We start from the raw sequence: 56,996 nt of genomic DNA, 5'->3' as shown, positions 1-56,996 counted from the left end.
CGGGGGCGTGGCCGGTCCAGTCGCTGTAATGCCGTTGATTAATGGCCGCGCCGGTGAGCACCGCCGCTTCACCCAGCGCCGCGCGCAATTGGTCGAGGGTTTGCTGCAAGTGGTTCATCGGTTCAGCTCACGAAAAAGAGGGAGATTAGGTGTCAAGCGCAGGTCGTGACGGTCGAGCTGACTCAGGTCCGGCTTGCCCAGCAATGACAGGGCCAGACGCAATTCCTGCGCCAGCAGATCAAGCGCGTGTCCGGCACCGGCTTGACCGCCCACGGCCACGCCGTACAGGGTCGCCCGGCCCAACAGCACAGCATCGGCGCCCAGCGCGCAGGCTTTTAAAACGTCCGTGCCCCGGCGCACACCACTGTCGAGCAGCAGCGTAAGTTTGCCTTTGGCCACGGCGGCAATCGCCGGCAAGCACTCGATGCTGGCCGGCGCACCGTCCAATTGCCGGCCGCCATGGTTGCTGACCACCAGACCGTCAAGACCCAGCGCGATGGCTTTTTCCGCATCGGCGGGGTGCAGCACGCCTTTAAGCACCAATCGATGTGGCCAGCTGTCGCGCAAACGGGCCAAGGCATTCCAATCGAGACCGGTGTCCATTTGTGCCCCGATAAAGTGCGCGGCGCCTTCGATGGTGCGTTGGTCAGCGGGCAGATAGCGTTCGACATTGGCCATAATCGGCAGTCCGTGGGGCCACAGCGCCTGCTTGATCCAACGTGGATGGCGCAGCACGTCGAGCTTATTACGCAGGCTCAAATGCCGGGGTTTAACGAAGTTGCGCTTGTCCCATTCACGGTTGCCCAGCAGCACCGCGTCGCTGGTCAATAACAGTGTTTTGCAACCAACGGCATCGGCCCGTTTCAGCAAATCGCTCTGCACCGCCGGGTCGCGAAAGCAATAAAGCTGGAACCATAAATTGACCCCAGGTACTGCCGTTACCACTTGCTCTAATGAGCTGGTAGACACCGTACTCAAGGTAAACGGCAAGCCGCGCGCGGTGGCGGCTCGAGCCAGTTGTATATCGGCCTCGCGGTAGAGCATGCCGTTGTAACCGGTGGGGCCTATGACCATGGGCAACGGTAACGACGCGCCGAGCACGCAACAGCGGGTGGGCGCGTCGAGGCAGGGCACCAAGGTCTGTGGCAGTAAACCAATCTCGGAAAAGGCCTGTCGATTGCGCTTGAGCGTTACTTCTTCTTCGGCACCGCCTTCCAGGTATTCCCAGGCAAAATTCGGCAGACGCTGATGCGCCATTGAGGCCAATTCAGCAATGCTGTGGGCGCGACGAAAGTCGCTGCCGGTGTGATAGCGGCGCATGGCGGCTTAACCGTGTAAACGCTGGAAAGGCAACCAGCGGCCGAACGCCCCGCCTTCAACCCACGCCCGCGCGGCAGCGATGTCCGGTGCGAAGTAACGGTCTTCATCGTAGTGCGGGACTTCGCTGCGAATCATCGTCAGCACTTCACTGAGCAATTTCGACGTCTTTAATGGCGCGTGCAAGTCGATGCCTTGGGCGGCAGCCAGTAGTTCAATGGCAACCACCGCGCTGCTGTTACCGGCCATGTCCAACAACCGCCGCGCCGCGAAGGTCGCCATCGACACATGGTCTTCCTGGTTGGCGGAGGTGGGCAAACTGTCCACCGAGGCAGGGTGCGCCAGGGTTTTGTTTTCTGACGCGAGGGCGGCGGCAGTTACTTGAGCGATCATGAAGCCGGAATTCAAACCGCCTTCGCGCACTAGGAACGCTGGCAGCCCGGAGAGTGCCGGGTCCACCAGTTGCGCAATACGCCGCTCCGACAACGCGCCAATTTCTGAAATCGCCAGTGCCAAAACGTCAGAGGCCATGGCCACCGGCTCGGCGTGGAAGTTACCGCCGGAGAGCACATCACCGTCCGCACTGAACACCAGCGGGTTGTCGGACACCGCATTGGCTTCGCGCAGGAAAACACCGGCGGCGAAGCGCATATGATCCAGGCACGCGCCCATCACTTGGGGCTGGCAGCGCAGGGAATAGGGGTCTTGCACGCGGCCGCAATCACGGTGGGATTCTCGGATGTCACTGTGGGCGAGTAATTCACGGTAAAACAGCGCCACGTCGATTTGCCCCGGTTGACCGCGCACGGCTTGAATCCGTGCGTCGAACGGCACGTCCGAACCTTTCAGCGCATCGACGCTGAGGCTGCCGGCCACCACGGCGGCACTGAACAGCTTTTCGGCAGCGAACAAGCCGCGTAAGGCGAGGGCGGTGGACACTTGGGTGCCATTGATCAAGGCCAGGCCTTCCTTCGGTCCCAGCACCATCGGTTCAAGGCCAGCCAGTGCTAAACCTTCAACCGCGTCCATTTCCCGGCCTTCATGACGAACCCGGCCAACGCCGATCAACACTGCCGACATGTGCGCCAAGGGTGCAAGGTCGCCGGACGCGCCTACCGAACCTTGGGACGCAATACACGGATAGACCTTGGCGGCGTACAGCGCACTCAAAGCCTGAATCACTTCCCAGCGAATCCCCGAGAACCCCCTAGCCAGGGAACCGACCTTGAGCGCCATGATCAAGCCGACGCTTGCGTCATCCAACAACGGCCCGGTGCCGGTGCAGTGCGACAACAGCAAGTTGCGTTGCAGCTTGGCCAGCGACTCGGTAGGAATCGACGTACGCGCCAACAGGCCAAAGCCGGTGTTGATGCCGTAGACCGTGCGTTGGTTGGCGATGATGTCGTTGACTGTTTGAGTGCTGGCGTCCACTGCACCGCGCACCGCTGAGTCAAGTTCGAACGGCGCGTGGTGCTGATAGATAGCGCGCAACTGTTCAAGGGTAAATTGGCCGGGCGTAAGCAGCAGTGTCGCGTGCATGGTGAGTGTCCTGAATGCGGTGTAGGAGAGGCGGCCACATGAGCCTGTATATACAGGTAAGGCAAGATGCAGGCCAACGCATCGGCAGATGCTCTTCAGTAGCGTTCATGCGGCTCTCTTGCGGGTGCTCCATAAGTCCGTGTCCCCAGCCTGTTACGCAATTGTCACTGAAAGTTGCACCTATTGAGGTCATTGCGCACAGCACTGGGGCAAAGAGAAACCCCGGTATGACGGGGCGAGGTCTGGCTTCTTCGCCGGATCTTCAAACAAATCGCGTTGGCGTGCGGGTTTACGACATAGCCAGCAACACGCGGCACAGTAAATGCTTATGCCTGTATATACCGGTTAATTTCTGAGACCTATCTGACAGGAGCAAATATGACCTCCAGCGCCAATCTCCCTTTAATCGACATGTCCGGTGTTCGCGAAGGCGATCAAGCCAGTATTCGCCGAGCGGGCGACGCGATTCGCCAGGCCTGCAGTGACATTGGCTTCTTCTACATCGTCAATCACGGCGTCCCCCAACCCGTGATCGACCGCGCCATGGCGGCGGCTGCGCAGTTCTTCGCTTACCCCGCCGACACCAAACGCCAAGTCGCCGTCAACAACCGCCACCGTGGCTGGCACGCATTGGGCGGGGCGCTGATGTACGAAGCGACCAAGCCAGACCTCAAGGAGTTTTTCAGCATCGGTTTGGAATTGCCCGACGATGACCCGAGCGTATTAGCCGGTGAAGCCTTGCGCGGCCCCAATCAATGGCCGGCGTTCATGCCCGAACTGCAAGCGGCGCTGGGCGAGTACTACGTGGAAATCGGCAAAGCCGGCGCGGATTTATTAGTGGCCGTGGCGACTGGGCTAGGCATTGAGAGTGACTTCTTCAGCGGCAAGTACCACAAGCCCCTGCAACGCACGCAAATGGTCTACTACCCACCGCACCCGCCTGTGGCCGAATCCGACCAATTCGGCGTTGCGCCCCACACCGATTACGGCTGCATCACCTTGCTCTATCAAGACAACAGCGGTGGTTTGCAAGTGCGTGAACTGAGCAGCAACCGCTGGATCGACGCCACACCAATTCCCGGCAGCCTGGTGGTCAACGTCGGCGATTTATTAGCGCATTGGTCGAACAATCGTTTTCGTTCGACGCTACACCGGGTGATCAACACATCCGGCCACGAGCGGTACTCCATCGCAACCTTCTTCGACCCAACCTACAGCGCCGTCGTCGACCCGTGTGATTTGGGGATAGAGGCCGCCAGCAGTCTGTACCCGCCCGTCGCGGCAGGGGATTACATCCTAAAGCGCATAGATGACTCGATGGCGTATCGGAAGAAGGTTTGAAAGGCAGAGCCCGCTTCCCGAATAAATTCGGTCCCACAGGGGTGAACTGACCGTGGGACCGAATTCATTCGGGAAGGTCGCGGCGCGGTGTTTCAGACACACCGCGCCACCGGCTTAAATCACCTGAACAATCGCCTTGATCACTGCATCGATGTTGTTGCGGTTCAGCGCAGCCACGCAGATGCGCCCGGTGTCCAGCGCGTAGATACCGAACTCGGTCCGCAGTCGACCCACTTCGGCACTGGTCAGCCCCGAGTAGGAAAACATGCCGCGTTGGCGTCCGACGAAGCTGAAGTCGCGGTCAGTTAGTGCCGCGAGGCCATCGACCATGGCTTGGCGCATGCCGCGAATCCGAAGGCGCATTTCGCCGAGTTCTTGTTCCCACACAGCACGCAGCTCAGGGCTGTTCAACACCGCCGCCACGATCGCTGCGCCGTGGGTAGGCGGGTTGGAGTAGTTGGTGCGGATCACACGCTTGACTTGGGACAGCACGCGGGCGGTCTCGTCTTTCGAGTCGGTCACAATCGACAATGCGCCGACGCGTTCGCCATACAGCGAGAACGATTTCGAGAACGAGCTGGAGGCAAAGAACGTCAGGCCAGATTCAGCGAACAGGCGCACAGCCGCCGCGTCTTCTTCGATACCGTCGCCGAAGCCTTGGTAAGCCATGTCCAGGAACGGTACGTGGCCCTTGGCTTTAAGCACTTCAAGGATTTTTTTCCAATCGTCGGGAGCCAAATCGACGCCGGTCGGGTTGTGGCAGCAGGCGTGCAACACCACAATCGAACCGGACGGCAGGTTCTGCAAATCGTCCAGCATCCCGGAACGGTCGATGTCGTGGCTGGTCGCATCATAGTAGCGATAGTTTTGCACCGGAAAACCGGCGGCCTCGAACAGCGCACGGTGGTTTTCCCAGCTTGGGTCGCTGATGGCCACCACGGCGTTTGGATTGAGCTGTTTGAGGAAGTCCGCGCCGATTTTCAACGCGCCGGTACCGCCGACGGCCTGAACGGTTAGCACCCGGCCGGAGGACAGCAGGGGAGATTCAGCGCCGAACAACAGTTTTTGTACCGCAAGGTCGTAAGCGGCGATGCCGTCGATGGGCAAATAACCGCGCGCTGCATGTTGAGCCACGCGAGACGCCTCAGCGTCGGCAACGGCACGCAGGAGTGGAACTCGTCCCTCTTCGTTGCAGTACACGCCCACGCCAAGGTTCACTTTGTGCGTGCGAGTATCGGCATTGAATGCTTCGTTGAGGCCCAGGATTGGATCACGGGGTGCCATTTCGACAGCGGAGAACAGGCTCATTTTTGCGACGGCTCTGAATGGAGGAGTGAAGGGGTACAACGCTCCGGCCGATTGCACTAGAGCGGTGCACAAACGGGGAGCTAGTATAGAGGCCATCGTTGCGCGCGGCGACAGCTGGCGGGGCGTTTTTTGCGGGTTTTTCAGTTTATTTTCAGTGTGGCGATAAAATGACAAGGCTTATTGTTTAACCTCTTGTGAGCCCGGCCGCTTGAAAGGTTAGGCTGCCGACTCCATTTGTAGTGTCTTCGCGTATTTCCCGGCGGCATCATCGTTCGCAGTTTCTCGTTTTTGCCCGGCTGTTGCGCGCCGAAATGTACCCAGAGGTCACTTATGCCTGAGTTCCAGCTCGTAACCCGTTTCGAACCGGCCGGTGATCAGCCGGAAGCCATTCGCCTGATGGTCGAAGGGATCGAGGCCGGGCTGTCACACCAAACATTACTGGGCGTTACCGGCTCGGGCAAAACCTTCAGCATCGCCAATGTGATCGCGCAGGTGCAGCGTCCGACCTTGGTGCTGGCGCCGAACAAAACCTTGGCGGCCCAGCTGTATGGCGAGTTCAAGGCGTTTTTCCCCAACAATGCTGTGGAATATTTCGTTTCTTATTACGATTATTACCAGCCCGAAGCCTACGTGCCGTCGTCAGATACGTTCATCGAGAAAGACGCCTCGATCAACGACCACATTGAGCAAATGCGCCTTTCCGCGACTAAAGCGCTGTTAGAGCGCAAAGACGCCATCATTGTGACCACGGTGTCCTGCATCTACGGCCTTGGTAGCCCCGAGACGTACCTGAAAATGGTGCTGCACGTTGACCGTGGCGACAAACTCGATCAGCGCGCGCTGCTGCGGCGTCTGGCGGACTTGCAGTACACCCGCAACGACATGGACTTTGCCCGGGCCACCTTCCGCGTGCGCGGCGACGTCATCGACGTCTACCCAGCGGAATCGGACCTCGAAGCGATCCGCATCGAGTTGTTCGACGACGAAGTGGAGAGCCTGTCGGCCTTCGACCCGTTGACCGGTGAAGTGATTCGCAAACTGCCGCGTTTTACGTTCTACCCGAAAAGCCACTACGTCACTCCGCGAGAAACCTTGGTCGATGCCATGGAGCACATCAAGGTCGAGCTTAAGGAGCGCTTGGACTACCTGCGCAGCAACAACAAACTGGTGGAAGCCCAGCGCCTTGAGCAGCGCACCCGGTTTGACCTGGAAATGATTCTTGAACTGGGTTACTGCAACGGCATCGAAAACTACTCGCGCTACTTGTCCGGGCGTCCCTCCGGCGCGCCGCCGCCGACGCTGTACGACTATTTGCCCGCTGATGCGTTGTTGGTGATCGACGAATCACACGTCAGCGTGCCGCAAGTCGGCGCGATGTATAAAGGCGACCGTTCGCGCAAAGAAACCCTGGTCGAATACGGCTTCCGTTTGCCATCGGCGTTGGATAACCGACCGATGCGCTTCGATGAATGGGAAGGGGTTAGCCCGCAGACGATTTTTGTTTCGGCCACGCCGGGCAACTACGAAGCCGAACATGCCGGTCGGGTGATCGAGCAGTTGGTGCGGCCTACCGGTTTGGTTGACCCGCAGATCGAAATCCGCCCGGCGCTGACGCAGGTGGATGACCTGCTTTCGGAAATCGGCAAGCGCGTGGCGTTGGGTGAGCGAGTGTTGGTGACCACCTTGACCAAGCGGATGTCCGAAGACCTTACCGACTACCTCGCCGACCACGGCTGCCGCGTGCGCTATTTGCACTCGGACATCGACACCGTAGAGCGGGTCGAGATTATTCGTGACCTGCGCTTGGGCATATTCGACGTGTTGGTGGGCATCAACCTTTTGCGTGAAGGTTTGGACATGCCGGAAGTGTCGCTGGTGGCGATTCTCGATGCGGATAAAGAAGGCTTCCTGCGCTCAGAGCGCTCGCTGATCCAGACCATTGGCCGGGCTGCGCGTAACCTCAATGGCCGAGCGATTCTCTATGCCGACCGCATCACCGGTTCGATGGAGCGAGCGATTGGCGAAACCGACCGCCGTCGCGACAAACAGATCGCCTACAACCTTGAACACGGGATCACGCCCAGAGGCGTTATCAAGGACGTGGCTGACATCATGGAAGGCGCCACCGTGCCGGGCTCGCGCAGTAAAAAGCGCAAAGGCATGGCCAAAGCCGCCGAGGAAAACGCCAAATACGAAGCCGAGTTGCGCACACCTGGTGAGATCGGCAAGCGCATTCGTCAACTGGAAGAAAAAATGTACCAACTCGCCCGCGACCTCGAATTCGAAGCCGCTGCGCAGATGCGCGATGAGATTGGTAAGTTGCGCGAGCGGTTGTTGGTGGTTTGATAGCCCGTGCAAAGTCTGTAGGAGATTCCGCCCCATCTTCGACGCCGGGCTGTCGCGCAGAAACTGGGTGGCACTTTGTTTGGCTAGGGGTTGCAGAGTGTCAGGACTGAGGCCTTCCCGAATAAATTCGGTCCCACGGATTTTGGCGATGCACAAACCTTTGTAGGGGCTGCCGAAGGTTGCGATTAGATGTTCAGTGCCTACTATTCCGTGTCTGCCAAAGCCTCAGTGGGAGATTCTATGTTTGAGCGCAACCCCCAGACCAAATTTTGGGGGTGTATTTCGTTTCGTTTTTCATCAGGGAAAACATTACCCGCGCCAGCTTGCGAGCAAGGATCACCAGCGCTTGAGTGGCCTTGAATCCTCTAGCCAGGTAACTCTCGTAAAAGGGTTTCCACGTTTTAGACCGACTGGCAGCCATGGAGCTGTTGTGCAGCAGACGCCGCCATTCCGAGTCCCCTCGTTTGGAGAGGCGCCTTTCTTGATCCTTTTGTCCTGACTGCCTGACGCGCAGGTCCAGTCCCAGGAAGGCGATAAACGCGTCGCTGTTGGCAAAATCACCTCGTATAAATGCAGTGGCCATTGCAGTTCCGGTCAGTACGCCCACGCCCTCTACGGCCTGGCAGCGTTTCACTTGCTCCTGTATTCCAGCTTCTTCAGCAAGGGCTTTCAGAGTCGTCTGGATCGCTTTCTCGAAATGATCAATCGCGGCCAAAAACTCGTCAAACTCCTCTTCCATCTGGCTTTCAGCTTCCCAACTTTGTTTCATTTTTACGCGGCATTGAATCAACTTGGCACGGCGCAGAAGCAGGCTTTTGAGCTGTGTATAGGCTCTTGGAGGCGGGCTCCAGATCCTCAGTGTATCGGACTCTTTAGTTAGGTAACGCGCCAGCAAATGAGCATCCGAGGCATCTGTTTTTGCACGAATACCAAGAGACTCGCGATATTTGCTAACACGACTGCCATCAATGACATACACGTCGTGACCCATGTCATGGGCCAGTTCGGTCGTATCAAGGTGGTAGATACCGGTGGCCTCAAGTCCAATCGCAGTGTGCGCCGGAAGTTTTTTGAGCCATTTTCTGAGCGAGGATCGCTCGTTGGCAACGATCTCGATTTGTTGCAGATCGGACCGATAAACAACGATTTCAGCCTTCGCAACATCCACACCGACGACCACCTGTGCAGTTAGGATTGTCATCGCATGTTCTCCGAGCTAGGGTTTAAGGACTTGTCGGGGTTCACCGTTGCGCTGACTTGTCTCTATTGTCGGTCTGAGCCGATGCATTCCTTATCGGCGCATTGGGTGAAGGGGTGGGACGAAAGTCTCCCACGGTCTGTACTGTACGAGTCAGATGTTTGGCTTTTTGTCCCACCCACCCCTTCAAGTTTAAACATACAAGTTGGCTTGCCAACGAAAGCGTCAATGCAGGCAACCCAGGTTTCAAGTCGATATCAGCGGCGTGACTACGGGGCCTCTTCGCAGGCAAGCCTGCTCCCACAGTTCACCTCTACGGCTGCTTGATATCAACTGTATCAATGAAATCTGTAGCGCCAACTTGTTGGCATTTGGTAGACAGCGCGTATGTCTGAAGCACGATCAGATGTTCAGTGCCTATTATTCCGTGTCTGCCAAAGCCTTAGTGGGAGTTGGCTTGCCAACGAAAGCAGCAATACAGGCGACCCAAGTTTCAAGTCGACATCAGCGGCGCCATGACCGGCCTCTTCGCAGGCAAGCCTGCTCCCACAGTTCACCTCTACGGCTGCTTGCTATCAACTGTATCAATGAAATCTGTAGCGCCAACTTGTTGGCATTTGGTAGACAGCGCGTATGTCTGAAGCACGATCAGATGTTCAGTGCCTACAATTCCGTGTCTGCCAAAGCCTCAGTGGGAGTTGGCTTGCCAACGAAAGCAGCAATACAGGCGACCCAGGTTTCAAGTCGACATCAGCGGCGCCATGACCGGCCTCTTCGCAGGCAAGGCTGCTCCCACAGTTCACCTCTACGGCTGCTTGATATCAACTGTATCAATGAAATCTGTAGAGCCAACTTGTTGGCATTTGGTAGACCGCGCGTATGTCTGAAGCACGATCAGATGTTCAGTGCCTACTATTCCGTGTCTGCCAAAGCCTTAGTGGGAGTTGGCTTGCCAACGAAAGCAGCAATACAGGCGACCCAGGTTTCAAGTCGACATCAGCGGCGTGACTACGGGCCTCTTCGCAGGCATGCCTGTTCCCACAGTATCTGCGGCTGCTTGATATCAACCGTGTCAATGAAACCCCGGAGCCGTACTGGCTTCGCTGCCACACCCCGCACTCACCTTGGATTTCCTCTGCTGACACAAGCTGCCGAAGGCTGCGATAGGCCCGAAGGACCTGACCGGCTGGCTGGCTCAATGATTATGCTCGGCCTCATACCGGTCCAATGTATCCCTGGCGATCTCTCGTCCCAGCGCGATCAATTCTGGCGCTTTGTAAAACTCGAAAAACCGGCACACACGTTTGGGCACGTTGATCAAGATATCCGGTGGATATCCGGCGATCTTGTACTGCGCCAATGACGTTTGCATCACCTCGAAGCTCTGGTTGATCAAGTCCAGCAACGACGCAGGACCCACGTTGTCGATGATGAACGAACCGCTGGCGGAACTCGGTGCGCCTTCGCCCGTCGGTGCAGCGGACGGTTGCTGCGCTTGTGGGTTGGCATCTTCGTTCAACCAAGGATTGGCAATCGTCGCACTGCTGGACTTGAGGCTGTCCTGCTCCAGGCGCAAAACCTCAAGGTCATTCGTCGGCTCCAATTTGCGGCGAAACGGCAGGTGCGAACCCAATGAATTGATCAAATTGTCGAAGCGCTTTTTCACCGCAGGCGGGCGTTCAATCACCGGTAGCTGATAGTGCTTCTGGTTGGTCGAGTTGAGGTTGACCGCAATGATCAAATCACAATGGCTGGACACCACTGGCACGATGGGCAATGGGTTGAGCAGACCGCCATCTACCAGCATCCTATTGCCCTGCATCACCGGGGTGAACAAGCTTGGAATCGCTGCCGAGGCGCGCATCGCCTGGTGCAAGCAGCCTTCCTGAAACCAGATTTCCTGCTGGTTGGTCAGGTCGGTGGCGACTGCGGTGTAAGGAATGCGCAGGTCTTCGATATTGATTTCACCGACAATCTCGCGAATCTGACCAAACACCTTTTCCCCTCGAATCGCCCCCAAACGAAAGCTGACATCCACCAGCCGCAGCACGTCGAGGTAGTCCAGGCTTTCAATCCACTCACGGTATTCCTTGAGCTTGCCCGCCGCATAAACGCCGCCAACCACCGCGCCCATGGAGCAGCCTGCGACGCAGGCAATGTCGTAGCCGCGCCGCTCCAACTCTTCAATCACGCCAATGTGCGCGTAACCCCGCGCACCGCCTGAACCGAGCACCAGTGCTATTCGTTTTTTCATGTTCTTTCCCTGATCGCAGTGACCCCACCATACGCGTGAAGCAGCCCCGCAGGAACTGAGTTACCCTTGCCGACGCTCGGCTATGGCACTTTCCCGTGCCGGTATCGTCAAAGCCCCGCATGACTATATTTTATTTTTGAGGGAACACCGATGAAAGCCTGGATCTGTTTGCCATTGATTGCGTTGGTTCTCGCAGGTTGTGCCGGTAAAACCGCGTACCGCGAAACCTGTGGTAGTGAACTCGATGCCGCCTGGCACGAGCTGGACTTGGCAAAAGCCGAAGGCTTCGCGGGTACTGTCAGCTACTCCAAAGCCCTGTCGCTGTTGACCGGTGCTAAAACTCAACAGCAGTTCGAAGCCTATGAAGGCTGTTCAGAAAAGGCTGAGAAGGCGCGCTTCTACATCAAGGAATCCCGCGCGGGTCGTTGATACACGTGTAATTTTCCGCGCTTTCATCTGAAGCCACCGAGCGCAATCTGCACTCGGTGGCTTTTGTGTTGTGGGGTCTGGTTAAAGTCGCTGCACTGACCTTACAGTGGCTGCTTATCTGGCGGGGGAGGCTTTTTCATGGGCAGTAAACTCGACGCATGCCTCAACGCCGTCAATGAAGTGGTGCTGGGCAAGGACGCGCAGGTGCGTTTGGCCCTGACCTGCCTGTTGGCCGGCGGGCATTTACTGATCGAAGACTTGCCCGGCATGGGCAAGACGACCCTCAGCCATACGCTGGCCAAGGTTCTGGGCCTGAGTTTTCAACGGATTCAGTTCACCTCGGACCTGTTGCCGGGTGACATTCTGGGCACGTCAGTGTTTGATCGTGACACCGGGCAATTTACCTTTCACCCAGGGCCGATTTTCGCCGAGCTGGTGCTGGCCGATGAAATCAACCGGGCCACGCCGAAAAGCCAAAGCGCGTTGCTCGAAGCCATGGAAGAGGGCCAAGTCACCATTGAGGGCGCAACCCGTCCGCTGCCTGATCCGTTTTTTGTGATCGCCACGCAGAACCCCTTCAGTCAGGGTGGAACCTTTGCGTTGCCGGAATCACAGCTCGACCGGTTTTTGATGCGTTTGTCGTTGGGCTATCCAGCAAAGGCAGCCGAGAAGGCATTGTTGCAGGGCGAGCCCCGGCGGGATTTGCTGCCCCGTGTGCAGGCCATCCTCAACCACGCTGAATTAGCCGCATTGCAAACCTTGGTCCGACGCGTGCGCGCCAGTGATGCGTTGGTCGATTACATCTTGCGGCTGGTGGACGCTACCCGCAGTCAGGCGCAGTTTGCCTGGGGCTTGTCACCCAGGGCGAGTTTGGCGATTCTCGCCGCGGCTCGGGCCTGGGCGTTATTGGCGGACCGGGATTACGTCATCCCGGAAGATGTGCAAGCGGTGCTGCCCTCGGTGGTCGGCCATCGATTGCGTGAGCGATCCGATCCCACCGGGCATGGTGGTGGGCTGTTAGTGCAATGGCTACTGCGTGAGGTGCCCGTGCTGTGATGGATCCGCTCAAACCGTTTTGGCAACGCTGGCTGGCGCGGCGAATACCGCCCGCGTCCCGCGTTGAGTTGAATCACCGCCGAATCTTCATCATGCCCACCCGCACCGGGGCGACCTTCGCACTGGTGCTGGTTCTGATGTTGTTGGTAGCGATCAACTATCAAAACAGTCTGGCGTACGGTTTGACCTTCCTGCTGATGTCGGTGGCGATCCTGACGATCCTGCACACCTTCCGCAACCTCAGTGGTTTGGTGCTCAGTGCCGGCTCCGCGCGTTCGGTGTTCGTCGGTGAGCCCCTTCTGTTACGCCTACGTCTGGAAAGCACCAAACGCTCCCATCAGGCGATTGCGCTGGGCTGGGACGCGAAGCACTTGCAGGCGTTGGATGTGCCCAGCGCCGGCCTGGCAGAAATCGATATCGATTTGCCCGCGCTGGTCCGAGGCTGGTTGCGGGCGCCCCGGTTGCGGGTCGAGAGCGTTTTTCCCCTGAGTATCTTCCGCGCCTGGAGCTGGCTGGACTTGCAGCAGTCAGTGTTGATCTACCCACGACCCTTGGCGGGCACGATGCCGCTGTTGAAAGGCGCACAGCCCCACGCAGAGGATCAGGGCGCGGCCACCCAAGGGCCGGGGGTCGATGATTACCAAGGGCTAAAACCCTATCAGTCGGGCGATTCCCGGCGACGCTTGCACTGGAAGGCTTATTCCCGTGGCCAAGGGCTGTTGATCAAAGACTTTACCGATGTTAGCGGCCACGACCTGTGCCTGGATTTTATGGCATTGGGCGGTGACATCGAAGAGCGCCTGTCGCGCTTGTGCTATTGGGTGCTGGAGCTGTCCCAGCGCCGGCAACCGTTCGCCCTGCGCCTGCCGGGTTTTCTGTTGGCATCGAGCAGTGGCAACGAGCACCGCGAAGCCTGTTTGCAAGCGCTGGCGTTGTTTGGCACGTCCTCCGGTGGTCAGCAATGAACCTGAGCCTGCCGATTCCCCGTGCCAGCCTGATCTGGCTGTTACTGGCGCAGGCTTTGGTCACCGTGCCGTTTTTGGCGCGTTTACCGTTCTGGATGATTGGCCTTTGGTTGGGCTGTACCGCGTGGCGGGTCCAAGTGATGCGCATGCGTGCGGAATTTCCAGGCACCTTGCTCAAGTTGGTGTTGTTCCTGGCGACCATCGCGGGGGTGTTTTTGTCTAGGGGCAGTTTGGTCGGGCTGGATGCCGGGGCTTCATTGCTGCTGGGGGCCTTCATCTTGAAAACCCTGGAAATGGGCAGCCGCCGCGATGCGTTGGTGTTGATTTTTCTCGGCTTTTTTTGTGTGGCGGTGGGTTACCTCTTTGAAGACGGCTTGCCGTGGGGTCTGTATTCGTTATTGCCGGTGAGCATGCTGTTGGCGGGGTTGATTGGCCTGCAGCAGACAACCTCAATGAGCAAACCGTCTGACGCGCTGAAACTAGCGGCAAAGCTGATGCTGCAGGCCGTGCCATTGATGCTGTTGTTGTTTCTGTTCTTTCCTCGACTGGAACCGTTGTGGTCGTTGCCACAACCCAGTAACAAGGGCGTCACCGGGCTGTCCGACAATATGGCTCCGGGGGATATGGCCGAACTGAGCCGTTCGCCGGCGTTGGTGTTTCGGGCCAGCTTTGAAGGGCCGATGCCTGCGCAAAATCAGCTGTATTGGCGCGCACTGACCCTTGAACAGTTCGACGGTCGGCGGTGGTCTCAGTCCGGCAGAGCGATGCGCATTGAACGCCCGGATTGGCAAAAGCGCGGTGATGAACGGCGTTACAGCATTGTCATGGAGCCCAGCGGTCGGCCATGGCTTGCGGCGCTGGATATCGCCGAAACCAACTTGGCTGAAGTGCGCCAGATGAATGATTTTCGCCTGCAGCGTCAACACCCGGTTGAGCAAACCCTGTTGTACAGCGTTCACTCCTGGCCCGACGCCGTGCGCGAACCGCAGCTAAGCGAGGCGACCCAACGGCAAAACCTGCAACTCCCTGCCCATGGCAACCCGCAGGCGCGAGCCTGGGCCGCAGACCTGAATCGGCGCTACCCGCAGGTCGATGCGCTGGTGGAGGCGATGTTGGCGCATTTCAGCGACGAGCCTTATCACTACACCCTCAAGCCGCCGATCCTGGGCGCTGACACCATCGATGACTTCCTTTTCAACAGTCGCAGCGGTTTCTGCGCCCACTACGCGGGCGCCATGACCTTCGTTTTGCGCGCGGCCGGGATTCCGGCACGGGTCGTGGCGGGGTACCAGGGCGGTGAATTAAACCCGGACGGTCACTACCTCAGCGTGCGTCAATTCGATGCTCATGCCTGGGTTGAATACTGGCGGCCGGGAATCGGCTGGCGCAGCGTCGACCCCACGGCCGCTGTGGCCCCGCAGCGCATCGAACAGGGCCTGGAGCAAGCGTTGGCAGCGGACGAAGCGTTCCTGGCTGACTCGCCGTTATCTGCGCTGCGATACCGAAACTTGCCTTGGCTCAATTCGTTCCGCATGAGCTGGGATAACCTCAACTATGGGTGGCAGCGCTGGGTGCTGGGTTATCAAGGGCAGCAACAGGTTCAGTTATTCAGCCGCTGGTTTGCCGGGTTTGAGGGCGCCGTGTTTTTTGCCGGCGGGGCAGTGATCATTGGCTTATTCTCGCTGTGGTTGTTCAAGCCTTGGCGGCGAGAAAGCGACCCGCAACTGCGTGTATTCAAAACCTTTGAACGGCTACTGGGGCGCCACGGTCTGCAGCGAAGGGACGCGGAGGGCGCCCAGGCATTTTCACAGCGAGCAGCGCTACGGCTTCCGGCCCATGCCGTTTTGATTCTGGCGTTCGCGACTGAGTTTGAAGCGCTACGCTATGCCGGTCAGCGCCGCTCGCTGACGGTGTTAAAACGCCATTTAAGACGGCTTCGGCGAGTTCTACCGTGGCGGTTTTCTACTATCAAGTTAATCGAGGAGGAATAAATGTCTGCATTGGTTGATCGTCTGGTCGCGCGACTGCTGGGCCTTGATGTGAAATTGATGGCCTGCCAAGCGCGGCTTTCCGCTGAAACTGACAGTGAAGCGCTGCATGATTTGCGCATCAACGTGAGGCGCCTGCGCAGCCTGCTACGACCGTTGAACGGTTTGCCCGGCGTCGAGCAGCTTGAAGCGGCAGCCAAAGCGGTCGGCCAACTGACCACGCCGTTGCGCGACCGCGAGGTGTTGGTCGGCTATTTGGAGCAACGGGGCATGGCCGAAGCGGCTCGTCAGCGCAGTCGCTCGTTAAGCGACGCGTATTTGGCGGTCGCATCGTCGGCGCAACTGAATCAATTGTTCAGCGTGCTGGATGCCTTTCCGCGCTTCCTTCGGGCTTCGCAGCATCAAGGACTGCTGCACGACCTGAAAAAGCGCATCGAAACTCGCTTGAACAAGCAGTGGAAGAAACTGCATCAGACGATTGATGACCCGGCTCATGATCGCCATCGTCTGCGTTTGCTGATCAAGCGCGTGCGTTACGCCGCCGAGGCCTATCCCGAGCTGGATAAAACCAGCCAAACCACGCAAAAGCGGCTTAAAGAAGCGCAAACCGCCTTGGGCGACTGGCACGATCATTTGCAGTGGCTAGCGCAAGCTGAGGAGCACACTGACCTGCTGCGTTGCGTGCCGGGTTGGGAACGGGACATCGAGACCGCTGAGACCAATGCAGACCGGGCGTTGGAGCGTCTGGGTAAGGCATGTTTCAAAAAATAAATCCTTTTCAGGCGTCAGTTTGGCGTAAATGAACTCTGCGCAGGGGCACCGTGCTGGTTAAGATTCGGGCAATGTTCTTTCGCCGGTTTACCAGACATGAGGTTTGCATGAGTTTTTCCGACCTGGTTGACGCTGTACGTGACAACCCTCTTTCAGTCGTTATTCCTGCTGAGTGGGCCCAAGGTCGGGCCTGTTTCGGCGGGCTCATGGCGGCGTTGCAGTTTGAAGCGATGCGCGCCAAGGTGCCGGCAGATCGGCCGGTTCGTTCGCTGGCGCTGACCTTTGTCGGGCCCGCTGCGCCCGGCGTCCCCATCAGTTTTGAGGTCGAGGTATTGCGCGAGGGCAAAGCCGTCAGCCAAGTGCTGGGCCGCGCGATGCAGGGTGGCCAGGTCATGACCCTTATTCAGGGCAGTTTTGGTGCGCCCCGGGTATCGGCAATTTCGGTTCAGGCCGATCCGGCGCCGACGCTGAAGTCAGTGGATGAGTGTCTGGAGTTACCGTTTATCCCCGGCATCACCCCGGAGTACCTACGCTTCATGAGTATGCGTTGGGGATTGGGGGGACTTCCGTTCAGCAATACGCCCTCCCGGGAAATCGGTGGTTACGTACGGTTGCGCGGGGATGTCAAAAACGAGCCCCTGACCGAAACCCACTTATTGGCATTGGTCGATACCTGGCCGCCTGCGCTGTTGCCACATTTGAGCAAGCCGGCGCCCGGAAGCTCACTGACCTGGACCATCGAGTTCGTGCAGCCGTTGCCGAAGTTGAATACCCATGACTGGTGCATGTACCGCGCAGTGATTGAGCATGCCCGCGACGGTTACGGTCACACCGCCGCCGCGCTGTGGACCCCAAGCGGTGAGTTGGTGGCGATCAGTCGTCAGACGGTAACGGTGTTTGGCTAAACGCCTTTGCCGCGACCAGTGCAATAACACCAATGGCCACCGATGGCAGGCTCGACTCAAGAAAACCATCCACCAACAGCAATCCGGCGACGATGGACAGCGGCAAGGCAAGAACCCGTAACGCGCTGTCGGTGTAAGCACCGGAGTGTCCGATAGTTGCTAATAATTTGCTCATGGTAAGGGCCTCTTCAAGCATTAATTCAATGTTTGAAGAATAGGCTTGGGGTACCGGAGCGGCGAATCGAGGTTGGCTATGGCGTTGATAGTGTTGCTGGATAGAGATCCGCCACGCCTTCGACGCCGTGCTGTCGCGCAGCAAAACACCGGACAACTGTAGGGGCTGCCGAAGTCTGCGAAGTCGGTAAGGCGCAGGGGATTTCATCGGCACCGAAAGACTCACGCCTGCGCACTGTGGGAGCAGGGTTGCCTGCGAAGAGGCCCAGGCCGGGCGGTGTATCAGGTACACCGCCCGTCATCACAACTTAAGCTGACCAATCGCCCGACTCAGTTCACCGGCCAGTGTGGCCAGTTCACCGCTGGTGGTGGCTGATTCTACGGTTTGCTGCACGGTCTGTTCGGTGACGTCGCGGATACTGACCACGGCGCGGTTCATTTCTTCCGCGACCTGGCTTTGTTCTTGGGCGGCTTCGGCGATCAGGGTATTGCTTTCGCGCATTTGGGCCACTGCATTCGTAATCGCTGCCAGCGCTTCGCCGGCTTCTTTGGCGTGTTGCACGCAATCATCGGCCTTGAACGAGCTTTCCTGCATGAAGTCCACGGCGTCCCGGGTCCCAGCCTGCAGTGCTGCGACCATCTTGGTGATTTCATCGGTGGAGCTTTGCACGCGTTTCGCCAAGTTGCGTACTTCATCCGCGACCACGGCAAATCCGCGGCCCATCTCACCCGCGCGCGCCGCTTCGATGGCCGCGTTGAGCGCCAGCAGATTGGTTTGTTCGGCGATGCTGTGAATGACGTTGACCACGCCGTTGATTTTCTGACTGTCATCGGCCAATTGCCGGATCATTTCAGCGGTTTGTTGCACGCCGCTGGAGAGTCCGGCGATGGACACCTGCACCCGCTGAACCACGTCCTTGCCGGTTCCTGCCAAGGTATCAGCCGTTTGCGACTGATCTCGGGTAGACCCGGCGTGCTGGGCGATGTGGTAGACGGTGGAGGTCATTTCATTGATGGCGGTTGCGACTTGGTCGGTTTCGCTCTGTTGACCGAGCATGCCGTGGCGCACTTCGCTCATGCCCGCCGCCAGCTTGACCGCACCTTCATCAAGGCGGGCGGCGGTTTTGGCAACGATATTGACCACTCGCTGATAACCGGCCTGCATGGCATTGAACGCCTTGGCCATTTGCCCGACCTCATCGTCGCCTACCAACGGCACGCGAGCAGACAAATCACCGGTTTTCTCGACGTGGAGCATGACGTCCTTGAGGGTGTCGAGTTGGCTCAGCAGAAAGCGGATGAGCAACTGTGACGCAGCCAGCATCACGATGGTCAGGATGCACACCGCGACGGCGTACTGCGCCAAACGTTCGAACAGAACCTGTATCAGGCTTGGCGCGAAGGCCAGTACGGCAACACGTTGCCCATCAGGTCGGGCGATGACCTCGGCTCCGATAAGGGTTTCGTCGCCTTTGTTCTGAGCGCTCAAATCCACCCAGCCGCTGGCGTTAGCCAATTCAGTGAGTGGCTGGCTATTGAGGCTGGGTGCTTGACCCTGGGCAAAACTCAACAGGTTACTGATGGCCGGCAGCGGCTGCGTGCCGGGCCAACTGCCAAGCAAGCGCGCTTGCGCCTGTGCTGAGTCTTGCGCCGCATTGACCCGGGCGTGCTGCTCAAGCTGCAAGGCGTACAACACCAGCGTCAGGGTGGTGAAAAAGGCCACCGCGTTGACGGCCCAGAATTTGTATTTCAGGGAAACATTGCTAAGCCAGGCGCCCATGAGAGGTCTTCTTTTGATTAGCTGAATAGATAAAGGCAAGGTGCCATTATTGTGCCGCCAATCTTCAGTGGACCTCTTGATATGGATCAAGGCAAGCTGATTTTATCCTGCCCTCTGTGTCAATGCGCCGCGCCGCCCTTGACGCCGACCGGCAAGGCCTTGGTCAGCAGCACCGCAATCATGCTCACCGCCAGCGCGATGCCGACGAAATGGAACGCATCGTTGTACGCCATGATCGTCGCCTGCTGGTGGGCGATTTCACTGAGTTTGCCCAAGGCGGCGGTTTCGTTGCCCAGCTTGTCGGTGAACAGGGCGATCCGCTCGGCGACTTGCGGGTTGCTCGGCACTATGGCCTCACGCAAGTAATCGAAATACACCTTGGTTCGCGCATCGAGCAGGGTCGACAGCAAGGCGATACCGATGGCGCCGCCGAGGTTGCGCAGGATGTTGAACAAGCTGGAAGCCGAACCCGCGTCTTTGGGTTGGATGTACACCGTGGCGATCAACGAGATGGTGACCATGATCATCGGTTGCCCTAGGGCGCGGATCAGTTGCACGTGATTGAATTGCGGGCCGGAGAAGTCCAGGTTAAGCACACCTGAGGCGAAACTGGCAAAACCAAACAGCCCGAAGCCCGCCGCGCAGAGCAGTTTCGGCGGCATGACTTTCATCAGTTGCGGCACCAGCGGGATCAAGAAAAGCTGCGGAATCCCCATCCACATGATCACTTCGCCGATCTGCTGCGAGTTGTAGCCTTGGATTTGCGCGAGGTACAGCGGCAGTAAATAAATCGAGCCGTACAGACCAACGCCCATGCCGACGCTGGAAATACTCGACAGGCCGAAATTGCGTTCGCCCAAAATCCTCAAATTGATCAGCGGTGCCGGTTTGGACAGTTGCACGATGACGAACGTGAGCAGGCTGATCAGCGCAATACTACCCAAGCCCACGATCAGGTTGGATTCGAGCCAATCTTCGCGATGGCCTTCTTCGAGAAATACCTGCAAACACCCCAACCCCACGGCCAGTGTGGCGATACCTAAATAGTCAGTGCTTTTAAGCAGCTCCCAATGCGACGCTTTCTTTTCCAGGCCGTAGAGCAAGCCGGCAATCATCAGCAAGCCGGGCGGGATGTTGATGTAGAAAATGTATTCCCAGCCATAGTTTTCCGTCAGCCAGCCACCCAGCGTCGGCCCGATGGAAGGGGCAAAAGTCGCCGTCATCGCAAACAGCGCCATGCCCTTGGCGCGGTGGTGGACCGGCAGTTTGATCAGGGTCATGGTGAACGCCAGCGGGATCAACGCACCGCCGGTGAAGCCTTGCAACGCACGAAACACGATCATGCTGTTCAGGCTCCAAGCCATCGAACAGAGCATCGACGCCACCAAGAAACCACAGGACACCCACACCGCCAAGCGCCGCGCCGAGAGCAGTTGCACCAGCCAGGCGGTCAGCGGAATCATGATGATTTCCGCCACCAGATAAGAAGTCGAAATCCACGAGCCTTCTTCCAGCGTCGCCGACAATGCGCCTTGAATGTCCTTGAGCGATGAATTGGTGATCTGAATGTCCAGCACCGCCATGAACGCGCCGAGCATCACGCTCATGACCGCGATCCAGTCCCGTCGGCTCGGTTCGCCAACGGGACTGATCAGTTGATCACCGGCCACTGTCAGCGCCGTCGGTTTTGACTTTGACTTTAACCGTCACTGACATTCCAGGGCGGATTTTGCCGTGCAGAGGGTTGTCGGCGGCGAAGGTCAGCTTCACCGGAATGCGCTGTACGACTTTGGTGAAGTTGCCGGTAGCGTTGTCTGGCGGCAGCAGGCTGAATTGCGCGCCGGAAGCAGCGAACAGGCTTTCGACCTTGCCTTTGATGGGCGTGTCGGGATAGGCGTCAAACGTCAGCTCGGCGGGTTGGCCGGGCTGCATGTGTCCGATCTGGGTTTCCTTGAAGTTGGCCTGCACCCAGATGTCAGTGTCCGGCACGATGGACAGCAAATATGCACCGACCTGCACGTATTGCCCATTGCGCGCGCCACGTTGACCGATCATGCCGCTAAGGGGCGCATGTATTTCACTGCGTTGCAGATTGAGTTCGGCTTGAGCCAAGTCGGTTTTGGCGTTGGAGATTTGTGCGTCCAGGCGCTTGGTTTCAGCACCCAAAGCGACCACTTGCTGACGTTGGCCTTGTACGTCGGCCTGAGCTTTGGTGACTTGGGAGCGAGCGATATGGCTATCAGCAGACAGCGTGGTCACCCGCTCTTCTGAGATGTAACCGGATTTGCGCAGGGTTTGCGCCCGATTCAAATCGAGCTGCGTACGGCCTAAGGTCGCTTGGCTCGCGGCGACCTGGGCTTCAACTGACGCGATCAGGCTGCCTTGTTGGGTCAGTTTGCTTTGCGCTTGAATACGTTCGGCTTCATGCGTGGCGAGCATGGCTTGCGCGCGGTCCACGGCCATATGGAAGTCGGCTGCGTCAAGGCGGATCAACAATTGGCCTTTCTCGACGTGCTGGTTGTCCTGAACCAGGACCTCTTCGACCCGGGCGCCCAGTTGGCTGGAAATGCGGGTTATCTCACCCTGAACATAGGCGTTGTCGGTGGTTTCATAGAAGCGCCCCCTGAAGTACCACTGGGCAAAAAAGGCGAGGGCTATCAGCAGAACAATCGTGAAAAACACGAACAGGCGGCGTTTAAGTTGGGCAGGCATGGGCGTCTGAATAAGTTGAAATGTAAGCGAATTTATCAGTGTTTATATCTGGCATATAGCCATTCACCTTAATAATGGCTCGCGTTGATGTTCCGGTATTCATTTAGTCCGTTATGCCCTGTCGAGTGTTTCACGGCGGAGTGATTGCCGCCCCGTGCTGGAGCCGTGGGGATGCGCCTGTTAACATTCGCCGCTTGTTCGACCTATTCGAGATTTTCAATGACCACCGTCCGCACCCGAATCGCGCCATCGCCCACCGGCGACCCCCACGTTGGCACTGCTTACATCGCATTGTTCAACTATTGCTTTGCCAAGCAGCATGGCGGCGAATTCATCCTGCGCATTGAAGACACCGATCAACTGCGCTCGACCCGAGAGTCAGAGCAGCAGATTTTCGATGCGCTGCGCTGGTTGGGTATCGAGTGGAGCGAAGGCCCGGACGTGGGCGGTCCGCATGGCCCGTATCGGCAGAGTGAGCGCGGCGAGATCTATCAGCAGTACGCCAAACAGCTGGTAGAGCTGGGTTACGCGTTCCCGTGTTTCTGCACCGCTGAAGAGCTGGATCAGATGCGCGCCGAGCAAATGGCCAAAGGCGAAACCCCGCGTTACGACGGTCGCGCACTGTTGCTTTCAAAAGAAGAAGTGCAGCGTCGTCTGGATGCTGGCGAACCCCACGTCATTCGCATGAAAGTGCCGAGCGAAGGCATCTGCGTGGTGCCAGATATGTTGCGCGGCGACGTTGAGATTCCGTGGGACCGCATGGACATGCAAGTGCTGATGAAGACCGACGGCTTGCCGACGTACTTCCTGGCCAACGTGGTCGACGATCACCTGATGGGTATCACCCACGTTTTACGTGGCGAAGAGTGGCTGCCATCAGCACCTAAATTGATCCTGCTTTACGAATATTTCGGCTGGGAACAACCGCAGTTGTGCTATATGCCGCTGCTGCGTAACCCGGACAAGAGCAAGTTGTCCAAGCGCAAGAACCCGACCTCGGTAACGTTCTACGAGCGCATGGGTTTCATGCCTGAAGCGATGCTTAACTACCTGGGCCGTATGGGTTGGTCGATGCCGGACGAGCGCGAGAAGTTCTCGCTGCAGGAGATGGTCGATAACTTTGACCTTTCCCGTGTGTCCCTGGGCGGACCGATTTTTGACATCGAAAAGTTGTCGTGGCTTAACGGCCAATGGCTGCGTGAGTTACCGGTTGAAGAGTTTGCCAGCCGTCTGCAGACCTGGGCGCTGAATCCCGAGTACATGATGAAAATCGCACCCCATGTACAGGGGCGCGTTGAAACCTTTAGCCAAGTTGCGCCGTTGGCCAGTTTCTTCTTCGCCGGTGGTGTTCAGCCGGACGCCAAGTTGTTCGAGCACAAAAAGTTGTCGCCTGATCAAGTCCGTCAGCTGATGCAACTGATTTTGTGGAAATTGGAAATCTTGCGCCAGTGGAACAAAGACGCCATCACCGCCAGCATTCAATCGGTGGTTGAACACCTGGAGTTGAAGCTGCGCGATGCCATGCCGCTGATGTTTGCGTCGATTACCGGGCAGGCCAACTCGGTGTCAGTGACTGATGCCATGGAAATCCTCGGCCCAGACTTGACGCGCTTCCGTCTGCGACAGGCCATAGACTTGCTGGGTGGCGTTTCGAAGAAAGAAAACAAAGAGTGGGAAAAGCTGCTGGCGGCCATTGTCTAAGACTGTCCGTCAAATTGCTGGCCATTGTGTCCGCCTGGAGGAGGGCGCACAGTGGCCAGCGGGTCCCCGGATTCAGGGGGTAAAGTGGTAAGTGATTGTTATGCCGACGAAAACCATTGATTTTTGTTGAAAATAAATTTGACAGGTTAGTTACTCGCGCTTAACATGCGCCCCGTCCACAACGTGGGGCTATAGCTCAGCTGGGAGAGCGCTTGCATGGCATGCAAGAGGTCAACGGTTCGATCCCGTTTAGCTCCACCAATTTGTACACTTCAAGGTTTGGCCACACCGACCTTGAATCGATCAAGGGCTCAGTCCTGATCACGTTGTATAGAAGGTTAAGTCCCCTTCGTCTAGTGGCCTAGGACACCGCCCTTTCACGGCGGTAACAGGGGTTCGAGTCCCCTAGGGGACGCCAGTTTCAAGAAGCAGCTGTGAAGAGCTGCTCCGCCGCAAGGCGATAAATTTGGGGCTATAGCTCAGCTGGGAGAGCGCTTGCATGGCATGCAAGAGGTCAACGGTTCGATCCCGTTTAGCTCCACCAATTTGTACGGTTCGAGGTTTGGCCACACAAACCTTGGATCGACCAGCCTCAGGCTGGTCATGTGTATAGAAGGTTTTGCGTCCCCTTCGTCTAGTGGCCTAGGACACCGCCCTTTCACGGCGGTAACAGGGGTTCGAGTCCCCTAGGGGACGCCACGATTTTCCCGTTCTACGGGACCAAGGGTCATTCAATTATTGAATGACCCTTTTGTTTTTGTGCCGCTTTTATTCCTCTTTTGGCCTTCGCTTCTCCGTGCCCGACCAGCGGCGAAAAATTCGGCTTGCCAACATTATTATGCAAATAATATTCTTTGCGTAATATCAGGAGGCGACATGAACGATAAGAAAGCTCAAACCCGCGACCGAATCCTTCAAGCAGCCAGCTCAGCCATGATTATGCGAGGCCCCATCGAACCTAGCGTTAGCGAAGTGATGGGCGCAGCAGGCTTGACCGTCGGCGGTTTCTACGCGCACTTCGAAAGCAAAGACGCCATGATGCTGGAGGTGTTTAGCCAGTTACTGTCGCGCCGCCGTGATGCGCTGGACGCCATCAGCGCAGACTTGCCGGGCGAGCAGCGTCGAGCGTTGCTGGCGGCGTTCTACCTGTCGCGCAAACACCGAGATGCTAGCGAGCAAGCCTGTCCGTTACCGGCCACTGTGGGCGAGTTGACGCGTTTGCCTGACAGCTTCCGCGAAGCCCTGGCTGAGCACGTGGAGCTGATGACGGCTCAATTGTCGTCCAGCCCTGAAGAAGCCAACACCGCGCTTGCTGACCTGGCGTTGATGCTCGGTGGTCTGGCGCTGGCCCGCGCGCTGGGTCCCGGCGACCTGTCGGATCGGGTGCTGCGCGCCGCTAAATCTGCCGTCCTCTGACAGTCCCGCGCCCATTGACCCGACCTTCCGTTACACTGCTCGCCAGTGACTTGCCGCCAATGGTAAGCAGGAAGGAGCGAGCATGAGTTGGGATCTGGTTACGCCATTCGTCATCGACTTGAGAGTGACGTCCGACGATATCGATGGGCTGGGGCACGCCAATAATGCGGTGTACGTCACTTGGCTTGAGCGTTGCGCGTGGCGGCATTCGCAGCAGCTTGGCCTGGACCTGGCCGAATACCGGCGAATCGACCGTGCAATGGCCGTGGTCCGCCACGAAATCGATTACCTGGCCAGCGCCTATGAAGACGACGAACTGCAACTGGCGACCTGGATTGTCAGCTCAGACCAGCGCCTGAAAATGACCCGCCGATTTCAGCTCAAGCGTCCCAGCGATGGCGTGACCTTGCTGCGCGCTCAGACCACGTTTGTCTGCATTGAGTTGTCCACCGGCAAGCCCAAGCGCATGCCTGCGGAGTTCATTGAAGGCTACGGGCCCGCGCTGATAAACCCTCCCGCATAAAGTCGGCAGCGCATAAACGTTTCCAATCCGGGAACCGCCCCGTAAACTGCCGGACTTTTTTCGAGTGTGACCCATGCAAATTGCTTTGGCGCCCATGGAGGGTTTGGTCGACGACATCCTGCGCGATGTGCTGACCCAGGTCGGCGGCATCGACTGGTGCGTGACCGAGTTCATCCGCGTGTCCGAACGCTTGATGCCCGCTCACTACTTCTACAAATACGCTTCTGAGCTGCACAAGGGCGCGAAAACCGACGCTGGCGTACCGTTACGCCTGCAATTGCTCGGTTCCGACCCGGTATGCCTGGCCGAGAATGCCGCGTTCGCTTGCGAACTTGGTGCGCCGGTTATGGACCTGAACTTCGGCTGCCCAGCCAAAACCGTCAATCGCTCCCGTGGCGGCGCCATCCTGCTCAAAGAGCCTGAGTTGCTGCACCGGATTGTCGAGCATGTAAGGCGGGCGGTGCCTGCGCACATCCCGGTGACCGCCAAAATGCGCCTCGGTTACGAGAGTCCAGAGGGGGCGTTGGATTGCGCGCGGGCGTTGGCCGACGGCGGTGCCGAGCAAATCGTGGTGCATGCACGGACCAAGGTCGACGGCTATAAACCGCCTGCGCATTGGGAATGGATCGCTCGCATCCAGGACGTGGTTAACGTGCCGGTGGTTGCCAATGGCGAAATCTGGACCGTTGAAGACTGGCGACGCTGCCGTGAAATCTGTGGCGCCCGAGACATCATGATCGGCCGCGGGCTGGTGGCACGTCCAGACCTGGCGCGGCAGATCGCAGCGGCCGAAGCGGGCGAAGAAGTAGTCGAGATGACCTGGCCAGAACTGCTGCCCATCGTGCACGTGTTCTGGCTGCACGCGCTGGAAAAAATGACCCCTATTCAAGCGCCCGGCCGTTTGAAGCAATGGCTAGCCCTGTTGACCAAAAGCTATCCCGAAGCCACCGAACTGTTCAATACCCTGCGCCGCGAAACCGATTGCCAGCGCATCGGGCAGTTGATTGGTTTCAGGCACCGCGAAGCGGCTTGAGCGCTTAGGTGAACGGCATATGCCCTATAGGAGGGTCCGCCACGTCTTCGACGCTGCGCTGTCGCGCAACAAGCTGGGCTGCACTTTGTTTAGCTTGAGGCTGCAGCGTGTCAGAAGAAAAGCCTTCCCGAATAAATTCGGTCCCACGGTTTTTTGCGCTGCACAGATTCAAGGAGCTGCAGAAGGCTGCGATCAGATATTCAGTGCCTACTGTTCCGTGTCTGGCGAAGTCTCTGTGGAAGTTGGCTTGCCAACGAAAGCGTCATTGCAAGCGACCCAGGTTTCAGGTCGACATCAGTATCGCGATTACCGGCCTCTTCGCAGGCAAGCCTGCTCCCACAGGTTGGCGGTTCACAACCCTTGATCCACGCTCAATAACCCTACAAAACCCTCCAGGGGCAGCGGCTCACTAAATAGATACCCCTGATACAAGTGACAGCCCAGTTGTTCCAGAAACCGCAACTGCTCGGGTTTTTCCACGCCTTCGGCAATCACCACCAAATTCAAACTTTGCGCCATGGCGACGATGGCGCGGATGATTTCGGCGTCATTGGGGTCGGTCGTGGCGTCGCGGACGAAGGATTGATCGATCTTCAGCGCATCCACCGGCAGCCGCTTGAGGTACGTCAAGGACGAATACCCGGTCCCGAAGTCGTCCATGGCAAAGGTGACGCCCATTTTTTTCAGGCGGCGCATCTTGGCGATAGTGTCTTCCACATTCTGGATCACGATGCCTTCGGTGATTTCCAGCTTCAGCAGGCGGGCAGGGAAGTGGTGGATTCGAAGGCTACGCTCAACGCGTTCGACGAAATCACTCTGGCGAAACTGTCGGGGGCTGATGTTGACGCACATGCTGAAATTCGAATCGATCAGCGCTTTGTGCAACAACTCGCCGCCCACTTTGCAGGCTTCGTCGAGAATCCAACTGCCGACTTCCAGGATCATCCCGCTGTCTTCCAGCACTCGGATGAATTGCGTCGGAGACATGGCGCCCATTTGCGGATGATGCCAGCGCAGTAATGCTTCGGCACCGACGATACGGTCGTCCCTGGCATCTACCTGCGGCTGGTAATGCAAGCTGAATTCGCCGCGCGCCAAGGCCAGGCGCAGATCGTTTTCCAGGCGTAGACGGTCGCTGGCGGCTTTTTGCATAGTGCTGTGGAACAGTTGCGTCGTGTTGCGGCCCGAATCCTTGGCCCGATACAGCGCAATGTCCGCACGTTTGAGCAAGTCAGCCGGGGTTTCGCCGTGGTCCGGGATCAGTGCCACGCCGATGCTCGGCGTCACCTGCAGACGCTGGCCGTCGAGAAACATCGGTTGGGCGAGCAACTCGCGCAAGGTGTCGGCAAGCTTGCGTACCTGATAAGTAACCTCGGCCCGGGAACCTTTCAGGCCGCCGAGTAGCACTACAAACTCATCACCGCCCAGGCGCGCAACGGTGTCTTCCATGCGCACACTGGCCTCCAGCCGTGCGGTGACAATCTTCAATACGCTGTCGCCCACCGGATGACCGAGGGAGTCGTTGATGTGCTTGAAGTGATCAAGGTCAAGAAACAGCAAAGCACCACGCAGGTTTTGGCGTTTGAGTACCTCGATTTGTTCACTTAGACGTTCCATCAAGAACGCACGGTTGGGCAGGTCGGTGAGGGGGTCGTGGTAGGCCAGATGCTGAATCTGCGCTTGGGCGTTCTTCAACTGGCTGACGTCGCGGGTGGTCATCAGCAGGCACGCGGTATCGTTCAACGTGATCGGTTCCACTGACACTTCAACCGTCAACACCTCGCCTTTTTTATTGCGCGCGAGCATTTCCCGGTGATGCACCCGACCGTGTTCCTGCAAATCATTGATGATCAGGTTGCGCTGCAACTGGTCAGCCCAGATGCCAATTTCGAACGCGGTGCGGCCCACTACATAGTCGCTGTCGTAACCGGTGAGTCGGTAGAAACCATCATTAACCTCAAGGTAGCGACCCGAATCACGCTCGGTGATGGTGATCGCGTCGGGGCTTAAGTGAAATGCTTTGGCGAATTTCTCTTCACTGGCCTTGAGCGCGGCTTCATCCCGTCGTTGCTGGGTGACATCACGCAGGCTAGTGACAATGCACTGCTGTTCGTCCACCACGATCAAGCGACTGGAAATGACACAAGTCAGCTGTTCGCCGTCCTTGTGCCGCAACAGCACTTCGAAATTATCCAGGCCTTTGTCACGGACAATTTGCTGGTTGCGCTTCACACGTTTTAGCGGGTCGGCCCAAAACTCGATGTCCTTGACGTTCAGGCCGATGACTTCATCCGCTTTCCAGCCAAACGTGTGGGAGAAGCTGGGATTGATCTCGATGAACTCACCGGTATCGAATTGGGTGACGCAGACCGGGTCGGGGCTGGCTTGAAACAGGCTGGCAAACTTTTCTTCGGAGCTGATCAGGCGCTGTTCGCGCTCAACCTGCTCGGTGATGTCCAGCAAGGTGCCCGCCATGCGCAAGGGCTCACCTTTGGCGTCGCGGTGCAGGCGGGCGCGGCTTTCGAGAAAACGGGAGGTACCGTCCGCCAGTTGGATGCGGTAGGTGACTTGGTAGTTGCCCGCAGGACCTTCGCGCAAGCTGCGATACGCTTGGCGCATGTTGTCCCGGTCCTCGCCGGAAACGCCGTCAAAAAATGCATCAAATGATTCATGAAAGGGTTCGGCCGGCATGCCGTGTAACGCCGCTGAGCGTGCCGATCCATAGAGCATGCCTGAGGGGATGTGCCAGTCCCAGGTGCCCAGTTGTGCAGAATCCAGCGCCAGGTCCAGGCGCTCCTGACTGTCCTTGAGCGCCTGTTCGGCACGCTTGTGCTCGGTGGTGTCGAGAAAGGTACTGAGAATATAAGCGCAGCCGTCCAGGTCGATTTTCTGTACGCAGAGCGTGCCGTCGTGGGTGCGGCCATTACTGGCGTTGAACTGAACTTCAAGGCTGACAGGTTTGGGTTCGCCTTCGATCAGCCGCAATATTTGCAAGCGCTGAGCTGGCTCGGTCCACAAGCCGATGTCAACGGTCGTGCGGCCCAGAACCGCTTTAATCTGCCAGCCCAGCAAACTTTCGAAATAGCGATTGGCCTCGCAAATCAACCCATCGTCCAGACGTGTCAGGAGTACGACGTTGGGACTGAGGTTATACAGAGTCGCAAAGCGTCGTTCTGGTCCGCTGAGTTCAGTGGACCGACTGAGTGCAAGGAAGGGCAAGCTGTCAGCTGTCTTGGGCATCGTTCAACAAACCTTGAGGCGCGGCGAACAAGTGGTCCCCTTCAGCCCGAAGAAGGCTGGCGTCAGGGGCAATGATTTGTGCGTCCAACAGCGCCATGAATGCCCTGGCAGCGTTGGACAACGTACGCTCGGTGTGGACGATATAGCCTAACTGGCGCGTCAGTTGTATACCCGGCAACGGAATGCGCGCCACCTGATTGTCGAGCATGGTGCGTGGCAGCACACTCCACGCCAAACCGATGGAAACCATCATCTTGATGGTCTCCATATAGTTGGTGCTCATGGCAATATTCGGTTTCAATCCTTGAGCTTCGCACAAGCGGCTGACGATGTGGTGAGTAAAGGTATTTTCGCCGGGAAACACTGCCGGATAACGCGCGACGTCGGTCAGACCGACAGGGCCATTGTTGACCAGCGGGTGCTCCGGGGCAGCAACAAAATCCAGCGGGTCATCCCAGACCAGCACGGCTTTCATCAGCGCATGGGGTTGCGGTGCCAAGGTAATCACCGCCAGCTCTGCGCGACCATGGAGGATTTCGTCGTAGGCCACTTCCGAGTCGAGAAACTGGATGTCGAGTGCCACCTCAGGATAGCGACGGGTGAACTCGCGCAATAGTGGCGGCAGACGGTGCAGGCCGATGTGGTGGCTGGTGGCCAATGTGAGGCGCCCGCTGACTTCGCCGGTCAGGTTAGTCAGCGCACGACGGGTGTCGTCAAGCACGCTGAGAATTTGATAGGCCCTTGGCAGCAGCGCCCGACCGGCTTCGGTCAAGCTGACCTCCCGGCCCAAGCGGTCGAACAGCCTGACGTTAAGTTGCTGTTCCAGACCGGCAATACGCTTACTGATGGCGGGCTGGGTGAGGTGCAAGCGCTCGCCTGCCGTGGAGAAACCACCGGTCTCGGCAATCGCGATAAAAGCATTGAGGTTGGCCAAGTCCATCGTCGTATTCCAGTAAGTTATCCAAAGCATAAAAAATATGAATTTGAGTTATTTAATCATACCCCATAGGATTCACCTCACAAGCCACGAGGTCATTGTGTTAACCGGTTAAAAAATCGGGGCGCGGGTGATTGGCATAGATAGACCGCTGATGAGGAAACGTCTGATGGCCGGCAAAACGCTCTACGACAAGCTTTGGGAATCGCACGTGGTTAAACAGCGCGATGATGGTTCGGCGCTGATTTATATCGACCGTCACATCATTCATGAAGTGACCTCGCCGCAAGCCTTTGAAGGGCTTCGGTTGGCCAAGCGCGCACCTTGGCGGATCGACGCCAACATCGCCACCGTAGACCACAACGTGCCGACTACTCCGGACCGCCTAGGCGGGATCGAAGCCATCGTTGACCAAGTGTCGCGCCTGCAGGTCCAGACCTTGGATGACAACTGCGACGAATATGGCATTACTGAATTCAAGATGAATGACCCACGTCAGGGTATCGTTCATGTGATCGGTCCCGAGCAGGGCGCGACCTTGCCAGGCATGACCGTGGTCTGCGGCGATTCGCACACCTCCACCCACGGCGCGTTCGGTGCCTTGGCCCACGGTATCGGTACCTCGGAGGTCGAGCACGTGCTCGCCACTCAGTGCCTGGTGGCCAAGAAAATGAAAAATATGCTGGTCTCGGTCGAAGGCACATTGCCGTTTGGCGTGACCGCTAAAGACGTCGTGCTGGCGATCATCGGCAAAATCGGCACCGCCGGCGGCAATGGCCACGCCATTGAGTTCGCCGGTAGCGCCATCCGCGACTTGTCGGTTGAAGGCCGCATGACCATCTGCAACATGTCCATCGAAGCCGGCGCCCGTGTGGGTCTGGTCGCCGCCGATGAAAAGACCGTTGCGTACGTGAAAGGTCGTCCATTTGCCCCGAAAGGCGCAGAGTGGGACTTGGCGGTTGAAGCCTGGAAAGACTTGGTGTCCGACACGGATGCGACGTTCGACACCGTGGTTAAACTCGACGCTACCCAGATCAAGCCACAAGTCAGCTGGGGCACATCCCCGGAAATGGTCTTGGCGGTGGATCAAAACGTGCCTGACCCGGCTCAAGAAGCTGATTTGGTCAAGCGCGGCTCCATTGAACGTGCTCTGAAATACATGGGTTTGAAAGCCAATCAGGCGATCACCGATATCCAGTTGGATCGGGTGTTCATCGGTTCTTGCACCAACTCGCGAATCGAAGACTTGCGCGCTGCGGCCGACATTGCCAAAGGCAACAAAGTCGCCTCGACCATCAAGCAAGCGATCGTGGTGCCAGGTTCAGGTCTGGTTAAAGCGCAGGCTGAGAAAGAAGGGCTGGACAAGATCTTCATCGAAGCCGGTTTCGAGTGGCGTGAACCGGGCTGTTCCATGTGCCTGGCGATGAACCCGGACCGTTTGGAATCCGGCGAGCATTGCGCGTCTACCTCCAACCGCAACTTCGAAGGCCGTCAAGGCGCGGGTGGTCGTACGCACCTGGTCAGCCCGGCCATGGCCGCAGCGGCGGCGATTAACGGTCGATTCGTCGACGTTCGCAACTTGATCCAACACTGAGGAGCCCAGCATGAAAGCATTTACTCAGCACACCGGCCTTGTCGCTCCTTTGGATCGTGCCAACGTTGACACCGATCAGATCATTCCCAAGCAGTTTCTGAAGTCGATCCGGCGCACCGGTTTTGGCCCCAACCTGTTTGATGAGTGGCGTTATCTGGACATCGGGCAACCGTATCAAGACAACTCCAAGCGTCCGTTGAATAAGGATTTCGTGCTCAACCACGAACGTTATCAAGGGGCGAGCGTATTGCTCGCCCGTGAGAACTTCGGTTGCGGCTCCAGCCGTGAGCACGCGCCGTGGGCGCTGGAAGAATATGGCTTTTGCAGCGTCATCGCGCCGAGTTATGCCGATATCTTCTTCAACAACAGCTTCAAGAATGGCCTGTTGCCGATCATTCTGAGCGATGTAGAAGTCGATGAATTGTTCGAGCAAGTCGACGCCAATCCGGGTTATCAACTGAGCATTGATCTGGAAGCGCAGACGGTGACCCGTCCAGACGGTAAAGTGTTGAGCTTTGAAGTCGATGCGTTCCGTAAACATTGTCTGCTCAACGGTTTGGATGACATCGGCCTGACCTTGATGGACGCCGATGCGATTGCCAGTTTTGAAGGCAAGCACCGGGCTAGCCAGCCTTGGTTGTTTCGCGACTGATCGTACCTGTAGGAGCCAACGTGTTGGCGAGGCGTACAACGCGGTGTATCAGATACGCCGCTTCGCCAACAAGTTGGTTCCTACAGAGGTTCGTTTACGTTTTATAAAGAATTGAGGAAACCATGAGCAAGCAGATTCTGATTCTCCCGGGTGATGGCATCGGTCCTGAAATCATGGCTGAGGCGGTTAAGGTGCTGGAACTGGCCAATGACAAATATCAGCTGGGTTTTGAACTCAGTCACGATCTGATTGGCGGTTCAGCCATCGATAAGCACGGCGTGCCATTGGCGGATGAAACCCTGGCCCGTGCTCACGCAGCTGACGCCGTATTGCTCGGCGCGGTGGGTGGACCGAAATGGGACAAGCTGGACCGTTCGATTCGCCCGGAAAAAGGCCTGTTGAAAATCCGTTCGCAATTGAAGCTGTTCGCTAACCTGCGTCCGGCCATTCTGTACCCGCAACTCGCTGAGGCTTCGACCTTGAAGCCAGAAGTGGTGTCGGGGCTGGATATCCTCATCGTTCGCGAACTGACCGGTGGTATCTATTTCGGCGCCCCACGCGGCATCCGAACCCTCGATAATGGCGAGCGCGAAGGCTACAACACGCTGCCGTACAGCGAGAGTGAGATCCGTCGTATTGCCCGTGCAGGTTTCGACATGGCGCGTCTGCGCAGCAAAAAGCTGTGTTCAGTGGACAAAGCCAACGTGCTTGAAGCTAGCCAGTTGTGGCGTGAAGTGGTCGAAGAAGTTGCGAAGGATTACCCTGACGTTGAGTTGAGCCACATGTACGTCGACAACGCTGCCATGCAATTGGTCAAGGCGCCGAAACAGTTCGACGTGATCGTCACCGAAAACATGTTTGGCGACATCTTGTCCGATCAGGCGTCGATGCTCACCGGTTCCATCGGCATGCTGCCGTCGGCGTCGCTGGACATCAACAACAAGGGCATGTACGAGCCGTGTCACGGTTCGGCGCCGGACATCGCCGGGCAGGGCATTGCCAACCCGCTGGCGACGATTCTGTCGGTATCAATGATGTTGCGTTACAGCTTCAATCTGAACGACGCCGCCGATGCCATCGAGAAGGCTGTGAGCCTGGTTCTGGACCAAGGTTTGCGCACCGGTGACATCTGGTCTACGGGTAACGCCAAGGTTGGAACACAGGAAATGGGCGATGCAGTAGTCGCCGCGCTGCGGAATCTGTAATCTCTCGGGCCCGCTGCCTCCAAAGTCTTTGGCGGCAGCGTCCCACTTTTTGTTAAGGGTGTAGTTGCGATGAAACGTGTAGGTCTGATCGGTTGGCGCGGTATGGTCGGTTCCGTGCTCATGCAGCGGATGCTGGAAGAGCAGGATTTTGATCTGATCGAACCGGTGTTCTTCACCACGTCCAACGTGGGTGGCCAAGGCCCGGCTGTGGGCAAGGATACTGCACCGCTCAAAGATGCTTACAGCATCGACGAACTCAAAACCCTTGACGTGGTTCTGACCTGTCAGGGTGGCGACTACACCAACGAAGTATTTCCGAAGCTGCGTGAAGCGGGCTGGAAGGGCTACTGGATCGATGCCGCGTCGAGCCTGCGTATGCAGGATGACGCCGTGATCGTGCTGGACCCGGTTAACCGCCGGGTCATTGACCAGCAACTGGATGCCGGAACCAAGAATTACATCGGCGGCAACTGCACCGTCAGCTTGATGTTGATGGGCTTGGGCGGCTTGTTTGAAGCCGGTCTGGTCGAGTGGATGAATGTCATGACCTATCAGGCGGCCTCCGGGGCTGGCGCGCAGAACATGCGTGAACTGATCAAGCAGATGGGCGCCGCCCACGCCTCGGTGGCGGACGAATTGGCGAATCCCGCCAGCGCTATCCTCGACATTGACCGCAAGGTGGCTGAAGCCATGCGCAGCGAAGGGTTCCCGACGGAAAACTTCGGTGTGCCATTGGCCGGTAGCCTGATCCCGTGGATCGACAAGGAACTGCCCAACGGTCAGAGCCGTGAAGAATGGAAAGGCCAGGCTGAGACCAACAAGATTCTAGGTCGCTTCAAGAGCCCGATTCCGGTGGACGGTATTTGCGTGCGCATCGGCTCCATGCGCTGCCACAGCCAGGCTTTGACCATCAAACTGAACAAAGACGTACCGATTGCCGACATCGAAGGCATGATCAGCCAGCACAACCCTTGGGTGAAACTGGTGCCAAACCACCGGGAGGCCAGCATTCAAGACCTGAGCCCGACGGCAGTGACCGGCACCATGAGCATTCCAGTTGGACGTTTGCGCAAGCTGAACATGGGGTCGCAATACCTGGGCGCGTTTACCGTTGGCGACCAATTGCTCTGGGGCGCAGCCGAACCGCTACGTCGCATGCTGCGAATTTTGCTGGAGCGTTGATTTAGTCGAAGCTTAAAAAAACCGCGTCTAAAAATGACGCGGTTTTTTTGTTCATTTTGGTTAAACGTCTGTAGCAGCCAACGTGTTGGCGAGGCGTTTGACGTGATACACCGCGTCAAGCCCTTCGCCAACACGTTGGCTCCAGAAGAATACGATCTGATCAGTCGGCAAGCCTTTCATCGCCACGCAACGTATTCCATCGCTTGCCCAGCGCTATGCCGGGCCGTTCGATGTACCGGTAGGTCAGCGCTGATACACCCAGCACCGAAATCAACTCAACCATGATCAGCAGGTTATCCAGCAGCGCGCTACCGGTGCTGATGTAACGTATCGCTGTGCCCGGTAGATCAATCATCAGCGACAAGCCGGAGAGCTTAGCGCTCATCATCACAGCGACAGTGGTCACGAAAATCACTGCAGCGTGGGTCATGTAGATCGAAAACCAGCGCTCTCCAAGCCACTCCAATAGACGCCCGCGCAGCAGTAACGATATCGCACCTGCCTCAAACGCAAAGACCCCGACTGCCACACAGAACAGTATCGCCAGCGCGGCGTCCTGTGATGTTTCGCTGCGGGTCATGACGAGGTAAATCAGCCCAAGAATCATCACCTCCAACACGCTGCCCACTAATAGGCTCAAGCGCAGAAGGCGCAATCGGGTATAAATCCGATACGTGATGCCCCCCGCAAAGAAACAGCTCACACCGCGTAAGACGTTGTCCGCCAGCGGTGTATTGCCGACATACAGCCCAAGTACCGCCAGCGCAGCCAGCGCCCCATAGGCCTTGGTCGATTGTCGCGGCAACATCAGTGCGACCCCGCCAAACAGCAGGCATACGTAATACCCGACGCTGACGATCCACGATGGATAGTTGAATGACAGGGCATTGAAGCCCGGCCACCAGGCCTGGATCAGCAACAGGTTGGGCACAATCTCGCCGACAGCCCGGTCGCCGGTAAAGCTGACATTGTTGAGGGTAATACCACGGCGCTCAAGGATCAGCTTCAAACACTCGAAGCCCATAAAGACCAGCAGCATGAACAGGTGCAACGGATACACCCGGCACGTACGGGTGACCATGAACTGACGCAGTTGCGCCGTCGAACCCAACGACTGGGCATAGCGCTGATACAACACAAACCCGCTCAGCGCGAAAAAGTACTCGACGAGGTAATGGGCCGTCTTGAACAGCGGGCATTCAGTGATGCTTTGCAGCACATGAGAGTGGTGAACGACCATGGCTAAGGCACACAGGCCGCGAAGGCTATTCAATGCTTGAAATTGCTTCATCAGGTTCATCCTTGGAATGTTCAGTCTGTGCCGACACTGCCAGCGTAGAGCACCTATTACTTCTCCGCACTATCCCTATATATGGGATATGAATTTACATATTGAGATATTTTGTGTTTCGGGTTTATAGTCGATCTCGCCACGCAAATGGCACCTTCATTACCCGAACAATAAAAGGTGAAGCGATGCAGGCGCATTTGATCGCGCTCGACTGGGGAACAACCTCCCTTCGTGCTTATCGACTTGGCGAACACGGCCAAGTGCTGGACCAGCGCTTCCTGAGCGCAGGCATCATGCAACTGCCCACCACGCCGCGACTGATCGCGGGCGTGATGTGTGCCAATGGATTTGAACTGGCGTTCGACGAGGCCTGTGGTGACTGGCTCGACGCACAGCCGGGAACACCGGTTATCGCCTGCGGCATGGTTGGTAGCGCGCAAGGCTGGCGCGAAGCGGTGTACCGCGAAACGCCAGCGGATGTCGCCGGTCTCAGCGCTGCGTTGCAAACCGTGCGCAGTGCGCGCGGAGTTGACGTCCACATCGTCCCCGGTGTGTTGCAGCGATCGGCGTTGCCCAATGTGATGCGCGGCGAAGAAACCCAAGTGCTGGGTATTCTCGCCAGTTTTCCCATCCAAGCCCCAGAGCAATCAATCTTGATCGGCCTACCGGGCAGCCATTCGAAATGGGTCCAGGTGGCTGACGGTTGCATCGTGCACTTCGATACGTTCATGACCGGCGAGGTGTATGCCGCGCTCAGCACCCACACCATCCTGGGTCGCACCATGCGTATCAGCGAAACCTTCGACGGCGCCGCATTTGATCGAGGCGTCGAGGTTGCTCTGTCAGACGATGGCGCTGCCGGGCCGCTATCGACCATCTTCAGTTGCCGGACCTTGGGTTTGACCGGAGAACTCAGTGCCGGCGCCCAGCCTGACTACCTCTCCGGGCTACTGATCGGTCACGAGCTGGTCGCGTTGGTCGCCTTACAGCGACGACGCCACGCTTTAGATACACGGCTTCCCCCCATCATCCTGATCGGCAATGCCCAGCTCTGCGCGCGCTATTCTCGTGCGCTGGCTGCCTGCGGTTTCGCTCAGGTGACCTTGGCCGAACAGGCCACCGAACGCGGTTTGTGGCAGTTGGCGGTGCAGGCCAACTTGCTCAAACCCACTTTTTCAGAGGTCTGACATGCTCAAACAAGCATTGGTTAAAAACGGCTTGATAGCCATTCTTCGTGGCTTGCGCCCAGACGAAGCCGCGCCCATTGGTGCGGTGTTGTACAAGGCCGGCTTTCGGGTCATCGAGGTGCCGCTCAACTCGCCGCAACCCTACGACAGCATCCGAATTCTGCGTCAGTCGTTGCCTGCTGATTGCCTGATCGGTGCCGGCACGGTGTTGACCCCGGAGCAAGTGGCGTTGGTCAAAGAGGCGGGCGGACAGGTTATCGTCATGCCCCACAGCGACCCCAAGGTATTGCGCGCGGCTAAAGCTGCGGGTTTGTTCCTGTCGCCGGGTGTCGCAACACCGACCGAAGCGTTTGCGGCGCTGGCTGAAGGCGCTGATGTGCTGAAGCTGTTCCCGGCCGAGCAAATGGGCCCGGCCGTGGTCAAGGCGTTTCTTGCGGTACTGCCCAAGGGCACCGCGTTAATTCCGGTGGGTGGCATCACGCCGGACAACATGCAGGTGTTCATCGACGCCGGTGTGTCGGGGTTTGGTTTGGGTTCCGGGTTGTTCACACCCGGCATGAGCGCTGCCGATGTCGAGGAGCGGGCCAAGGCCTACGTGTCGGCGTGGAACGATTTGCATTGATCTGATCGACGCCCCTAGCGTCGCCTCCAATAAGAGAGCGCACCCATGAAAATCATCAAACTTACGACGTACATCGTCCCGCCGCGCTGGCTGTTTCTCAAGATAGAAACCGACGAAGGCGTCACCGGTTGGGGCGAGCCGGTGGTCGAAGGTCGTGCACACACGGTAGCCGCAGCGGTAGAAGAATTGTCTGATTACTTGATCGGCAAAGACCCACGCAACATTGAAGACATCTGGACGGTGCTGTATCGCGGCGGCTTCTACCGGGGTGGCGCGATCCACATGAGTGCGCTGGCGGGCATCGATCAGGCGTTGTGGGACATCAAGGGCAAGGCGCTGGGTGTTTCGGTCAGCGATCTACTGGGCGGCCAGGTGCGCGACAAGATTCGCGTGTATTCATGGATCGGCGGCGATCGACCTGCGGAAACCGCAAAGGCGGCCAAGGAAGCGGTGGAGCGCGGTTTTACTGCGGTGAAAATGAACGGCACCGAAGAGCTGCAGTTTCTCGATTCGTTTGAAAAAGTTGAACTGGCGCTGGCCAATGTCGCCGCCGTGCGCGATGCCGTCGGGCCTAACGTCGGCATTGGCGTTGACTTCCACGGCCGGGTCCACAAGCCCATGGCCAAGGTTCTGATGAAAGAGCTGGATCAGTTCAAGCTGATGTTCATCGAAGAACCGGTGCTCAGCGAGAACTATGAAGCGCTCAAGGAATTGGCGCCGCTGACCAGCACCCCGATTGCCCTGGGTGAGCGGTTGTTCTCGCGTTGGGATTTCAAGCGGATCTTGAGTGAGGGTTATGTCGACATCATTCAACCGGATGCGTCCCACGCGGGCGGTATCACCGAAACCCGCAAAATTGCCAACATGGCCGAAGCCTACGACGTTGCGCTGGCGTTGCACTGCCCGTTGGGGCCGATTGCTCTGGCGGCGTGTTTGCAGCTGGACGCGGTCTGTTACAACGCGTTCATTCAGGAGCAAAGCCTGGGCATCCACTACAACGAAAGCAACGACCTGCTGGACTACATCAAAAATCCCGAAGTGTTCGATTACGACAAAGGCATGGTGAAGATCCCTAACGGCCCGGGGTTGGGCATTGAAATCAACGAGCAATACGTCATTGAACGCGCGGCCATCGGCCACCGCTGGCGCAACCCGATCTGGCGCCACGCCGATGGCAGTTTTGCTGAGTGGTAGACCGTAAAACTGACTAAATACTGTGGGAGCAGGCTTGCCTGCGAATGCGGTTTGTCTGACACACCGCATTCTGCTATTCGCAGGCAAGCCTACTCCCGCAGGTTCTACAGCGCCCTCAAATAACCATAAAAAGAGGCACTCGCCATGCAACCTCAAGCCTTCGCGGGTAAGGCGTCGCTTGTAACGCCCAGCCGTAAGCGTTTCTTCATCATGGTGCTGCTGTTCATCACCGTGGTGATCAATTATCTCGACCGCAGCAACCTGTCGATTGCCGCTCCGGCCTTGACCACTGAGTTGGGCATCGATCCGATTCACGTCGGCCTGATTTTCTCCGCTTTCGGTTGGACTTACGCCGCCATGCAACTCCCCGGGGGTTGGCTGGTTGACCGCGTACCACCGCGAGTTCTGTACACGGCCGCGCTGCTGTTGTGGTCACTGGCCACTGTCCTGCTGGGATTCGCCGCCAGCTTTATTGCGCTGTTCTTCCTGCGCTTGGCAGTCGGGGCGATGGAAGCCCCTGCGTACCCCATCAACAGTCGCGTCGTCACCACCTGGTTTCCAGAGCGTGAACGGGCAACTGCCATTGGCTTTTACACCTCTGGCCAATTCGTCGGCCTGGCCTTTCTAACCCCGGTATTGGCGTGGCTGCAAGCGCAATTCGGCTGGCAAATGGTCTTCGTCAGTACGGGTGTAGTTGGTGTGATTTGGGCGCTGATTTGGTTTGCGGTGTATCGCGAGCCGCGTGACTTCAAGGGCATCAATGAGGCGGAAATCGAGCTGATCCGCGACGGTGGAGGGTTGGTGGATATCCAGGCCACTACCGAGAAAGAGAAACGCCGTTTCAGTTGGTTGGACCTGAGGATCGTACTGAGCAAACGCAAGCTATGGGGTATTTACCTGGGCCAGTTTTGCTTGAACTCCACGCTGTGGTTTTTCCTGACGTGGTTTCCCACCTACCTGGTGAAATACCGTGGCATGGACTTTATCAAGTCCGGGCTGTTGGCATCGCTGCCGTTTCTCGCCGCGTTCGTGGGGGTGCTGTGCTCGGGGTTCTTTTCCGATTGGCTGATTCGCCGGGGCAACAGTGTGGGTTTCGCCCGCAAGCTGCCGATCATCGGTGGGTTGCTGATTTCCACTTCGATCATCGGCGCTAACTACGTTGAATCGACACCGTTGGTGATTGCCTTTCTCGCCTTGGCGTTTTTCGGTAATGGCTTGGCGTCCATCACCTGGTCACTGGTGTCCACCTTGGCCCCGGCGCGGTTGCTCGGTTTAACCGGCGGCACCTTCAACTTCATCGGTAATTTGTCGGCCATTACCACGCCGATTGTGATTGGCTTCTTGGCAACCGGCGATTCCTTCGCACCGGCCATCACCTACGTCGCGGTGCTGGCTTTGGTCGGCGCGCTGTCCTACATCTTGCTGGTGGGCAAGGTCGAACGCATCGAGTTGTAAGCCCTGCACGTGGGCGGCGATAATGCCGCCCGCTTTTTGAATGGATAAGGCGCTGATATGCCACACGACTCAATCGCCACGGCGAACAACGGCGCGGTCAAAGACAAGGACGCGGCACCCACCGGGACCCAAACACTGTTGCGCGGTCTTGGCGTGGTCCAGGCAGTCGCTAGCGGTGCCCGCGACCTCAAGGAGATCGCGCGCATCATCGGTACCACGCGCAGCACCACCCACAGGCTGGTCAGTTGTCTGGTGGACGAGCGTTATCTGCGCGTAATGCCCCACGTGGGTTATTTGTTGGGCCCCAAGCTGATTGAGTTGGGTTTTCAGGCCCGCGAAGAAGTGCCGCTGGCGATATTGGCGCGTCCGTACCTGGACGAACTGTCCTCGTTGACCGGTGACACCGTGCATCTGGCGATTCGTGAAGGCGATGACGTGCTGTACCTGCACAAAAATCCCGGCCGCAATGGACCGGAAATGCGTTCGCGGGTAGGCCATCGCATGCCGTTGGCGCGCACCGGGATTGGTAAAGCGCTGATGATTGATTGTGTGCCGGAGGAATGGCGTCGCTTGTACCACATCAGCCTGCCGGTCGATGGCAAAGCGACGTTGTGGCCGCAGCACCGAGAGCAGTCGTGGGAGCAGTTTCAGCAGCGGATGCAGGAGTATGTGGCGGGGGGCTATGCGTTTGATCTGGAAGACAACGAACCGTCGATTCGCTGTGTGGCAGCGCCGGTGCGTGACGCCAGCAACGTGATTGTCGCCGGCATCAGCATCGCCAGTACCTTGCCCTATATGCCCTTGGAGAAAATGGCCGAGTTGATTCCGCTGATCAAAGACGCCGCAGCGCGACTCTCGGCCGAGTTAGGGGCAAGGCCCTGATCAGGCTTTCAACGTTTTCATGTCGATCACGAAGCGGTACTTCACGTCGCCTTTGACGACGCGCTCAAAGGCTTCGTTGATGTTCTTGATGTCGAGCATTTCGATGTCGCAAGTGATGCCGTGTTCCGCGCAGAAATCCAGCACTTCCTGAGTTTCCGCCAAGCCGCCGATCATTGAACCTGCGATGACGCGACGTTTGGCCACCAAGTTGAAGCCGTGCACAGGCGGATCAATCGGTTCGATCAAGCCCACCAGGATATGCACGCCGTCGAAACGCAGGGTTTGCAGGTACGGGTTGAGGTCGTGTTGCACCGGAATGGTGTCCAGCAAAAAGTTGAAACGCCCAGCGGCGTCCTTCATCTGGTTCTCATTGGTGGAAACGATCACGTGGTCCGCGCCTTGACGACGGCCTTCTTCAGCCTTGGCTTCGGAACGGGTGAACAGGGTGACTTCAGCGCCCATGGCCTTGGCGAACTTGATGCCCATGTGGCCCAGACCGCCCATGCCGAGTACGCCAACCTTGTCGCCCGGCTTGACACCGAAATGCTTCAGCGGCGAGTAGGTGGTGATACCGGCACACAGGATTGGTGCAGCGCTGGCCAAGTCCAGTTTCTCTGGAATACGCACTACGAAACGCTCGCTGACTACCATGGCGTTTGAATAGCCGCCCATGGTCAGGGTGCCATCAACGCGGTCGCGGGAAGCGTAAGTCTGAGTCGGGCCGTCGAGGCAATATTGCTCAAGATTGGCTTCACAGGCTTCGCAGGTGCGGCAAGAGTCGACCAGGCAACCAACGCCGACGATGTCGCCGACTTTGTATTTGCTGACGTCTGCGCCGACTGAGGTGACTTTGCCGACAATTTCATGGCCGGGCATCAATGGGTAGCTGGCGAAGCCCCATTCGTTGCGTGCCTGGTGAATGTCGGAGTGGCACACGCCGCAGAACAGGACCTCAAGGGCCACGTCATCGGCGCGTGGAGTGCGGCGTTCGAACGTCATGGGGGCTAGGGGTGCGGTCGCTGATTGAGCGGCGTAACCAATGGCTTTGAACATGTTGAACCTCGCAAAAACGTTAACTGGAATGACACAGACCATTCTCCCCGTGCATCGTTTTATCGGCTATGGCAATTCCTCCGCCTGTTATGCCTATTCCTCCGACATAACCTGTTTTGGGTCGAATCCTGGGTTAGATCTGCGATGATGCAACCATCCACTCTTTATGAAGCATCGACCATGTTCTTGACGCGTCACCTCGAAGCTAACGCCACGCTGGTTTCCCTGCTACAGCCGCTCGCCCTGCGTACCGGCCTGGTGTCGACGTTATTGCCTGAGGTAAACATCTGGTCTGCAGACCGAAATGTCGCACGCTGCCCGCAGATCTACGAGCCTAGTCTGGTCATCATCGCCCAAGGCAGCAAAATCGCGTATTTGGGTGATCGAACCCTGGAATATGGTGCTGGCCATTACTTGATTCAGGCGTTGCCGGTGCCCTTCGAGTATGAAACCTACGCCTCGCCGGAGGCGCCTTTGCTGGGCGTCTCCATCGACATCGATCGGATAGTGCTGGGCGAGTTGGTATTGGCCATGGGGTTGATGCCGGGTTCGAGCGCTCAAGTACAAACCCCGGAGTCCATGACGTCGGTGGCGCTGGATACGGAAATGCGCGAGAGCGTTGAACGGTTATTGCGCTGTCTGCATGACCCATTGGAATGCCGGATCATGGGCCGCGCGCGGCTGCGGGAAGTGTTGTATGCCGCGTTGCGTGGACCGCAAGCGGGCGTGTTGCGCGCCTTGGTCGAGCAACACGGGCAATTTGCCCGGGTGGCGGCTTCGTTGACTCATCTGCACACGCACTTTGCTGAGCCGCTCAGCGTTGACACCTTGGCTCGCTGCGCGAACATGAGCGCCTCGACCTTTCATGAGCATTTCAAACGCAGCACGTTGCTGTCGCCGGTTCAGTATTTGAAACGTTTGCGGCTGCTAAAGGCGCAACAGATTTTGGTCGCCGAAGGCCTTGGAGTGGCGCAAGTGGCGATGCGGGTCGGCTATCAAAGCACCTCGCAATTCAGCCGCGAATATAAGCGCTACTTTGAGCGAAACCCTGGGGAGGAGGGGGTTGGCGTGCGGTTTTAAGGTCTAAAACACACACCGTCTGTAGGCGCCAACGTCTGGGCGAAGCAATTTGATGTACAGCGCATCAGGACGCCTCGCCAACCAGTTGGCTCCTACCGTTGGGCTTACATATTCGGGTAAGTCGGGCCGCCGCTGCCTTCTGGCGCCACCCAGGTGATGTTCTGCGACGGGTCTTTGATGTCGCAGGTTTTACAGTGGACGCAGTTTTGCGCGTTGATCTGGAAGCGCTTCTCACCGTCTTCCTTGGTGATCACTTCGTACACGCCGGCCGGGCAGTAACGCTGTGCCGGTTCGTCATACAGCGGCAGGTTGATGCTGATCGGAATGCTTGGGTCGGTCAGCTTCAGGTGGCACGGCTGCTCTTCTTCATGGTTAGTGCTGGAGAGGAAGACCGAGCTGAGTTTGTCGAAACTGAGTTTGCCGTCCGGCTTTGGATAGTTGATCTTCGTCGAGTCGGCGGCCAGCTTCATGCAGGCGTAATCCGGCTTGGTATCGTGCAGGGTGAACGGAATTTTGCCGCCAAACAGGTTCTGATCGACGAAGTTGAATGCGCCACCCATGATCGGGCCGAACTTGTGCAGCGCCGGGCCGAAGTTGCGGCTGGCGAATAATTCCTCATACAGCCAACTGGCTTTGAACGCGTCAACGTAGGTGGTCAGTTCATCGCCGCCTTCATTGCCAGCGAACAGCGCGTCAGCCACGGCGTCCGCTGCGAGCATGCCGGACTTCATGGCGGTGTGGCTGCCTTTGATTTTGGCGAAGTTCAGGGTGCCCAGTTCACAACCGATCAGCGCGCCGCCGGGGAAAACCATCTTCGGCAGGGAGTTCAGACCGCCTTTGCAGATAGCCCGCGCGCCGTAACTGATGCGCTTGCCGCCTTCCAGGTATTGGCTGATGACCGGGTGGTGCTTGAGGCGCTGAAATTCGTCGAACGGCGACAAGAAGGCGTTGCTGTACGACAGATCAACGATCAATCCGACAACCACCTGATTGTTTTCCAGGTGATAAAGGAAAGAACCACCGGTGTTCTCGCTGCTCATCACGTCCAGCGGCCAGCCGGCGGTATGAACCACCAGGCCTTGTTCGTGCTTGGCTGGATCGACTTCCCAGATCTCTTTCAGGCCGATGCCGTAATGCTGGGTGTCGGCTTCGACGTCCAGGTTGAAGCGCTTGAGCAGTTGCTTGCCGATGTGCCCACGGCAGCCTTCGGCGAACAGCGTGTATTTGCCGCGCAGTTCCATGCCGGGGGTAAAGCTGTCTTTCGGATGGCCTTCACGGTCAACGCCCAAGTCGCCGGTAAGAATCCCGGTGACGGCACCTTTGTCGTCGATCAGTGCTTCCTGGGCAGCAAAGCCAGGGTAGATTTCCACGCCGAGGTTTTCGGCCTGCTGAGCCAGCCAGCGGCAAAGGTTACCCAGCGAGATAATGTAGTTGCCTTCGTTGTGCATGGTTTTAGGCACAAGGAAGTTAGGTACTTTGGTCGCGGTGTCAGCGGTTCTAAGCACGAAAATGTCGTCGCGTTTGACCGGCGTGTTCAGCGGCGCGCCCAGTTCTTTCCAGCTTGGGAACAATTCGGTAAGCGCGCGAGGCTCGAACACCGCGCCGGACAAAATGTGAGCGCCCACTTCGGAGCCTTTTTCAACCACGCAGACGCTGATTTCCTTTCCGGCTTCGGCAGCCTTTTGTTTCAGGCGGCAAGCGGCGGAAAGGCCCGCGGGGCCGGCGCCGACGATGACGACGTCGAATTCCATGTATTCGCGTTCCACAGGCTATCTCCTACTCAGGGCTCAACAGTATTTTTATAGGTACTAAGTTTTATTAAGACTAAGTTTTATAGGTAATAAATGAAGCCGCGCATCAAACATTCTTACCGCCGCGCGCAGTCAAAGGGGCGCATTATAGCTACACCATCGCGCAGGTCCAATACAAACGTTTGTTTGAATGCGCTGTAACCCTGATAAATCAAAGTCGCACGGCTTATAAGTGGCCGTTTTGTCGTATTGACCAGAAAACGTGTTCCGGTCAAGATACGGGCGGTTTTACGCTCGCCGTAGGCTGCACCGATCGCCAGGTCTGTCCAGGCGACTTCCTTTTCACCGGAGAGTAACGAGGAATCCATGAAGGTTCTTGTAGCTGTCAAACGAGTGGTCGACTACAACGTCAAGGTTCGCGTCAAAGCGGACAACTCCGGCGTCGACCTCGCTAACGTCAAAATGTCGATGAATCCCTTCTGCGAAATCGCTGTGGAAGAAGCCGTACGCCTGAAAGAAAAAGGCGTCGTCACCGAGATCGTCGTCGTTTCTGTCGGTCCGACCACGGCTCAGGAGCAACTGCGTACAGCACTGGCTCTGGGGGCTGATCGCGCCATTCTGGTTGAGTGCGCCGAAGAGTTGAATTCGCTGGCCGTGGCCAAGCTGCTCAAGGCAGTAGTCGACAAAGAACAACCGCAGTTGGTGATCCTGGGTAAACAGGCCATCGACAGCGACAACAACCAGACCGGTCAGATGCTGGCTGCCTTGAGCGGATACGCCCAAGGTACCTTCGCTTCTAAAATCGAAGTGTCTGGGGACAAAGTCAGCGTCACTCGCGAAGTGGATGCCGGCCTGCAAACTGTTTCCCTGAGCCTTCCAGCGATCGTGACCACAGACTTGCGTCTGAACGAGCCACGTTACGCGTCCTTGCCAAACATCATGAAAGCCAAGAAGAAGCCGCTTGAAGTGCTGACTCCTGACGCTTTGGGCGTATCTACCGCCTCCACGACCAAAACCCTGAAAGTTGAAGCGCCGGCCACTCGCAGCGCAGGCATCAAGGTCAAGTCCGTGGCTGAACTGGTCGAGAAACTGAAAAACGAAGCGAAGGTAATCTAAATGACTATCTTGGTTATTGCAGAACACGAAAATGGCGTCGTTGCGCCTGCAACGTTGAACACCGTGGCTGCCGCTGTAAAAATCGGCGGTGACATTCACCTGCTGGTAGCCGGCGCCAATGTCGGTGCAGTGGTTGAAGCCGCCGCGAAAATTGCGGGCGTTTCGAAAGTTCTGGTCGCAGACAACGCTGCCTACGCGCATCAGTTGCCGGAAAACGTTGCACCGCTGATTGTCGAACTGGCTTCGGGCTACAGCCACGTTCTGGCCGCCGCGACGTCCAACGGTAAAAACATCCTGCCGCGTGTTGCTGCGCAGTTGGATGTTGATCAGATTTCGGAAATCGTCGCTGTCGAAAGCGCTGACACCTTCAAGCGTCCGATCTATGCCGGTAACGCCATTGCCACCGTACAGTCTTCGGCAGCGATCAAAGTGATCACTGTGCGAGCAACGGGTTTTGATCCGGTCGCCGCTGAAGGTGGTTCGGCTTCGGTTGAAGCGATTGCTGCTGCTCACGATGCGGGCAAATCTTCCTTCGTCAGCGAAGAGTTGGCCAAGTCGGACCGTCCAGAGCTGACAGCCGCTAAAATCGTCGTTTCCGGCGGTCGTGGCATGCAGAACGGCGACAACTTCAAACACCTGTACGCTCTGGCTGACAAGCTGGGCGCAGCGGTGGGTGCTTCACGCGCCGCCGTCGACGCAGGTTTTGTACCCAACGACATGCAGGTCGGTCAGACCGGCAAAATCGTTGCGCCACAGCTGTATATCGCCGTCGGTATTTCCGGCGCGATCCAGCATTTGGCCGGTATGAAAGACTCCAAAGTAATTGTTGCGATCAACAAAGACGAAGAAGCGCCGATTTTCCAAGTGGCTGATTACGGCCTGGTTGCTGATTTGTTCGACGCCGTACCTGAGTTTGAGAAGCTGGTTTAATCCAGGCTCTTCACTTATAAAGAGAACCCGTTCGTTTCGGGGTTGAGTGAAAAGCGGTGAGTCGGATGTCGACGCGCCGCACATTTTGCGCAGCCTCCAATGAGCGGGTTTTTTTATTGGCTTCGATTAAGGATTCATCCATGAGCAAGCCTCGGCTGCTACCGTCAGCGTTTCTCTTCGGTATGTTCATGCTGCCCATGTGCGCCTTTGCCGTCGGTAAATGCGAACGCGTGATCGCAACCGGAAGCCCCGATGCGCCTCCCTATTTATGGCGCGATCCTCGGGACCCAAAACACCTGATGGGCGCCAATGCGGATTTGTTTAAGCAAGCCGCGCAAGAAATGGGCGTGAAAGTCGACATTTTGTATGCCGGCAAACGCAGCGAGGCGCTGGATGAGGTGCGCAGCGGCCGGATGGATTTACTGATCGATGCGCCGCTGAAAACCACAGAGTTGGAATCGTTGGATTACATCCATCCCGCGATCATCCAGAACGAAATCATGGTCTGGACTCGACGTGGTCATTTGCAACCGTTCAATGCGCTGGCCGATTTGCACGGGCATCCCGGTGGCATGTCTGAAAAGATCCGTTTGAGCCCTGATTTCGAAACGGCAGTCGCCGAGCACCTCAGCGTAGTGCGCACGGTCAATCTGACCGAAGCCTTTCAAAAACTGATGGGTGGGCAGTTTGAATATGTCCTTGCTGGTCGTTACTCAGGGCTGGCCAGGACCCAAACGCTGGGATTATCCGCCGACCTGATCGCCCAGCAATTGCCTGTCGATAAAACCGGTTTGTACCTCGGCGTGTCATTCAACTCGGCCTGCAACGAACCCTGGCTGCGCGGACAGTTGACGAAAAAAATGACAGAATTGGCCGCCTCAGGCCTATCAAGCGATGCGGTGACGCGCAATCTAGAGCTGTGGAAAGCGCAATTGCAACCGGCCAGTGCCTCCAATCAGTAGGGATATTTTCGTGACTATTCGACCTTTATTCGTCGCGGCGGCCTTTGCCGCTCTGGTTGGCTGCGCCAACGATCCAGCCCCCATTGCGCAATTGAAACTCACGGACCAGGCGGTCGAACAAGCTAAAGCAGTGGGCGCCACCGATGACATGCCGGAGATGGATCTTGCTCAGTCGAAACGTATACAGGCTCATGTCGACATGGGTAAAAACGCCTTTAAAGCCGCTCGCATGCAGGCTGAACAATCAGAGTTGGATGCCAGGTTGGCCGAAGCTCGGGTACTGACCGAAAAAAGCGAAGAGCAACTGTCGCAACTGAATATCCGGCTAAATCGCTTGCACAAGCAAGTAGGGGTGACGGAATGAGCCGCCCATTGAATCAAGTTCCTCGGCTTGTCAGTGTGTTGATGATGTTGACCGCGGCGAGCCTTTATGGGTGTGCCGGCCATCAAGGCAGCGATCATGCGTTGCAGCAAGCCAGCGCCGATTTCCAGAAAGTCAAAGAAGACTCCGATGTTCTGCGAGGGGCGCCCAAGGATGTTATTCGGGCCGGTGAGTCGTTGGCCCGGGCTGAACGACTGTCCACGTATTGGGGCAGCGGCGCAGACGTCAATCACTACGCTTATCTCAGCAGTCGCTACAGCGCAATTGCTCGCGAGCACACAAAACTTATGCTCAATCAGGAGCAGCTCGCCAAGTCCGAACTGGAGCGCCAGCGTTTGCAGTTAGAGCTACGTGAAGCGAAGTTGTCCAGTCTTCAGCAGCGAGGGAAATGGCTGGAAGAGCAAATGGTCGCTCTGGTGACGACGCAAACGGATCGCGGTCTGGTCATGACCTTGGGCGACGTGTTGTTTGATACAGGCAACGCAGAACTCAAATCCTCGGCCAACCGCACGCTGCTGAAGCTGGTGCAGTTTCTTCAGCTCAATCCGAAACGCATTGTTCGCATTGAGGGCTATACCGACAGTACGGGCGACGCGCAGGAAAACCTTCAGTTATCCAAAGAGCGCGCTCAGGCGGTGGCGGATGTGATCACCGATTTGGGCATTGATGACGCGCGTATCCAGGTCGAAGGCTACGGCGATCAGTTTCCTATCGATGAGAACGCATCGGAGCGGGGCAGGGCGAAAAATCGTCGCGTCGAGATCGTTTTTTCCGACGATAAAGGCTTTCTAGGCTCTAAACGCTAACTTTATTTGTGAATAAAGCCCGGTGCCTGCGCAGTACCGGGTTTTACTGTGCGCGAGAAATCCTCGATATTGGCACTTACACCCGCCATTAGATTTTTACACTGTTAAAAGCCACTATTGTTTAAACGAACTGTTCCAGTACACTTCTTAACTGTTACGGTCGGCGACCGACTTAAATTCCCTATAAAAATACGTTGTCAGTGAAATCGAGGCCCGTCTCGTGACTAATCTTCTGCTTTATCAGCGCATTGCCCAGCAGTTGGCTGAGGATATTCGTCGCGGCGTTTATCAGCCTGGCGAGCGTGTACCCTCGGTTCGCAAAATGAGTTCGCAGCTCAACGTCAGTCATGCCACCGTGCTACAGGCCTACGCGAACCTTGAAGATCAGGGTTTGATCCGTGCGCGGCCGCAATCTGGATATTACGTGCACCAAACTCCGGCGCTGACCGCGCCGACCCCTGATATCGCCCGTGTCGAGCGTCCCGGCCTGGTTACGCGCAGCAGCATCATTCAGCAAGTATTGGTCGAATCACGGCGAGAGGGTGTATTTCCGCTGGGGGCCGCCACGCCTCATGTCGACTATTTGCCAGTGCGTGCCCTTCATCAACAAATTGCCAAAGTGACGCGCTTTCAAAGCCCGCGTGCCTTTAGTTACATGTTCAGCCCCGGCTTTGAGCCGTTGCGCCGGCAAGTTGCCATTCGCATGCGTGACGCTGGCGTGGTGGTGGACCCGTCCGAAGTTGTGATCACCCATGGTTGCGTTGACGCATTGCAGATGTCCCTGCGCGTATTGACCCGTCCAGGCGATTTGATCGCGACCGAATCGCCCACCTACTATGGCCTATTGCAGTTGGCGGACCTGTTGGGGCTCAAGGTTATCGAGATTCCCAGTGATCCGGCCATTGGCATCAGTCTTGAAGCATTGCAGTTGGCGGCCAATCAATGGTCGATCAAGGCATTGGTGATGACCTCGCGGCTGAGTAATCCGTTGGGCGGAACCGTTCCCGAAGAGCGGCAGAAACACCTGCTGCGCCTGGCGTCCGACTTCGATATTCAGATTGTTGAAGATGACATATACGGCGAATTGATGTTTGAGCTAGGGCGCACTAAGTCGTTAAAGGCGTTTGATCGATTGGGGCATGTGATTTATTGCTCCAGTTTTTCCAAAACGTTGTCACCCGGCGTGCGTATTGGTTGGGTAATCGCTGGCAAGTATCAGGCGGAAATTCAGCGCTTGCAGACGTTTAGCACTCATTCGGCATGCAGCGTTACGCAAATGGGAGTTGCCGCTTATCTGGAAAATGGTGGCTATGACCGCCATTTGCGCTTTATTCGGCTTGAATATCGCAAGAACCTCAGCGCCTTCCAACTGGCAGTGCAGCAGTATTTCCCGGAAGGCACACAAATGAGCCGTCCGACGGGTGGTTTTATTCTGTGGGTGAGTTTGCCAGGACGGGTAAATACCCAAGAGTTGCATGTTCGAGCGCTTGAGCAGGGGATTAGCATCGCCCCAGGGTTGATTTTCAGCAATACAGAGCAGTTCAATCACTGCATTCGGCTCAACTGTGGTGTCCCATGGAACCGCGAAGCTGAGCGTGCAGTGATGACATTAGGAATGCTGGCCAAGCAATTGTGTCAGGAAGCGGCGTTAGCGTATTAGGGATTCAGCGTCGAAACAGAAACCGCGCCAATGGTTTTCTATGGCTGGATGAGTCGGACTGCTTGTCACGGACCGGCCAACAGGCGAGCATATGTCCCTCTGCCTATGTGTAACTTTCGTCTCAAATCATGAATAACTTTTCTAGGTTTATTGGTCTGCTGCTGATTACGCTGTTAAGCGCGTGTGACGGTGACAAGTCGCCAGCGCCTCCCGCGCCAACGCCCAAGGTATCGGTCGAGTCCGTTCCAGTTGAAATAAAACCAGCGGCGCAGCCCCACAGTGATTCGTCGCAGGCTGTGGTGAAACCTTCAGCGCCATTGGTCGCTGAAGCACCTGCTGCTGCGCCGTTCAAGCAACTGGAGCGAGAGCCTGAGCACGTCTTGGCACCCAATGTAGCGGTGGTGCCCGTCATAATCGCTCATGCTCAATCCTCGTCAGTTAAGAAACCGGTAATCGTCAAAACGACGGCCAACGCAGTGACGGGCAAGTCCCATGCTCCGATCGCCAGCAAAACCAAGCCCGCCAGTGAGGTGGTCCAGCAAACACGCCTGGACAAGCCGAGTCTCGATTTGACCTTACCCAGCGACATGGTTGACCAACTGCAGCCTGCCGGCAAAGTCGCGCCCATGATTCATAAAGCGGTCCTGCCGCCTATGTTCAGTGAGAAAAAGTCCAGCAAAGACAGCCCGTTCCAACTGAACGGTCGTTTATTGAGCAATCAAATGCAGTTGCAGCTTCGCGATGAAAGTCATCGGGAAGTCGAGGGCGCCGCCCTGGATTTTGAATTCAAGCAATAGCGTGTGTAGGCGTCCAAAAATGTCCTGATTTCAAACGGTCGTTTTAGCCTGTACTATCTTCCTCGGTTAGCCCATTGCTTCCTTGCGCGAGAATACCGGTCATGGACTGTCGTCCGCAGTGCGGCGCTTGCTGCGTCGCTCCCTCCATCAGTTCGCCTATCCCTGGCATGCCAAATGGCAAAGCCGCTGGAGAACGCTGCCTGCACCTTTCTGTCGAATCGATGTGCGCCTTGTTCGGTAGGCCGGAGCGGCCGGCGGTGTGTAGCGCTTTTTCGGCAGATGAGGAAGTCTGCGGCACTAGCCAGTCTGAAGCGATTCGCTTGATTGGCTGGTGGGAGCACGCCACCGCGAGCGTATAAGCAATTGGTTTTATGTGATGAGTGAGCAAACGGATATACCGCAAACCGATTTACCAGAACTTTGCCAAAAAGGAATATAACAATGGGTTCGTTGCATCGGATGGCTGTTGTAGGTGGTTTGACTGTGTTGATGGCTGCTACCGCTCACGCTGATAATTGGCAGGTTGCCAAGAATGAGGGCGGGATAACGGTTTCTCTGAGCGAGGTAGCAGGTTCGCAGTACAAGGCTTATCGCGGTGTTACCACGATCAAGGCAAGCTTGGCGCAGCTGCGCAAATTGCAGGAGGACGTGGTAGGTGCCTGTGCCTGGATACATGAGTGCAAGACGCAGAAAGTGCTGAAGATAGACGGCGGCAAGGTCTGGACTTACACCCAATTCAATACGCCTTGGCCAGTGACTCCACGTGATTCGGTGTTGATGGTCACCACGGAGGAGGGGGCTGATGGCGTCCTGACCCGCAAGCTTGAAGGCGTTCCCACCTACATCCCGGAAGAAAAGGGCTTTGTGCGGGTTGCTCAGGTAGAAGGGTTCTGGAAGTTCGTGCCCAAGGGCTCGGATCAGACAGAAGTGACCTATCAGGTTCACACGGAACCTGGTGGTAGCGTGCCTTCATGGGTCGCGAACAAGTTTGTCGTCGATGCACCGTTCAATACGTTAAAGGCATTGAAGGAGCGGGCGGAGAAATAATCGCCGGTTCTGAGGGCATGAAAAAGGGCTGCCACTGGCAGCCCTTTTTTGCTTCGGGGGTTAAGGCCGACGTTTACTTGCGGTCTTTAAGCGGCACAATGTCGCGAGCCACGTAGCCGGTGTACAACTGGCGCGGACGGCCAATCTTGTACGGGCTGGACAGCATTTCTTTCCAGTGCGAAATCCAGCCGACGGTCCGCGCCAAGGCGAAGATCACGGTGAACATGCTAGTCGGAATGCCGATCGCCTTGAGGATTATGCCCGAATAGAAATCGACGTTCGGGTACAGCGAGCGTTCGATGAAGTACGGGTCAGTCAGTGCGATCTCTTCGAGACGCATAGCCAGTTCCAGCTGTGGATCATTTTTGATCCCCAACTCTCTCAATACTTCGTCGCACGTCTGCTTCATCACAGTGGCACGTGGGTCGCGGTTTTTATAAACGCGGTGACCGAAGCCCATGAGCTTGAACGGATCGTTCTTGTCCTTGGCCTTGGCAATGAAGGTGTCGATGTTCGACACATCGCCAATTTCATCCAGCATGGCCAATACGGCTTCGTTCGCGCCGCCGTGTGCGGGACCCCAGAGTGCAGCGATACCAGCGGCGATGCAGGCAAACGGGTTAGCACCCGAAGAGCCAGCCATGCGCACGGTCGATGTCGATGCATTCTGTTCGTGATCGGCGTGCAGGATAAAGATCTTATCCATGGCCTTGGCCAACACAGGGCTGATCGGTTTGATCTCGCACGGCGTGTTGAACATCATGTGCAAGAAGTTTTCGGCGTAGTTCAGGTCGTTACGCGGGTACATCATGGGTTGACCCATGGAGTACTTGTAGACCATCGCTGCCAGGGTTGGCATCTTGGCAACCAGACGGATCGCGGAAATTTCGCGATGCTGCGGGTTATTGATGTCTAGGGAATCGTGATAGAACGCAGACAGCGCGCCCACCACGCCGCACATCACAGCCATTGGGTGAGCGTCGCGACGGAAGCCGTTGAAGAAGGTCTTCAACTGCTCGTGCACCATCGTGTGGTTCTTTACCATGACAACGAAGTCAGCTTTCTGCTCGGCGGTTGGCAGTTCGCCGTTGAGCAGCAAGTAACAGGTTTCCAGATAGTCCGATTGCTCGGCCAGTTGCTCGATCGGATAGCCGCGGTGCAGCAAGATGCCGTTGTCACCGTCGATATACGTGATCTTCGACTCGCAAGAGGCGGTCGACATGAAACCAGGGTCGAATGTGAAGCGGCCGGTGGCGGTAAGACCGCGAACGTCGATTACATCGGGACCAACGGTGCCGGTCAGAATCGGCAGCTCGACGGGGGCTGCGCCCTCGATGATCAACTGCGCTTTTTTGTCAGCCATGTGGCCTCCTATTTATGCTTCAAATCATCAGACAAACCCCCCACGCAGGGCCCGGACCACTATAGTGAGATAAATCCTAAAGTCAATTTGCCTAAAGTCTTGCAGTAGAAGGCTCTTAGCGCGACTTTTCCTCGAATTTTCCTGCCATTACGCCTTTTAGTTGACAGGCGCAATTGCCTATTAGAGGGACTGTGTGCGCGTTGTCATTAGCGACCTAACTGTCTATACTCGGCGTCCGACCGCCAGGGGCTTTTGGCCCTGTTCCACGGGGGTCGTCACTCCCTGGGTGTGGGTACCTGACCAGTGCACTTCCCAACAACTTTGCCCTGATTGTTAGGGGCTCTTCAGTGTGAAAAAAAGCCGTGAATAGCCAACGACCTGTAAACCTCGACCTAAGGACCATCAAACTCCCAGTCACTGCTTACACGTCCATTCTTCACCGTATCTCCGGAATCATCCTGTTTGTCGGCCTTGCCATCATGCTTTATGCATTAGGCAAGTCGCTCGGTTCAGAGGAAGGCTTCGGCGAAGTGAAGGCGTGTTTGACTAGTGTGCTAGCCAAGCTAGTGATTTGGGGCCTCCTGTCCGCCTTGCTGTATCACTTGGTGGCCGGTATTCGCCACTTGATCATGGACATGGGCATCGGTGAATCGCTGGAAGGCGGCAAGCTGGGCTCGAAAATCGTTCTCGCCGTATCCGTGGTGTTGATCGTTCTGGCAGGAGTATGGATATGGTAACCAACGTCACTAACCTGTCGCGTTCGGGCCTTTACGACTGGATGGCGCAGCGCGTATCTGCGGTCGTGCTCGCGGCTTATTTTTTATTCCTGATCGGATACATCGTCGTACACCCAGGCCTGGGCTACGCCCAATGGCATGAGCTGTTCGCGAACAGCTGGATGCGTATCTTCAGTCTGCTGGCCCTTGTCGCACTCGGCGCTCATGCCTGGGTTGGCATGTGGACCATCGCGACCGACTACCTGACGCCGATGGCGCTGGGCAAGTCCGCGACTGCAATACGTTTCCTTTTCCAGGCAGTATGCGGCATCGCCATGTTCGCTTACTTCGTCTGGGGTGTGCAGATTCTTTGGGGTATCTGATTCATGGCTAACATAAATACGCTTTCTTTCGACGCCATCATTATTGGTGGTGGCGGTGCCGGCATGCGCGCTGCGTTGCAGTTGGCTCAAGGTGGTCACAAGACCGCTGTAGTGACCAAGGTCTTCCCGACTCGCTCCCACACCGTCTCTGCTCAGGGTGGCATCACGTGCGCCATCGCCTCCGCAGATCCAAACGATGATTGGCGCTGGCACATGTACGATACCGTCAAAGGCTCCGATTATATCGGTGACCAAGACGCTATCGAATACATGTGTTCCGTAGGCCCAGAAGCCGTTTTCGAACTCGAACACATGGGTCTTCCGTTCTCCCGTACCGAACAGGGCCGCATCTATCAGCGCCCCTTCGGCGGTCAATCGAAAGACTTCGGCAAGGGCGGGCAGGCTGCGCGTACTTGCGCAGCAGCCGACCGTACCGGTCACGCGCTGTTGCACACCTTGTACCAGGCCAACCTGAAGGCCGGTACCGTATTCCTTAACGAATACTATGGTGTTGATCTGGTGAAGAACCAGGATGGCGCTTTTGTCGGCATCATCGCCATTTGCATCGAAACCGGTGAAACCTCATACATCCGTGCAAACGCGACTGTATTGGCCACTGGCGGTGCGGGCCGTATCTATTCCTCGACGACCAACGCCCTGATCAATACCGGTGACGGTATTGGCATGGCGCTGCGTGCAGGCGTGCCGGTGCAAGACATTGAAATGTGGCAGTTCCACCCGACCGGCATCGCC

The 56,996-nt window shown here is 57.2% G+C and carries 50 protein-coding genes, 4 tRNA genes and 1 pseudogene (2 of these 55 cut by a window edge); 38 read left to right on the top strand and 17 right to left on the bottom strand.

The genetic code is table 11. From position 1 onward, the window contains the following. The 3 genes in view from RHM59_RS06910 to hutH are tightly spaced (at most 6 nt apart) and all read right to left on the bottom strand, a layout consistent with a single transcriptional unit that may run on beyond the window. On the bottom strand, positions 1-118 hold the start of the coding sequence (locus RHM59_RS06910; protein WP_322286264.1) for an FAD-binding oxidoreductase. The gene continues 1,259 nt to the left of window position 1, outside the view; only the first 118 of its 1,377 coding nucleotides appear in the window; the start codon lies at positions 116-118; the stop codon falls past the left edge of the window. Further along, positions 115-1,320 (bottom strand): alpha-hydroxy acid oxidase, encoded by a 1,206-nt coding sequence (locus tag RHM59_RS06905; protein WP_322286263.1) that lies wholly within the window; start codon positions 1,318-1,320, stop codon positions 115-117. Before RHM59_RS06905 ends, RHM59_RS06910 begins: the two co-directional genes overlap by 4 nt. Before the next feature lie 6 nt (positions 1,321-1,326). After that, entirely contained in the window at positions 1,327-2,856 is a 1,530-nt protein-coding gene (hutH, locus tag RHM59_RS06900; RefSeq protein ID WP_322286262.1) for a histidine ammonia-lyase, read from the bottom strand. Positions 2,857-3,234: 378 nt separating this feature from the next. Between hutH and RHM59_RS06895 the strand changes: the two genes are divergently transcribed. Then, positions 3,235-4,197: an isopenicillin N synthase family dioxygenase gene (locus RHM59_RS06895; protein WP_322286261.1), complete on the top strand. Its 963-nt coding sequence runs from the start codon at positions 3,235-3,237 to the stop codon at positions 4,195-4,197. Between the two features lie 114 nt (positions 4,198-4,311). Here the strand turns inward: RHM59_RS06895 and RHM59_RS06890 are convergent, their stop codons facing one another. Beyond that, complete coding sequence (locus RHM59_RS06890; RefSeq protein ID WP_322169117.1) at positions 4,312-5,505, bottom strand: amino acid aminotransferase; 1,194 nt, start codon at positions 5,503-5,505, stop codon at positions 4,312-4,314. A gap of 330 nt (positions 5,506-5,835) precedes the next feature. Here RHM59_RS06890 and uvrB point away from each other — a divergent pair, with 330 nt between their 5' ends. Beyond that, positions 5,836-7,851 carry an excinuclease ABC subunit UvrB gene (gene uvrB, locus RHM59_RS06885; RefSeq protein WP_322169120.1) on the top strand — a complete coding sequence of 672 codons (2,016 nt, stop codon included), beginning with the start codon at positions 5,836-5,838 and terminating at the stop codon, positions 7,849-7,851. Positions 7,852-8,089: 238 nt separating this feature from the next. On the opposite strand, the gene RHM59_RS06880 is transcribed toward uvrB, so the two are convergent. Both RHM59_RS06880 and RHM59_RS06875 read right to left on the bottom strand, forming a co-directional pair. Further along, a complete protein-coding gene (locus RHM59_RS06880) occupies positions 8,090-9,052 on the bottom strand; it encodes a transposase (protein WP_322286260.1) in 963 nt (320 codons plus the stop codon). A 1,192-nt stretch (positions 9,053-10,244) separates the two neighbouring features. Beyond that, positions 10,245-11,303, bottom strand: coding sequence for a patatin-like phospholipase family protein (locus RHM59_RS06875; protein WP_322169123.1), 1,059 nt, complete (start codon positions 11,301-11,303; stop codon positions 10,245-10,247). Positions 11,304-11,453: 150 nt separating this feature from the next. Here RHM59_RS06875 and RHM59_RS06870 point away from each other — a divergent pair, with 150 nt between their 5' ends. From RHM59_RS06870 to RHM59_RS06845, 6 genes are all read left to right on the top strand, one after another. Further along, on the top strand, positions 11,454-11,732 hold the full coding sequence (locus tag RHM59_RS06870; protein ID WP_322169126.1) for a hypothetical protein: 279 nt from the start codon (positions 11,454-11,456) through the stop codon (positions 11,730-11,732). Positions 11,733-11,870: 138 nt separating this feature from the next. Further along, on the top strand, positions 11,871-12,788 hold the full coding sequence (locus RHM59_RS06865; protein ID WP_322169129.1) for an AAA family ATPase: 918 nt from the start codon (positions 11,871-11,873) through the stop codon (positions 12,786-12,788). After that, positions 12,788-13,753: a DUF58 domain-containing protein gene (locus RHM59_RS06860; protein WP_416194767.1), complete on the top strand. Its 966-nt coding sequence runs from the start codon at positions 12,788-12,790 to the stop codon at positions 13,751-13,753. The genes RHM59_RS06865 and RHM59_RS06860 overlap by 1 nt, the downstream gene beginning before the upstream one ends. Then, on the top strand, positions 13,750-15,744 hold the full coding sequence (locus tag RHM59_RS06855) for a DUF3488 and transglutaminase-like domain-containing protein (RefSeq protein ID WP_322286259.1): 1,995 nt from the start codon (positions 13,750-13,752) through the stop codon (positions 15,742-15,744). Before RHM59_RS06860 ends, RHM59_RS06855 begins: the two co-directional genes overlap by 4 nt. Continuing rightward, positions 15,745-16,512, top strand: coding sequence for a CHAD domain-containing protein (locus tag RHM59_RS06850; protein WP_322286258.1), 768 nt, complete (start codon positions 15,745-15,747; stop codon positions 16,510-16,512). A gap of 107 nt (positions 16,513-16,619) precedes the next feature. Further along, positions 16,620-17,417, top strand: coding sequence for a thioesterase family protein (locus RHM59_RS06845; RefSeq protein WP_322286257.1), 798 nt, complete (start codon positions 16,620-16,622; stop codon positions 17,415-17,417). Here the strand turns inward: RHM59_RS06845 and RHM59_RS06840 are convergent. The 4 genes from RHM59_RS06840 to RHM59_RS06825 form a co-directional block, all read right to left on the bottom strand. Beyond that, positions 17,386-17,592, bottom strand: coding sequence for a hypothetical protein (locus tag RHM59_RS06840; protein WP_322169143.1), 207 nt, complete (start codon positions 17,590-17,592; stop codon positions 17,386-17,388). The two genes, RHM59_RS06845 and RHM59_RS06840, sit on opposite strands and share 32 nt — an antisense overlap. Positions 17,593-17,892: 300 nt before the next feature. Then, on the bottom strand, positions 17,893-19,371 hold the full coding sequence (locus RHM59_RS06835) for a methyl-accepting chemotaxis protein (protein ID WP_322286256.1): 1,479 nt from the start codon (positions 19,369-19,371) through the stop codon (positions 17,893-17,895). Positions 19,372-19,490: 119 nt separating this feature from the next. Continuing rightward, complete coding sequence (locus RHM59_RS06830; protein WP_322170872.1) at positions 19,491-20,978, bottom strand: MDR family MFS transporter; 1,488 nt, start codon at positions 20,976-20,978, stop codon at positions 19,491-19,493. A gap of 52 nt (positions 20,979-21,030) precedes the next feature. After that, a complete protein-coding gene (locus tag RHM59_RS06825; RefSeq protein ID WP_322169149.1) occupies positions 21,031-22,083 on the bottom strand; it encodes an HlyD family secretion protein in 1,053 nt (350 codons plus the stop codon). Between the two features lie 219 nt (positions 22,084-22,302). Between RHM59_RS06825 and gltX the strand changes: the two genes are divergently transcribed. The 8 genes from gltX to RHM59_RS06785 all read left to right on the top strand — a co-directional run bounded on the left by gltX (position 22,303) and on the right by RHM59_RS06785 (position 26,756). Beyond that, positions 22,303-23,784 carry a glutamate--tRNA ligase gene (gene gltX / locus RHM59_RS06820; protein WP_322286255.1) on the top strand — a complete coding sequence of 494 codons (1,482 nt, stop codon included), beginning with the start codon at positions 22,303-22,305 and terminating at the stop codon, positions 23,782-23,784. 185 nt (positions 23,785-23,969) lie between these two features. Next, positions 23,970-24,045 (top strand) — tRNA-Ala (locus RHM59_RS06815). A gap of 81 nt (positions 24,046-24,126) precedes the next feature. Next, a tRNA-Glu gene (locus RHM59_RS06810) sits at positions 24,127-24,202 on the top strand. A gap of 50 nt (positions 24,203-24,252) precedes the next feature. Further along, positions 24,253-24,328, top strand: a tRNA-Ala gene (locus RHM59_RS06805). 79 nt (positions 24,329-24,407) lie between these two features. Then, a tRNA-Glu gene (locus RHM59_RS06800) sits at positions 24,408-24,483 on the top strand. A 177-nt stretch (positions 24,484-24,660) separates the two neighbouring features. After that, on the top strand, positions 24,661-25,200 hold the full coding sequence (locus RHM59_RS06795) for a TetR/AcrR family transcriptional regulator (protein WP_322169155.1): 540 nt from the start codon (positions 24,661-24,663) through the stop codon (positions 25,198-25,200). 82 nt (positions 25,201-25,282) lie between these two features. After that, on the top strand, positions 25,283-25,723 hold the full coding sequence (locus RHM59_RS06790) for a thioesterase family protein (protein ID WP_322202931.1): 441 nt from the start codon (positions 25,283-25,285) through the stop codon (positions 25,721-25,723). A 73-nt stretch (positions 25,724-25,796) separates the two neighbouring features. Continuing rightward, positions 25,797-26,756, top strand: a complete 960-nt coding sequence (locus tag RHM59_RS06785; protein WP_322169161.1) for a tRNA dihydrouridine synthase — start codon at positions 25,797-25,799, stop codon at positions 26,754-26,756. A 351-nt stretch (positions 26,757-27,107) separates the two neighbouring features. Here the strand turns inward: RHM59_RS06785 and RHM59_RS06780 are convergent. Further along, positions 27,108-29,942 (bottom strand): annotated as a pseudogene (locus RHM59_RS06780) (EAL domain-containing protein); the annotation flags it as partial. 37 nt (positions 29,943-29,979) lie between these two features. Further along, a complete protein-coding gene (locus RHM59_RS06775) occupies positions 29,980-30,936 on the bottom strand; it encodes a LysR family transcriptional regulator (protein ID WP_322286253.1) in 957 nt (318 codons plus the stop codon). A gap of 166 nt (positions 30,937-31,102) precedes the next feature. Here RHM59_RS06775 and leuC point away from each other — a divergent pair, with 166 nt between their 5' ends. From leuC to asd, 4 genes are all read left to right on the top strand, one after another. Beyond that, the gene (leuC, locus tag RHM59_RS06770; protein WP_322169168.1) at positions 31,103-32,527 is read left to right on the top strand and encodes a 3-isopropylmalate dehydratase large subunit; all 1,425 of its coding nucleotides are present in this window, start codon (positions 31,103-31,105) and stop codon (positions 32,525-32,527) included. 10 nt (positions 32,528-32,537) lie between these two features. After that, the gene (gene leuD / locus RHM59_RS06765) at positions 32,538-33,179 is read left to right on the top strand and encodes a 3-isopropylmalate dehydratase small subunit (protein WP_322169170.1); all 642 of its coding nucleotides are present in this window, start codon (positions 32,538-32,540) and stop codon (positions 33,177-33,179) included. A gap of 122 nt (positions 33,180-33,301) precedes the next feature. Further along, complete coding sequence (leuB, locus tag RHM59_RS06760; protein ID WP_322169173.1) at positions 33,302-34,384, top strand: 3-isopropylmalate dehydrogenase; 1,083 nt, start codon at positions 33,302-33,304, stop codon at positions 34,382-34,384. A 69-nt stretch (positions 34,385-34,453) separates the two neighbouring features. Further along, a complete protein-coding gene (gene asd, locus RHM59_RS06755) occupies positions 34,454-35,566 on the top strand; it encodes an aspartate-semialdehyde dehydrogenase (protein ID WP_322169176.1) in 1,113 nt (370 codons plus the stop codon). Positions 35,567-35,726: 160 nt separating this feature from the next. On the opposite strand, the gene RHM59_RS06750 is transcribed toward asd, so the two are convergent. Beyond that, on the bottom strand, positions 35,727-36,857 hold the full coding sequence (locus tag RHM59_RS06750) for an acyltransferase (protein ID WP_322286252.1): 1,131 nt from the start codon (positions 36,855-36,857) through the stop codon (positions 35,727-35,729). A gap of 185 nt (positions 36,858-37,042) precedes the next feature. Between RHM59_RS06750 and RHM59_RS06745 the strand changes: the two genes are divergently transcribed. The 5 genes from RHM59_RS06745 to RHM59_RS06725 all read left to right on the top strand — a co-directional run bounded on the left by RHM59_RS06745 (position 37,043) and on the right by RHM59_RS06725 (position 42,197). After that, the gene (locus tag RHM59_RS06745) at positions 37,043-38,044 is read left to right on the top strand and encodes a 2-dehydro-3-deoxygalactonokinase (protein WP_322286251.1); all 1,002 of its coding nucleotides are present in this window, start codon (positions 37,043-37,045) and stop codon (positions 38,042-38,044) included. Between the two features lies 1 nt (position 38,045). Continuing rightward, positions 38,046-38,666: a 2-dehydro-3-deoxy-6-phosphogalactonate aldolase gene (locus RHM59_RS06740; protein WP_322286250.1), complete on the top strand. Its 621-nt coding sequence runs from the start codon at positions 38,046-38,048 to the stop codon at positions 38,664-38,666. 45 nt (positions 38,667-38,711) lie between these two features. After that, on the top strand, positions 38,712-39,860 hold the full coding sequence (dgoD, locus tag RHM59_RS06735) for a galactonate dehydratase (RefSeq protein ID WP_322286249.1): 1,149 nt from the start codon (positions 38,712-38,714) through the stop codon (positions 39,858-39,860). Between the two features lie 144 nt (positions 39,861-40,004). After that, positions 40,005-41,315, top strand: coding sequence for an MFS transporter (locus tag RHM59_RS06730; protein ID WP_322286248.1), 1,311 nt, complete (start codon positions 40,005-40,007; stop codon positions 41,313-41,315). Positions 41,316-41,372: 57 nt separating this feature from the next. Beyond that, on the top strand, positions 41,373-42,197 hold the full coding sequence (locus RHM59_RS06725) for an IclR family transcriptional regulator (RefSeq protein ID WP_322169192.1): 825 nt from the start codon (positions 41,373-41,375) through the stop codon (positions 42,195-42,197). Here RHM59_RS06725 and RHM59_RS06720 read toward each other — a convergent pair whose 3' ends face one another. Further along, positions 42,198-43,250: an NAD(P)-dependent alcohol dehydrogenase gene (locus RHM59_RS06720; RefSeq protein ID WP_322169196.1), complete on the bottom strand. Its 1,053-nt coding sequence runs from the start codon at positions 43,248-43,250 to the stop codon at positions 42,198-42,200. It lies immediately after the preceding gene. Between the two features lie 180 nt (positions 43,251-43,430). On the opposite strand from RHM59_RS06720, the gene RHM59_RS06715 reads away from it, so the two are divergent. Next, entirely contained in the window at positions 43,431-44,330 is a 900-nt protein-coding gene (locus tag RHM59_RS06715) for an AraC family transcriptional regulator (protein ID WP_322286247.1), read from the top strand. A gap of 104 nt (positions 44,331-44,434) precedes the next feature. Here the strand turns inward: RHM59_RS06715 and RHM59_RS06710 are convergent, their stop codons facing one another. Together RHM59_RS06710 and RHM59_RS06705 are read right to left on the bottom strand one after the other, a co-directional pair. Beyond that, a complete protein-coding gene (locus RHM59_RS06710; protein WP_322286246.1) occupies positions 44,435-46,096 on the bottom strand; it encodes an electron transfer flavoprotein-ubiquinone oxidoreductase in 1,662 nt (553 codons plus the stop codon). A gap of 101 nt (positions 46,097-46,197) precedes the next feature. Next, positions 46,198-46,449, bottom strand: coding sequence for a hypothetical protein (locus RHM59_RS06705; protein WP_322169204.1), 252 nt, complete (start codon positions 46,447-46,449; stop codon positions 46,198-46,200). Between RHM59_RS06705 and RHM59_RS06700 the strand changes: the two genes are divergently transcribed. From RHM59_RS06700 to RHM59_RS06660, 9 genes are all read left to right on the top strand, one after another. Beyond that, positions 46,448-47,197 carry an electron transfer flavoprotein subunit beta/FixA family protein gene (locus RHM59_RS06700; RefSeq protein ID WP_322169207.1) on the top strand — a complete coding sequence of 250 codons (750 nt, stop codon included), beginning with the start codon at positions 46,448-46,450 and terminating at the stop codon, positions 47,195-47,197. The two genes, RHM59_RS06705 and RHM59_RS06700, sit on opposite strands and share 2 nt — an antisense overlap. Next, positions 47,198-48,127: an electron transfer flavoprotein subunit alpha/FixB family protein gene (locus RHM59_RS06695; protein WP_322169209.1), complete on the top strand. Its 930-nt coding sequence runs from the start codon at positions 47,198-47,200 to the stop codon at positions 48,125-48,127. A 140-nt stretch (positions 48,128-48,267) separates the two neighbouring features. Beyond that, positions 48,268-49,089, top strand: coding sequence for a substrate-binding periplasmic protein (locus RHM59_RS06690; protein ID WP_322286245.1), 822 nt, complete (start codon positions 48,268-48,270; stop codon positions 49,087-49,089). 10 nt (positions 49,090-49,099) lie between these two features. Further along, a complete protein-coding gene (locus RHM59_RS06685; protein WP_322169215.1) occupies positions 49,100-49,453 on the top strand; it encodes a DUF4398 domain-containing protein in 354 nt (117 codons plus the stop codon). Further along, positions 49,450-50,277: an OmpA family protein gene (locus tag RHM59_RS06680; protein ID WP_416195057.1), complete on the top strand. Its 828-nt coding sequence runs from the start codon at positions 49,450-49,452 to the stop codon at positions 50,275-50,277. Before RHM59_RS06685 ends, RHM59_RS06680 begins: the two co-directional genes overlap by 4 nt. Before the next feature lie 220 nt (positions 50,278-50,497). Next, complete coding sequence (locus tag RHM59_RS06675; RefSeq protein ID WP_322169217.1) at positions 50,498-51,937, top strand: PLP-dependent aminotransferase family protein; 1,440 nt, start codon at positions 50,498-50,500, stop codon at positions 51,935-51,937. A gap of 128 nt (positions 51,938-52,065) precedes the next feature. Further along, the gene (locus RHM59_RS06670) at positions 52,066-52,734 is read left to right on the top strand and encodes a hypothetical protein (protein WP_322286244.1); all 669 of its coding nucleotides are present in this window, start codon (positions 52,066-52,068) and stop codon (positions 52,732-52,734) included. 101 nt (positions 52,735-52,835) lie between these two features. Then, complete coding sequence (locus RHM59_RS06665; RefSeq protein WP_322169223.1) at positions 52,836-53,093, top strand: YkgJ family cysteine cluster protein; 258 nt, start codon at positions 52,836-52,838, stop codon at positions 53,091-53,093. An 82-nt stretch (positions 53,094-53,175) separates the two neighbouring features. Beyond that, positions 53,176-53,781: an START domain-containing protein gene (locus tag RHM59_RS06660; protein ID WP_322169226.1), complete on the top strand. Its 606-nt coding sequence runs from the start codon at positions 53,176-53,178 to the stop codon at positions 53,779-53,781. Positions 53,782-53,854: 73 nt separating this feature from the next. On the opposite strand, the gene gltA is transcribed toward RHM59_RS06660, so the two are convergent. Continuing rightward, positions 53,855-55,144, bottom strand: coding sequence for a citrate synthase (gene gltA, locus RHM59_RS06655; RefSeq protein ID WP_322169229.1), 1,290 nt, complete (start codon positions 55,142-55,144; stop codon positions 53,855-53,857). A 362-nt stretch (positions 55,145-55,506) separates the two neighbouring features. Between gltA and sdhC the strand changes: the two genes are divergently transcribed. The 3 genes in view from sdhC to sdhA are tightly spaced (at most 3 nt apart) and all read left to right on the top strand, a layout consistent with a single transcriptional unit that may run on beyond the window. Beyond that, complete coding sequence (gene sdhC / locus RHM59_RS06650; RefSeq protein WP_322169231.1) at positions 55,507-55,881, top strand: succinate dehydrogenase, cytochrome b556 subunit; 375 nt, start codon at positions 55,507-55,509, stop codon at positions 55,879-55,881. Then, entirely contained in the window at positions 55,875-56,243 is a 369-nt protein-coding gene (gene sdhD / locus RHM59_RS06645) for a succinate dehydrogenase, hydrophobic membrane anchor protein (RefSeq protein ID WP_322169233.1), read from the top strand. Before sdhC ends, sdhD begins: the two co-directional genes overlap by 7 nt. Before the next feature lie 3 nt (positions 56,244-56,246). Beyond that, positions 56,247-56,996, top strand: the beginning of a protein-coding gene (gene sdhA / locus RHM59_RS06640) for a succinate dehydrogenase flavoprotein subunit (RefSeq protein ID WP_322169236.1). Its footprint extends 1,023 nt past the window's final position; 750 of the gene's 1,773 nt are visible here — the first part of the coding sequence; it begins with the start codon at positions 56,247-56,249; its stop codon lies beyond the right edge, outside the window.

It is taken from the genome of Pseudomonas sp. MH10 (genome assembly GCF_034353045.1).
In the GTDB taxonomy this organism is placed as follows: Bacteria; Pseudomonadota; Gammaproteobacteria; order Pseudomonadales; family Pseudomonadaceae; genus Aquipseudomonas.
The sequence above is the reverse complement of the archived record's forward strand: the minus strand, read 5'-3'. Positions and strand labels throughout refer to the sequence as shown.

Excerpts from the sequence above, each read along its gene's own strand:
- asd (WP_322169176.1), top strand. The coding sequence starts at position 34,454 with ATGAAACGTGTAGGTCTGATCGGTTGGCGCGGTATGGTCGGTTCCGTG.
- RHM59_RS06740 (WP_322286250.1), top strand. The coding sequence starts at position 38,046 with ATGCTCAAACAAGCATTGGTTAAAAACGGCTTGATAGCCATTCTTCGT.
- RHM59_RS06750 (WP_322286252.1), bottom strand. The coding sequence starts at position 36,857 with ATGAAGCAATTTCAAGCATTGAATAGCCTTCGCGGCCTGTGTGCCTTA.
- RHM59_RS06785 (WP_322169161.1), top strand. The coding sequence starts at position 25,797 with ATGCAAATTGCTTTGGCGCCCATGGAGGGTTTGGTCGACGACATCCTG.
- RHM59_RS06855 (WP_322286259.1), top strand. The coding sequence starts at position 13,750 with ATGAACCTGAGCCTGCCGATTCCCCGTGCCAGCCTGATCTGGCTGTTA.
- RHM59_RS06705 (WP_322169204.1), bottom strand. The coding sequence starts at position 46,449 with ATGGATTCCTCGTTACTCTCCGGTGAAAAGGAAGTCGCCTGGACAGAC.
- RHM59_RS06825 (WP_322169149.1), bottom strand. The coding sequence starts at position 22,083 with ATGCCTGCCCAACTTAAACGCCGCCTGTTCGTGTTTTTCACGATTGTT.
- hutH (WP_322286262.1), bottom strand. The coding sequence starts at position 2,856 with ATGCACGCGACACTGCTGCTTACGCCCGGCCAATTTACCCTTGAACAG.
- RHM59_RS06835 (WP_322286256.1), bottom strand. The coding sequence starts at position 19,371 with ATGGGCGCCTGGCTTAGCAATGTTTCCCTGAAATACAAATTCTGGGCC.
- leuD (WP_322169170.1), top strand. The coding sequence starts at position 32,538 with ATGAAAGCATTTACTCAGCACACCGGCCTTGTCGCTCCTTTGGATCGT.
- RHM59_RS06715 (WP_322286247.1), top strand. The coding sequence starts at position 43,431 with ATGTTCTTGACGCGTCACCTCGAAGCTAACGCCACGCTGGTTTCCCTG.
- RHM59_RS06790 (WP_322202931.1), top strand. The coding sequence starts at position 25,283 with ATGAGTTGGGATCTGGTTACGCCATTCGTCATCGACTTGAGAGTGACG.
- RHM59_RS06880 (WP_322286260.1), bottom strand. The coding sequence starts at position 9,052 with ATGACAATCCTAACTGCACAGGTGGTCGTCGGTGTGGATGTTGCGAAG.
- RHM59_RS06680 (WP_416195057.1), top strand. The coding sequence starts at position 49,450 with ATGAGCCGCCCATTGAATCAAGTTCCTCGGCTTGTCAGTGTGTTGATG.
- RHM59_RS06665 (WP_322169223.1), top strand. The coding sequence starts at position 52,836 with ATGGACTGTCGTCCGCAGTGCGGCGCTTGCTGCGTCGCTCCCTCCATC.
- uvrB (WP_322169120.1), top strand. The coding sequence starts at position 5,836 with ATGCCTGAGTTCCAGCTCGTAACCCGTTTCGAACCGGCCGGTGATCAG.
- gltX (WP_322286255.1), top strand. The coding sequence starts at position 22,303 with ATGACCACCGTCCGCACCCGAATCGCGCCATCGCCCACCGGCGACCCC.
- leuC (WP_322169168.1), top strand. The coding sequence starts at position 31,103 with ATGGCCGGCAAAACGCTCTACGACAAGCTTTGGGAATCGCACGTGGTT.
- dgoD (WP_322286249.1), top strand. The coding sequence starts at position 38,712 with ATGAAAATCATCAAACTTACGACGTACATCGTCCCGCCGCGCTGGCTG.
- sdhD (WP_322169233.1), top strand. The coding sequence starts at position 55,875 with ATGGTAACCAACGTCACTAACCTGTCGCGTTCGGGCCTTTACGACTGG.
- RHM59_RS06670 (WP_322286244.1), top strand. The coding sequence starts at position 52,066 with ATGAATAACTTTTCTAGGTTTATTGGTCTGCTGCTGATTACGCTGTTA.
- RHM59_RS06895 (WP_322286261.1), top strand. The coding sequence starts at position 3,235 with ATGACCTCCAGCGCCAATCTCCCTTTAATCGACATGTCCGGTGTTCGC.
- RHM59_RS06745 (WP_322286251.1), top strand. The coding sequence starts at position 37,043 with ATGCAGGCGCATTTGATCGCGCTCGACTGGGGAACAACCTCCCTTCGT.
- RHM59_RS06720 (WP_322169196.1), bottom strand. The coding sequence starts at position 43,250 with ATGTTCAAAGCCATTGGTTACGCCGCTCAATCAGCGACCGCACCCCTA.
- RHM59_RS06730 (WP_322286248.1), top strand. The coding sequence starts at position 40,005 with ATGCAACCTCAAGCCTTCGCGGGTAAGGCGTCGCTTGTAACGCCCAGC.
- RHM59_RS06875 (WP_322169123.1), bottom strand. The coding sequence starts at position 11,303 with ATGAAAAAACGAATAGCACTGGTGCTCGGTTCAGGCGGTGCGCGGGGT.
- RHM59_RS06865 (WP_322169129.1), top strand. The coding sequence starts at position 11,871 with ATGGGCAGTAAACTCGACGCATGCCTCAACGCCGTCAATGAAGTGGTG.
- RHM59_RS06870 (WP_322169126.1), top strand. The coding sequence starts at position 11,454 with ATGAAAGCCTGGATCTGTTTGCCATTGATTGCGTTGGTTCTCGCAGGT.
- RHM59_RS06830 (WP_322170872.1), bottom strand. The coding sequence starts at position 20,978 with ATGAGCGTGATGCTCGGCGCGTTCATGGCGGTGCTGGACATTCAGATC.
- RHM59_RS06660 (WP_322169226.1), top strand. The coding sequence starts at position 53,176 with ATGGGTTCGTTGCATCGGATGGCTGTTGTAGGTGGTTTGACTGTGTTG.
- RHM59_RS06690 (WP_322286245.1), top strand. The coding sequence starts at position 48,268 with ATGAGCAAGCCTCGGCTGCTACCGTCAGCGTTTCTCTTCGGTATGTTC.
- RHM59_RS06860 (WP_416194767.1), top strand. The coding sequence starts at position 12,788 with ATGGATCCGCTCAAACCGTTTTGGCAACGCTGGCTGGCGCGGCGAATA.
- RHM59_RS06775 (WP_322286253.1), bottom strand. The coding sequence starts at position 30,936 with ATGGACTTGGCCAACCTCAATGCTTTTATCGCGATTGCCGAGACCGGT.
- RHM59_RS06795 (WP_322169155.1), top strand. The coding sequence starts at position 24,661 with ATGAACGATAAGAAAGCTCAAACCCGCGACCGAATCCTTCAAGCAGCC.
- RHM59_RS06700 (WP_322169207.1), top strand. The coding sequence starts at position 46,448 with ATGAAGGTTCTTGTAGCTGTCAAACGAGTGGTCGACTACAACGTCAAG.
- RHM59_RS06890 (WP_322169117.1), bottom strand. The coding sequence starts at position 5,505 with ATGAGCCTGTTCTCCGCTGTCGAAATGGCACCCCGTGATCCAATCCTG.
- RHM59_RS06850 (WP_322286258.1), top strand. The coding sequence starts at position 15,745 with ATGTCTGCATTGGTTGATCGTCTGGTCGCGCGACTGCTGGGCCTTGAT.
- RHM59_RS06725 (WP_322169192.1), top strand. The coding sequence starts at position 41,373 with ATGCCACACGACTCAATCGCCACGGCGAACAACGGCGCGGTCAAAGAC.
- RHM59_RS06695 (WP_322169209.1), top strand. The coding sequence starts at position 47,198 with ATGACTATCTTGGTTATTGCAGAACACGAAAATGGCGTCGTTGCGCCT.
- leuB (WP_322169173.1), top strand. The coding sequence starts at position 33,302 with ATGAGCAAGCAGATTCTGATTCTCCCGGGTGATGGCATCGGTCCTGAA.
- RHM59_RS06905 (WP_322286263.1), bottom strand. The coding sequence starts at position 1,320 with ATGCGCCGCTATCACACCGGCAGCGACTTTCGTCGCGCCCACAGCATT.
- RHM59_RS06840 (WP_322169143.1), bottom strand. The coding sequence starts at position 17,592 with ATGAGCAAATTATTAGCAACTATCGGACACTCCGGTGCTTACACCGAC.
- RHM59_RS06845 (WP_322286257.1), top strand. The coding sequence starts at position 16,620 with ATGAGTTTTTCCGACCTGGTTGACGCTGTACGTGACAACCCTCTTTCA.
- gltA (WP_322169229.1), bottom strand. The coding sequence starts at position 55,144 with ATGGCTGACAAAAAAGCGCAGTTGATCATCGAGGGCGCAGCCCCCGTC.